At 57.2% G+C, this 56,452-nt stretch carries 58 protein-coding genes and 1 pseudogene (2 of these 59 cut by a window edge); 42 read left to right on the top strand and 17 right to left on the bottom strand.

Annotated elements, in window-relative coordinates; translation table 11 throughout:
- The 5 genes in view from rplF to rplO are tightly spaced (at most 40 nt apart) and all read left to right on the top strand, a layout consistent with a single transcriptional unit that may run on beyond the window.
- A protein-coding gene (gene rplF / locus CKV99_RS09770; RefSeq protein WP_092256402.1) for a 50S ribosomal protein L6 crosses the window boundary here: on the top strand, positions 1–28 show its final stretch. 509 nt of this gene lie to the left of the window's left edge; the window shows 28 of its 537 coding nt (coding positions 510–537); the start codon falls outside the window, past its left edge; its stop codon occupies positions 26–28.
- Positions 29–30: 2 nt separating this feature from the next.
- Positions 31–435: a 50S ribosomal protein L18 gene (gene rplR / locus CKV99_RS09765; protein ID WP_092256399.1), complete on the top strand. Its 405-nt coding sequence runs from the start codon at positions 31–33 to the stop codon at positions 433–435.
- Between the two features lie 40 nt (positions 436–475).
- On the top strand, positions 476–1,108 hold the full coding sequence (gene rpsE, locus CKV99_RS09760) for a 30S ribosomal protein S5 (protein ID WP_092256395.1): 633 nt from the start codon (positions 476–478) through the stop codon (positions 1,106–1,108).
- Positions 1,109–1,111: 3 nt separating this feature from the next.
- The gene (rpmD, locus tag CKV99_RS09755) at positions 1,112–1,297 is read left to right on the top strand and encodes a 50S ribosomal protein L30 (protein ID WP_092256393.1); all 186 of its coding nucleotides are present in this window, start codon (positions 1,112–1,114) and stop codon (positions 1,295–1,297) included.
- 8 nt (positions 1,298–1,305) lie between these two features.
- Positions 1,306–1,755 (top strand): 50S ribosomal protein L15, encoded by a 450-nt coding sequence (gene rplO, locus CKV99_RS09750; RefSeq protein WP_092256391.1) that lies wholly within the window; start codon positions 1,306–1,308, stop codon positions 1,753–1,755.
- 114 nt (positions 1,756–1,869) lie between these two features.
- On the opposite strand, the gene CKV99_RS09745 is transcribed toward rplO, so the two are convergent.
- The 7 genes from CKV99_RS09745 to CKV99_RS09715 all read right to left on the bottom strand — a co-directional run bounded on the left by CKV99_RS09745 (position 1,870) and on the right by CKV99_RS09715 (position 10,236).
- Positions 1,870–3,498 carry an MFS transporter gene (locus CKV99_RS09745; RefSeq protein ID WP_197697182.1) on the bottom strand — a complete coding sequence of 543 codons (1,629 nt, stop codon included), beginning with the start codon at positions 3,496–3,498 and terminating at the stop codon, positions 1,870–1,872.
- 52 nt (positions 3,499–3,550) lie between these two features.
- Complete coding sequence (locus CKV99_RS09740) at positions 3,551–4,792, bottom strand: amidohydrolase (protein WP_092256385.1); 1,242 nt, start codon at positions 4,790–4,792, stop codon at positions 3,551–3,553.
- Positions 4,793–4,907: 115 nt separating this feature from the next.
- The gene (locus CKV99_RS09735; RefSeq protein ID WP_092256382.1) at positions 4,908–5,471 is read right to left on the bottom strand and encodes a DUF1707 SHOCT-like domain-containing protein; all 564 of its coding nucleotides are present in this window, start codon (positions 5,469–5,471) and stop codon (positions 4,908–4,910) included.
- A gap of 10 nt (positions 5,472–5,481) precedes the next feature.
- Entirely contained in the window at positions 5,482–6,081 is a 600-nt protein-coding gene (locus CKV99_RS09730; protein WP_092256380.1) for a TorD/DmsD family molecular chaperone, read from the bottom strand.
- Entirely contained in the window at positions 6,081–7,022 is a 942-nt protein-coding gene (locus CKV99_RS09725; protein WP_092256377.1) for a dimethyl sulfoxide reductase anchor subunit family protein, read from the bottom strand. Before CKV99_RS09725 ends, CKV99_RS09730 begins: the two co-directional genes overlap by 1 nt.
- 14 nt (positions 7,023–7,036) lie before the next feature.
- Positions 7,037–7,708, bottom strand: a complete 672-nt coding sequence (locus CKV99_RS09720) for a DMSO/selenate family reductase complex B subunit (RefSeq protein WP_092256374.1) — start codon at positions 7,706–7,708, stop codon at positions 7,037–7,039.
- Between the two features lie 17 nt (positions 7,709–7,725).
- Positions 7,726–10,236, bottom strand: coding sequence for a DMSO/selenate family reductase complex A subunit (locus tag CKV99_RS09715; RefSeq protein ID WP_177178087.1), 2,511 nt, complete (start codon positions 10,234–10,236; stop codon positions 7,726–7,728).
- Positions 10,237–10,580: 344 nt separating this feature from the next.
- Here CKV99_RS09715 and secY point away from each other — a divergent pair, with 344 nt between their 5' ends.
- From secY to CKV99_RS09635, 16 genes and pseudogenes are all read left to right on the top strand, one after another.
- Entirely contained in the window at positions 10,581–11,900 is a 1,320-nt protein-coding gene (secY, locus tag CKV99_RS09710; RefSeq protein WP_092256372.1) for a preprotein translocase subunit SecY, read from the top strand.
- Positions 11,900–12,445 carry an adenylate kinase gene (locus CKV99_RS09705; protein WP_092256370.1) on the top strand — a complete coding sequence of 182 codons (546 nt, stop codon included), beginning with the start codon at positions 11,900–11,902 and terminating at the stop codon, positions 12,443–12,445. Before secY ends, CKV99_RS09705 begins: the two co-directional genes overlap by 1 nt.
- A gap of 173 nt (positions 12,446–12,618) precedes the next feature.
- Positions 12,619–13,392 carry a type I methionyl aminopeptidase gene (map, locus tag CKV99_RS09700; protein WP_408607536.1) on the top strand — a complete coding sequence of 258 codons (774 nt, stop codon included), beginning with the start codon at positions 12,619–12,621 and terminating at the stop codon, positions 13,390–13,392.
- A gap of 53 nt (positions 13,393–13,445) precedes the next feature.
- A complete protein-coding gene (locus CKV99_RS09695) occupies positions 13,446–14,246 on the top strand; it encodes a L,D-transpeptidase (RefSeq protein WP_092256366.1) in 801 nt (266 codons plus the stop codon).
- Positions 14,247–14,420: 174 nt separating this feature from the next.
- Entirely contained in the window at positions 14,421–14,639 is a 219-nt protein-coding gene (gene infA, locus CKV99_RS09690) for a translation initiation factor IF-1 (protein WP_092256363.1), read from the top strand.
- 196 nt (positions 14,640–14,835) lie between these two features.
- On the top strand, positions 14,836–15,204 hold the full coding sequence (gene rpsM, locus CKV99_RS09685) for a 30S ribosomal protein S13 (RefSeq protein WP_092256360.1): 369 nt from the start codon (positions 14,836–14,838) through the stop codon (positions 15,202–15,204).
- Between the two features lie 3 nt (positions 15,205–15,207).
- Positions 15,208–15,597, top strand: a complete 390-nt coding sequence (rpsK, locus tag CKV99_RS09680) for a 30S ribosomal protein S11 (protein WP_092256357.1) — start codon at positions 15,208–15,210, stop codon at positions 15,595–15,597.
- Between the two features lie 27 nt (positions 15,598–15,624).
- The gene (gene rpsD, locus CKV99_RS09675) at positions 15,625–16,230 is read left to right on the top strand and encodes a 30S ribosomal protein S4 (protein ID WP_092256354.1); all 606 of its coding nucleotides are present in this window, start codon (positions 15,625–15,627) and stop codon (positions 16,228–16,230) included.
- A 141-nt stretch (positions 16,231–16,371) separates the two neighbouring features.
- Positions 16,372–17,385 carry a DNA-directed RNA polymerase subunit alpha gene (locus tag CKV99_RS09670; RefSeq protein ID WP_092256351.1) on the top strand — a complete coding sequence of 338 codons (1,014 nt, stop codon included), beginning with the start codon at positions 16,372–16,374 and terminating at the stop codon, positions 17,383–17,385.
- Positions 17,386–17,439: 54 nt separating this feature from the next.
- Positions 17,440–18,030 (top strand): 50S ribosomal protein L17, encoded by a 591-nt coding sequence (gene rplQ, locus CKV99_RS09665; protein WP_092256345.1) that lies wholly within the window; start codon positions 17,440–17,442, stop codon positions 18,028–18,030.
- 128 nt (positions 18,031–18,158) lie between these two features.
- Positions 18,159–19,091, top strand: a complete 933-nt coding sequence (gene truA / locus CKV99_RS09660; RefSeq protein WP_092256342.1) for a tRNA pseudouridine(38-40) synthase TruA — start codon at positions 18,159–18,161, stop codon at positions 19,089–19,091.
- A gap of 110 nt (positions 19,092–19,201) precedes the next feature.
- Positions 19,202–21,376 (top strand): DUF6541 family protein, encoded by a 2,175-nt coding sequence (locus CKV99_RS09655; RefSeq protein WP_231910007.1) that lies wholly within the window; start codon positions 19,202–19,204, stop codon positions 21,374–21,376.
- A 61-nt stretch (positions 21,377–21,437) separates the two neighbouring features.
- The gene (eccB, locus tag CKV99_RS09650) at positions 21,438–22,721 is read left to right on the top strand and encodes a type VII secretion protein EccB (protein WP_092256336.1); all 1,284 of its coding nucleotides are present in this window, start codon (positions 21,438–21,440) and stop codon (positions 22,719–22,721) included.
- Positions 22,722–22,847: 126 nt separating this feature from the next.
- A complete protein-coding gene (locus CKV99_RS09645; RefSeq protein ID WP_092256334.1) occupies positions 22,848–24,383 on the top strand; it encodes an FAD-binding oxidoreductase in 1,536 nt (511 codons plus the stop codon).
- 43 nt (positions 24,384–24,426) lie between these two features.
- A pseudogene (locus CKV99_RS09640) lies at positions 24,427–25,763 on the top strand (class I SAM-dependent methyltransferase).
- Positions 25,764–25,805: 42 nt separating this feature from the next.
- On the top strand, positions 25,806–26,888 hold the full coding sequence (locus CKV99_RS09635) for a DUF3039 domain-containing protein (RefSeq protein WP_092256331.1): 1,083 nt from the start codon (positions 25,806–25,808) through the stop codon (positions 26,886–26,888).
- Here CKV99_RS09635 and CKV99_RS09630 read toward each other — a convergent pair.
- From CKV99_RS09630 to eccD, 3 genes are all read right to left on the bottom strand, one after another.
- Positions 26,875–27,303 (bottom strand): helix-turn-helix domain-containing protein, encoded by a 429-nt coding sequence (locus tag CKV99_RS09630; protein WP_092256329.1) that lies wholly within the window; start codon positions 27,301–27,303, stop codon positions 26,875–26,877. The two genes, CKV99_RS09635 and CKV99_RS09630, sit on opposite strands and share 14 nt — an antisense overlap.
- Before the next feature lie 166 nt (positions 27,304–27,469).
- Positions 27,470–28,645: a type VII secretion-associated serine protease mycosin gene (gene mycP, locus CKV99_RS09625; protein WP_231910006.1), complete on the bottom strand. Its 1,176-nt coding sequence runs from the start codon at positions 28,643–28,645 to the stop codon at positions 27,470–27,472.
- Positions 28,642–29,949: a type VII secretion integral membrane protein EccD gene (gene eccD, locus CKV99_RS09620; protein ID WP_092256327.1), complete on the bottom strand. Its 1,308-nt coding sequence runs from the start codon at positions 29,947–29,949 to the stop codon at positions 28,642–28,644. The genes mycP and eccD overlap by 4 nt, the downstream gene beginning before the upstream one ends.
- A gap of 181 nt (positions 29,950–30,130) precedes the next feature.
- Here eccD and eccCa point away from each other — a divergent pair, with 181 nt between their 5' ends.
- The 6 genes from eccCa (at position 30,131) to rpsI (ending at position 37,193) form a co-directional block, all read left to right on the top strand.
- On the top strand, positions 30,131–33,835 hold the full coding sequence (gene eccCa, locus CKV99_RS09615) for a type VII secretion protein EccCa (protein ID WP_092256324.1): 3,705 nt from the start codon (positions 30,131–30,133) through the stop codon (positions 33,833–33,835).
- Positions 33,832–34,878: a type VII secretion-associated protein gene (locus CKV99_RS09610; RefSeq protein ID WP_092256321.1), complete on the top strand. Its 1,047-nt coding sequence runs from the start codon at positions 33,832–33,834 to the stop codon at positions 34,876–34,878. Before eccCa ends, CKV99_RS09610 begins: the two co-directional genes overlap by 4 nt.
- Positions 34,879–35,028: 150 nt before the next feature.
- A complete protein-coding gene (locus tag CKV99_RS09605) occupies positions 35,029–35,370 on the top strand; it encodes a WXG100 family type VII secretion target (protein ID WP_092256318.1) in 342 nt (113 codons plus the stop codon).
- A 45-nt stretch (positions 35,371–35,415) separates the two neighbouring features.
- Positions 35,416–35,712 carry a WXG100 family type VII secretion target gene (locus tag CKV99_RS09600; protein ID WP_092256315.1) on the top strand — a complete coding sequence of 99 codons (297 nt, stop codon included), beginning with the start codon at positions 35,416–35,418 and terminating at the stop codon, positions 35,710–35,712.
- 465 nt (positions 35,713–36,177) lie between these two features.
- The gene (gene rplM / locus CKV99_RS09595; RefSeq protein WP_092256312.1) at positions 36,178–36,621 is read left to right on the top strand and encodes a 50S ribosomal protein L13; all 444 of its coding nucleotides are present in this window, start codon (positions 36,178–36,180) and stop codon (positions 36,619–36,621) included.
- Positions 36,621–37,193, top strand: coding sequence for a 30S ribosomal protein S9 (gene rpsI / locus CKV99_RS09590; RefSeq protein WP_092256310.1), 573 nt, complete (start codon positions 36,621–36,623; stop codon positions 37,191–37,193). Before rplM ends, rpsI begins: the two co-directional genes overlap by 1 nt.
- 987 nt (positions 37,194–38,180) lie before the next feature.
- Here rpsI and CKV99_RS09580 read toward each other — a convergent pair.
- The 4 genes from CKV99_RS09580 to CKV99_RS15120 form a co-directional block, all read right to left on the bottom strand.
- Positions 38,181–38,789: an IS3 family transposase gene (locus CKV99_RS09580; protein WP_157728425.1), complete on the bottom strand. Its 609-nt coding sequence runs from the start codon at positions 38,787–38,789 to the stop codon at positions 38,181–38,183.
- A 133-nt stretch (positions 38,790–38,922) separates the two neighbouring features.
- Positions 38,923–39,270 carry a hypothetical protein gene (locus CKV99_RS09575; protein ID WP_092256303.1) on the bottom strand — a complete coding sequence of 116 codons (348 nt, stop codon included), beginning with the start codon at positions 39,268–39,270 and terminating at the stop codon, positions 38,923–38,925.
- Positions 39,271–39,417: 147 nt separating this feature from the next.
- Positions 39,418–39,858: a hypothetical protein gene (locus CKV99_RS09570; protein ID WP_092256300.1), complete on the bottom strand. Its 441-nt coding sequence runs from the start codon at positions 39,856–39,858 to the stop codon at positions 39,418–39,420.
- Between the two features lie 113 nt (positions 39,859–39,971).
- On the bottom strand, positions 39,972–40,310 hold the full coding sequence (locus CKV99_RS15120; RefSeq protein WP_092256297.1) for a hypothetical protein: 339 nt from the start codon (positions 40,308–40,310) through the stop codon (positions 39,972–39,974).
- A 193-nt stretch (positions 40,311–40,503) separates the two neighbouring features.
- On the opposite strand from CKV99_RS15120, the gene glmM reads away from it, so the two are divergent.
- The 4 genes from glmM (at position 40,504) to CKV99_RS09545 (ending at position 43,889) form a co-directional block, all read left to right on the top strand.
- Complete coding sequence (glmM, locus tag CKV99_RS09560) at positions 40,504–41,847, top strand: phosphoglucosamine mutase (RefSeq protein WP_092256293.1); 1,344 nt, start codon at positions 40,504–40,506, stop codon at positions 41,845–41,847.
- 140 nt (positions 41,848–41,987) lie between these two features.
- The gene (locus CKV99_RS09555) at positions 41,988–42,293 is read left to right on the top strand and encodes a hypothetical protein (protein WP_092256290.1); all 306 of its coding nucleotides are present in this window, start codon (positions 41,988–41,990) and stop codon (positions 42,291–42,293) included.
- Positions 42,280–43,656: a RodZ family helix-turn-helix domain-containing protein gene (locus CKV99_RS09550; RefSeq protein WP_092256287.1), complete on the top strand. Its 1,377-nt coding sequence runs from the start codon at positions 42,280–42,282 to the stop codon at positions 43,654–43,656. Before CKV99_RS09555 ends, CKV99_RS09550 begins: the two co-directional genes overlap by 14 nt.
- The gene (locus tag CKV99_RS09545; protein WP_092256283.1) at positions 43,656–43,889 is read left to right on the top strand and encodes a hypothetical protein; all 234 of its coding nucleotides are present in this window, start codon (positions 43,656–43,658) and stop codon (positions 43,887–43,889) included. Before CKV99_RS09550 ends, CKV99_RS09545 begins: the two co-directional genes overlap by 1 nt.
- A gap of 1 nt (position 43,890) precedes the next feature.
- Here the strand turns inward: CKV99_RS09545 and CKV99_RS09540 are convergent, their stop codons facing one another.
- The 3 genes from CKV99_RS09540 to CKV99_RS09530 form a co-directional block, all read right to left on the bottom strand.
- Positions 43,891–46,149, bottom strand: coding sequence for an ATP-binding protein (locus tag CKV99_RS09540; RefSeq protein WP_092256279.1), 2,259 nt, complete (start codon positions 46,147–46,149; stop codon positions 43,891–43,893).
- A gap of 2 nt (positions 46,150–46,151) precedes the next feature.
- Positions 46,152–46,799 (bottom strand): response regulator transcription factor, encoded by a 648-nt coding sequence (locus CKV99_RS09535; protein WP_092256274.1) that lies wholly within the window; start codon positions 46,797–46,799, stop codon positions 46,152–46,154.
- A gap of 115 nt (positions 46,800–46,914) precedes the next feature.
- Positions 46,915–47,775 carry a poly(ethylene terephthalate) hydrolase family protein gene (locus CKV99_RS09530; protein ID WP_092256271.1) on the bottom strand — a complete coding sequence of 287 codons (861 nt, stop codon included), beginning with the start codon at positions 47,773–47,775 and terminating at the stop codon, positions 46,915–46,917.
- Between the two features lie 193 nt (positions 47,776–47,968).
- On the opposite strand from CKV99_RS09530, the gene glmS reads away from it, so the two are divergent.
- From glmS to tsaD, 11 genes are all read left to right on the top strand, one after another.
- On the top strand, positions 47,969–49,831 hold the full coding sequence (gene glmS / locus CKV99_RS09525; RefSeq protein ID WP_092256791.1) for a glutamine--fructose-6-phosphate transaminase (isomerizing): 1,863 nt from the start codon (positions 47,969–47,971) through the stop codon (positions 49,829–49,831).
- 60 nt (positions 49,832–49,891) lie between these two features.
- A complete protein-coding gene (locus CKV99_RS09520; RefSeq protein WP_092256268.1) occupies positions 49,892–50,179 on the top strand; it encodes a helix-turn-helix domain-containing protein in 288 nt (95 codons plus the stop codon).
- Positions 50,180–50,635: 456 nt separating this feature from the next.
- Positions 50,636–51,238, top strand: coding sequence for a HipA domain-containing protein (locus tag CKV99_RS09510; protein ID WP_143063397.1), 603 nt, complete (start codon positions 50,636–50,638; stop codon positions 51,236–51,238).
- A gap of 15 nt (positions 51,239–51,253) precedes the next feature.
- Positions 51,254–51,907, top strand: coding sequence for a hypothetical protein (locus CKV99_RS09505; protein ID WP_092256259.1), 654 nt, complete (start codon positions 51,254–51,256; stop codon positions 51,905–51,907).
- 22 nt (positions 51,908–51,929) lie between these two features.
- A complete protein-coding gene (alr, locus tag CKV99_RS09500; RefSeq protein WP_092256788.1) occupies positions 51,930–53,039 on the top strand; it encodes an alanine racemase in 1,110 nt (369 codons plus the stop codon).
- 1 nt (position 53,040) lies between these two features.
- The gene (gene tsaE / locus CKV99_RS09495; protein ID WP_092256256.1) at positions 53,041–53,535 is read left to right on the top strand and encodes a tRNA (adenosine(37)-N6)-threonylcarbamoyltransferase complex ATPase subunit type 1 TsaE; all 495 of its coding nucleotides are present in this window, start codon (positions 53,041–53,043) and stop codon (positions 53,533–53,535) included.
- Positions 53,525–54,268 (top strand): class I SAM-dependent methyltransferase, encoded by a 744-nt coding sequence (locus CKV99_RS09490; RefSeq protein ID WP_092256253.1) that lies wholly within the window; start codon positions 53,525–53,527, stop codon positions 54,266–54,268. The genes tsaE and CKV99_RS09490 overlap by 11 nt, the downstream gene beginning before the upstream one ends.
- A gap of 102 nt (positions 54,269–54,370) precedes the next feature.
- Positions 54,371–54,874 (top strand): hypothetical protein, encoded by a 504-nt coding sequence (locus CKV99_RS09485; protein WP_092256249.1) that lies wholly within the window; start codon positions 54,371–54,373, stop codon positions 54,872–54,874.
- Positions 54,874–55,530 carry a tRNA (adenosine(37)-N6)-threonylcarbamoyltransferase complex dimerization subunit type 1 TsaB gene (gene tsaB / locus CKV99_RS09480; protein ID WP_092256246.1) on the top strand — a complete coding sequence of 219 codons (657 nt, stop codon included), beginning with the start codon at positions 54,874–54,876 and terminating at the stop codon, positions 55,528–55,530. The genes CKV99_RS09485 and tsaB overlap by 1 nt, the downstream gene beginning before the upstream one ends.
- The gene (rimI, locus tag CKV99_RS09475; protein ID WP_092256243.1) at positions 55,527–56,018 is read left to right on the top strand and encodes a ribosomal protein S18-alanine N-acetyltransferase; all 492 of its coding nucleotides are present in this window, start codon (positions 55,527–55,529) and stop codon (positions 56,016–56,018) included. Before tsaB ends, rimI begins: the two co-directional genes overlap by 4 nt.
- On the top strand, positions 56,015–56,452 hold the beginning of the coding sequence (gene tsaD / locus CKV99_RS09470) for a tRNA (adenosine(37)-N6)-threonylcarbamoyltransferase complex transferase subunit TsaD (protein WP_092256240.1). The gene runs 618 nt beyond the window's last position; only the first 438 of its 1,056 coding nucleotides appear in the window; its start codon is at positions 56,015–56,017; the stop codon falls past the right edge of the window. Before rimI ends, tsaD begins: the two co-directional genes overlap by 4 nt.

Here is a 56,452-nt window from a genome sequence, read left to right as displayed (position 1 = left end):
TCGTAAGGTCGGAAAGACGGGTAAGTAAGCATGAGCAATACTGCAGAGAACACCAAGCGCACCCCCATCGGCAAGGATATTTCCAGCCGCCGACGCGAGGCACGCGCTCGTCGCCACTTCCGCATTCGCAAAACCTTGCGGGGCACCCCAGAGGCACCACGCCTCGTGGTGCACCGCAGCTCCCGCCACATGCACGTTCAGGTCATCGACGACCTGGCCGGTCACACCCTGGTTTCCGCTTCCTCCATGGAAGCAGATGTCCGCTCCGCAGAGGGCGACAAGAAGGCCAAGGCTGCAAAGGTCGGTCAGCTCATCGCTGAGCGCGCAAAGGAAGCCGGCATCGAACAGGTCGTTTTTGACCGCGCTGGCTACAAGTACCACGGCCGCGTCGCCGCTCTGGCAGACGCTGCACGTGAAGGTGGGCTGAAGTTCTAATGACCACCATGACCATGAACATCAACGGAAGGAATGCGTAATGCCGGGACGTGAACGGCGTGACGGCGGACGCTCCGCCGAAGACCAGAACAACAAGAACAACCGCAACGAGCGTGGTGGCCGTGGCCGCCGCGACGACCGTCGCCAGAACGACGATCGCGACAAGTACATCGAACGCGTAGTCTCCATCAACCGTGTCGCGAAGACCGTTAAGGGTGGCCGCAACATGTCCTTCACCGCCCTCGTTATCGTGGGCGACGGCCAGGGCATGGTCGGTGTAGGCTACGGCAAGGCCAAGGAAGTTCCTGCCGCAATCCAGAAGGGATCCGAAGAGGCTCGTAAGAACTTCTTCCGCGTCCCTATGGTTGGCGGAACCATCCCGCACCCAGTCCAGGGTGAAGCCGCAGCAGGCATCGTCATGATGCGCCCAGCAGCTCCGGGTACCGGTGTGATTGCCGGTGGCGCGGCACGTCCAGTGCTGGAGTGTGCTGGCGTGCAGGACATCCTGTGCAAGTCCCTCGGTTCCGACAACGCGCTCAACGTCGTGAAGGCGACCGTTGCGGGATTGAAGGATCTGGCTCGCCCAGAAGAGGTTGCAGCGAAGCGCGGCAAGTCCCTCGAAGAGGTTGCCCCAGCTCGCATGCTGCGCGCACGCGCAGGACAGGAGGCATAAACCATGGCTTTGAAGATTACTTTGAAGCACGGCAAGATCGGTACCAAGCCACAGCACCGTGCAAACCTTGAGGCCCTTGGCCTGCGCAAGATCGGCCAGTCTGTTGTCAAGAAGGACAACGCGGCTACTCGCGGCCAGATCCTCGTGGTGCGCCACTTGGTCACCGTCGAAGAAGTTGCAGGGGAGTAGGTTACACAATGAGCGACATTATTAAGCTCCACGATCTGCGCCCAGCAAAGGGTGCAAACAAGCCAAAGCACCGCGTCGGTCGCGGTGAAGCTGGTAAAGGTGGCAAAACTGCTGGTCGCGGTACCAAGGGTACTAAGGCGCGGAAGCAGGTTCCACACGCATTCGAAGGTGGCCAGACGCCACTTCACATGCGTCTGCCAAAGCTGAAGGGATTCAAGGCGCGCAACAAGGTTGTCTACCAAGTAGTCAACGTTGCAGACCTCGAAAAAGCCTTCCCACAGGGAGGAGACATCGCAGTTGCAGACATTGTCGCAGCTGGCCTGGTTCGCAAAAACCAGCCTGTCAAGGTCCTGGGCAGCGGCGACCTAGGCGTTAAGCTTAACGTCACCGCAACCAAGTTCTCCAAGTCTGCAGTGGAAAAGATTGAAGCAGCTGGAGGTTCCGTCACCGAGGCCTAAGTTTTCAGGTCGCGCTTGACGACGAAGACAGCGCCCCACACCTTAATGGTGTGGGGCGCTGCTGTGTTTAAGAGCTCAAGAGCGCACCGCACAAATTGTGCAGGAGCGAAACTCTTATGAGGCTGGCAGTCCTTCCTTTTCTGCAGCTGCCTTCGCCGTCGCGTACTTTTCGCGAGCACTCTCGATGCCAGTCTGAGCTTCCGCGATCTGTGCTTCCAGGCGGGCAATTTCCTCTTCGGCTTCAAGCATGAGCTCGGTAGCCTTGGTCGGTGCCTTATCAGACTTCTTGGAGCCAGCATCATTGGGGACGAACAGGATGATAGAGGACAGTGCGATAAGTGCCATGATGAGGATCGCAAACATGCCAAACATGCCTGCTTCGCGGACCACCGCATTGTCTTGGCGGCCAGTGAACTCGATGACGTTGCCCAGCATGGTGGAATCCGATGTGCTCATCGCGACATAGATGGATGTTGGGATTGCGGCACCGAAAGCGGCGCCGAGAGAGGAAGCCATCTTGTACACGCCAGAACCAGCTCCAGCTTGTTCGTCGGGCAGAGACGATAGCGCAGCATCGGTGGATGGAGTTGCGTAGAACGCCAGGCCGAGACCGAACAGGCAGTACGAGATTGCCACAAGGACTGCATAGGTAGAGGCCATGGTATTGGTGAACAGTAGCATTGCGATGGAGATAATCACGATGATCGCACCCCATAGCATCGGCTTTTTCGCACCGAATTTCTGCAACAATTTCTCACCAACGCGAATAAACGCGATGATGAACACGGCGTAACCAATTGTAAGGTAGCCGGCTTGTGTAGCGTTCCATTCAGCAGCATCTTGGATCACCCAGAGGGAGATGGGGATCAAGCCCGCAGTGGCGTTGATCATCAAGTTGGAAATTGTGGCACCGGTGAAGACTTGGTTGCGGAACAAATTGAAGTCAACGAGCGCGTTGGGGTTTCCGGATTCAACCTTAATAAAAGCGGTGAGCGAGATCACCACCACGCCGATAAGGGCCCAGGTGATCCAGTTCGTCCACCCAATTACGGAGCCTTGGGTAACTACCAGGAGCAAGGATAGAACGAACAGTGCCAGAGTGATGATTCCCGGCCAGTCGGTTTTCTTGGGGGAGTCTTTCGCCGGGGCATCTTCAGGGATTTGTCGCATCAGCAGGATGGAGATCGCCGAGATGATGGCGGACATGATAAAAATGGAACGCCATCCGAACATGGAGGTAACCATCACACCACCGAAGACGGCTGCCAGTCCAGATCCACCCCACGAACCCATCGACCACATGGAGACTGCGCGCTGGCGGTCTTTACCCTCCCAGTAGGTCTTCAACAGCGCCATTGTGGATGGCATGATGAAGGCTGCGGATAATCCTTGCAGAATACGGCCTACTAGGAGCATGCCTGTGCCGATGTCACCGCTGACAGCGAGGCCAACCAGTAGGGAACCAATAATGTTTAAGATATTTCCCCAGTTGGCAACTTTTACACGGCCAATTTTGTCGGCGAAGCCACCGGCCACAACAATGAACATGCCGGAGAACAGCGCCGAAAGTGAAATGGCGATGTTCATGATTGCAGGTGGGGTGCCAATATCGGATCCCATCGCTGGGCCGATGTTCAGCGTTGTTTGGGCGAACAGCCAGAAGGTAACAACGGCGAGAACAATACCCGTCAAAGCGGAATTGTTACCTTTGAATTGCTGAGTGTTTTGCAGTGTTGATTGCACGGTTAAATCCTTTTTTAGAGAAGGGCCGCCCGGAGACGGCTGCATGACATGTTCAGTTGGTAGTGCGACACAGCCACGGAGAAGCTGCAACCACGATTGCTTCTGCTCCTCGGTCGAGGGTGGGCTGCAGGTCAGGTGCGAAAGCAGGGTTGTGGTTTCCTGGCGCATTTGCCTGGTCTGCGAAGCCACCAAGCCCCCAGTAGGTGTAGGGGACTCCCAGATGGGTTGGAACAATGGAGAAGTCTTCCGACGCTGGAATTGGGTTAAGGTCAATGGACTCTTCCCCGAAGTAGGAATCAAAGGCTTCCCGCACGGTGTCAGTTGCATCCCCGTCATTGTCGGTCAGGGGGTATACGTCGTAGTACGTGAACTCTGGTTCGCGTGGGCTGCGTGCTGCCTGGCATTCGCCGCGTACGAGTCGTTCGATTGCTTCCCGGATATGGTCGCTGACTTCTTGGCTGTAGGCGCGAGTGTTGATGAGAAGTTCGGCGGAATCGGGAATGATGTTGGATTTGGTTCCGGAGTGGATTGATCCAACGGTAACAACGGCGGTTTCGCGCGCTGCTACCTCGCGGGAGACGATGGTTTGCAGTCGGGTGACAATAGTTGAGGCGAGCACTACTGGGTCAACGCCAAGCTCGGGCATGGAGCCGTGTGAACCCTTGCCAAAGATTTCTACCTTCACCGAAAAAGCTTGTGAGAGGACAGGTCCGCGGCGCGTGCCGACGAAACCCCCTGGCAGCGAACCGAGGACGTGCTGGCCGAGGTACACATCTGGACGTGGCATGGCATCTTGAATGTTGTTCTCCACCAGGTCACGCGCGCCGGAGGCCGTTTCCTCACCTGGCTGGAAAACACCGATGAATGTGCCACTCCAACTGTCTGTGTTCTCTTTGAAAGATTGGAGGGCACCTAGCAGGCACATGAGGTGGTAGTCGTGGCCGCATGCGTGAGCCGTGGGGACCTCTGTCCCAGTTTGTTCGTCCACTTGAGTTGCGGTTGAAGCGAAGTCTTTGCCTGAAGCTTCTTTGACTGGAAGGGCATCAATGTCGGCGCGCATTGCGACGATCGGGCCGTCTCCGTTTTCGATGGTGGCGACGAGGCCGGTGCGTCCTACTCGGGTGTAGTCAACGCCGTAGCGTTCGAGTTCTTCCCTGATTTTTGCCGAGGTGGCATCTTCTTGCATGGACAGCTCAGGGTTTTGGTGGAAGAACTTGAGGAGTTCTTCTCGCTCTGCTCTGGTTTCGTCGAGGGTGGAAAGGATTTGGTCAATTGGCTGTTTGAATGTCTCCATAACCTAAAATCTACACCTTGCGGTGTCGATTGCTAGGGAGTTCGCCACTTATCTTGGTTTTAGTGACTGTAATCCCTGCAATTTCACAAAAGTTAAACTTATCGTAACCTGATGTTCATTTTCCGGAATCAAGTTCCAGGCGTCGACGTTTTGCTATTTCGAGTCGCTCCGCGCGCTGTTTACGCTCTGCCTCTTCAAGCTCCTCGTAAACCTCTTCTTCCTCGTCGCTTAGCCCTATCACCGCCCGAGCAGCGGCTGAGCCTAAGCCACCGGCTATGAAGGCGAGCCAGAAATAATTCCACTGGAATACAAACAAGCCTAAAAAGAAAACGGCCATTGTCACGGTCCAGATGGCTGCATCGGCGACGGCGACTTTCTTCCCCCGAGCCATTACATCATCGAGGTCTACTGCGGCACTGCTTACTGGCACCTGGGCCAGGCTATGTGGCGGCATGGTTGCAGCTGTCGGCTGCGTGCCGTCGCTAAGGTCTGGCAGGTCGTCGAAAAGCACGGAGATCTCATCCTGGTACTCCGCAGAAGCAGCAGAAGCGGTGCGGCTATCGAACTCATACACGTCGAGATAACCCTCGGTGAAGGCAGTACTCAGCTGATCAAGGGCTTCACTACGTTCACGGTTACCAATACGAATGCGCTTTGGGGAGGAGGAAAGGTCGTCCATGGGGTTCAAATTAGCACAGCGTGAGCGTGGTAGTGATCACTCCGCGCGTCAGCCCCGGCAGGGCCTGATAAATGGAGCTACGTGCATGTTCTTCCACGCTTACAAGGACATGCTCGCTAAACCGGCCGAGATGCTTATCGACGAAGCTTCGCAGGATCTCCGTGTACGCGCCGACTGAGGGCGCCAAGGCAGTAATCTGGCGGGCGATATGCCCCACGCACAACAGTTGGAAACCGATATGGTCGGCAGGCATTGCGTCGGTGCCGGTGGAAAACCCGACCTGGCGGTAAATCTCAGCGACCTCCGCGGTTGCGGAATCGAAGACTAGGCCATCGGGGGAGAAGTAGGGCGACTCATATGGCTGGGCGAGCGGAGCACCAATGCCGGTGAACAAGTAGAGGTGATCGCGTTTAAGCTCATCAGCAGAATCTGGTGAGGCAGAGCGCAGCATCTGAGTAGCTGCTTGGGAGTGGTCGTCGTCAAGCGGCCAGTCCCGCAAGAACTTTTCGTCGTGAAGCGCGGCTGCTAGCGCAGGTCGCGGGGCCTCGAGAAAAAGCTGGCCAACGATGTCGGCCGCGATTGCCAACCGCTGTGCGCGATTTGCCTCCATTAAATTCCTACCTTGTCGATAGCGCCGTAGAACAGGAAGCGGCCAACCAACTCGGCGATCACCACAGCGATATAGGCGACGGTAATCAGCGTCATATTCAGCCCGCTCGGGCGAGTGCGACGGTTCCCAAACGCCAAAATGAGTCCCACGATAAAAGCACCAAGCAACAGGAGGCAAATACGGATCACAAACGCGGTGGTATTGAAAGCGAATTCGGCTTCATTCGGGCCAGCCGGGCGTGAATGAATAAAGACCATCACGATAAAGATCAACGGCACAACAATAGTTAAGGCGATGCCGATCCAGCGCAAACTGGCAGAGATTAAGTCCCACACCTCCTCTTTCTGCTCCTCGGTTTGATCAGCATTGCGCGCAGACGGGATGAGCCGCTTAATCAGCGGAGAATCCTCTAGCCAGTTATATGCGGTCAGTGCGACAGCAATTGCCAGAAGGCCAGTGACAGCACCCGACAGATAGAACGAGGCCGGGGTTGTCCAGCGGTTCCACGCCGGGATGGTGGGAAGCATGTAGAGGTTCGCCATGGTGTAAATAAACCCGAGGCCGACTAGCGCAGTAAGTACCGCGATCCCGGCGCGTACACGCACTGTAAACCAGTCGAAGAACTGGGAGGCGGCGAACAGGAACCCAAGACCTGCGAAAACACACCCTGCTACCAGCTCCTGGGTCAAACCGGACGAGCCAATGTTGCGGATCACATTGGGTGCGTTCAGAGGGTTGCCAAGGTGAAAGAACGCCAAAACGAAGCCCGCAATCATGATCGGGCCGATGGCATACAGGGCGGGAACGCAGATGCGGTCAATCGCGTTGCTTGAAAAACGCAAACGCCCAAACACGGTGATACAGCCCAAGACGAAGAATGCGCCGACCGCCATTTGTCCAAAGACCGTGAAAAACGTCAACGGCCACTCGTGCAGATTCATGGTTATACCTCTGTTTAAACCTCGGTAGGGTTGGCAATCTCGCCAGCCTCAGAACGGTCCCACGGCTTGGCATCTTTGTGCGGTCTCATCGTCAGGCGTGGTTCTGTCAGCGATGGATCAGGAAGTGGTGCGATGCCGTTGACATCGCCGTGCTCTTCGCGCAACTGATCAATCGGGCCCCAGTCCAAAGCGCGCGATGGGCACGAGGCCACACAAGCCGGCTCTTTGCCTTCCGAGCGATAATCGGCGCACAGGTCACACTTTGTCATCACGCCCTTGTCCACATTGAACTGCGGAGCAGAGTATGGGCACGCCCATTCGCAGTAGCGGCACCCTACGCACTTATCTGGGTCGACGGTTACTACGCCGTCTTCACCGACGTGCATCGCGGTTGTCGGGCAGACTTGGGTACATATTGGGTTATCGCAGTGGTTGCAGGAAATGGAGGTGTAGTAGGTGAAGGTGCTATTTTGCATCACACCATCAGAGTTTGTGGCCCAGTCACCGCCTGAATACTCCACCACGCGCCTCCAGTTCACACCGATTGGGGTGTCGTGCTTATCCTTGCACGCGATTTGGCAGGCCTTACAGCCGTTGCACAGCGTTTGGTCGAAGTAGAAGCCGAGGCGCTTGTTCACGCGGTCCTTGCCTGCATCAGAAGTAGTATTTTTGGTTTCGTTGGCCATTGTGGTTTTCTCCTCGCTTATGCTTTCTCGACCTGGCAAATAGCAGTATGTTGGGCGTTGCCCTTCCCAAGAGGTGAGGGTTGCCAGCTGGTCAGCGTGTTAACGGATGCGCCTTCATCCACGCCTCCGTCCTTCGGGTTAAACCACGAACCCTGGGGGATGGAGATCACACCGGGTGCGATTCGCTGGGTGACTCGAGCGATGGACTTGATCCGCCCGCGATCGTTGAAAGCGAATACTTCGTCGTCGTTTTCGATGCCCCGGCTAGACGCATCCATCGGGTTGATCCACAGCACCTGAGGGTGGGCATCGTCGCGAAGCCAATCGACGTTGGCGTAGGACGAGTGCGTGCGGCCTTTCGTGTGGTGCCCAATGACCTGGAGGGGGTACTTCTTGTTATTGGACGCAGCCTTTGCCCCTTCCCACGTATCCACATGTTCTGGTAGCGCGGTGAGTTTGTTGCCCGGCAATGATTCATCGAACTCCCATTCGCTGATCATGTTGTGCAGCGTCTCCGAGAAGATCTCGATCTTTCCGGATGGAGTTTCGAGGGGGTTGGCCACAGGGTCTTTCCGGAAGTCTTCCAGTGCAATGACGGATTCGCCTTCACGACGCCACACCCCCATCTTCTGTAGTTCATCGAACTCGGGAAGCTCAGGGATTTCCTTGCGGGACTCATCCAGCGTGTATTTGACCCATTCTTCCTGGGTGCGGCCTTCAGTGAACTTATCGCGCACACCGAAACGTTCAGCCAGATCTGCGACGACGTCATAAATCGGGCGGCATTCATACAGAGGTTGAATCGCAGGCGAAGCCAGAATGGTGTACTCCAAGTTGCCGGCCGAACCCTGCTGGATCACGTCTAACTGCTCCGCAGTCGATGCATCCGGCAGAACATAATCGGCGTAGCGGGCAGACACAGTCATTTGAATATCGCTAACCACGACCAACTCAGCCTTGCTGTCATCCTTGAGTAGTTCGATTGTACGATTCAAGTCTGAATGCTGATTCGTGTGCGTGTTGCCAGCATATTGCCACAGCATTTTGATAGGCACGTCCAGCTTGTCTTTCCCCTGCACACCGTCGTGGGTGGCGGTCATTTTCTCGCCATGGTCCACAGCGTGCGTCCACATTGCCACCGGGATCGACGTTTCCACCGGGTTCTCATACTGAGTATTAAACGGGTAGGTCATCGGCAGGGACGCGGAGCCCTCGCGAGCACCCGTGCCACCACCAGGGATGCCGATCTGTCCTAACAGTGCTGCAAGTGTAAACACAGCACGTGCCTGATTTTCGCCATTGGCGTGGCGTTGTGGGCCCCACCCTTGAGTGATGGAAACCGGCTGTGCGGTTCCCATCTCACGGGCGAGCTGGCGAATATCTTGAGGGGGAACACCGGTAATCTTCGAGGCCCACTCAGGGGTTTTTTCGATTCCATCTGGACCTTTGCCCTCGATGTAGGCGCGGTACGACGCGTTCTTCGGGGCACCTTCCGGCATGTGCTCTTCATCGAAACCGACACAGTACTTGTCGAGGAATTCTTGGTCGTGGAGGTTTTCGTCGATAAGCACATGGGCGATGCCGGCCACAAGCGCGGCATCGGTTCCGGGGCGTAGTGCAACCCACTGGTCGCCAAGGCCTACCGACGTTTCCGAATACCGCGGATCGATAATAATCGTGCGAACGCCATGCTTCTTCTTGATCTGCTGGGTGACAAATGTTTCGCCGCCACCGGACATGCGGGTCTCCAGCGGGTTATTGCCGAACATCACTTGGAGTTTCGAGTTTTTGACATCGTCGAAAGAATTCGAGGTCACCCAATCTCCGTAGTGGTAGGGGTAGGCGGCAGTGATCTGCGCTGTGGAGTAGTCGGAGTAGTGGTTGAGGTAGCCGCCGATCAGATTCATCAACCGTGCAAAGGGTGTTTCCACAGGTGGCCACGATCGTGCGATCGTGCCCCCAATCGTGCCAGTGCCATAACTCAAGTAGATGGACTCATTGCCATAATCGGAAATGAGCTGCTTCATCTTGTCTGCAATCTCATCGAGAGCCTGGTCCCAGGAGATCTCCTCCCACTCACCTGCACCACGTTCGGTGCCAGGCTTGCGCTTCAAAGGGGTCTTCAACCGGTCTGGGTTGTAGATGCGGTGGCGAATGGAACGGCCACGCACGCAGGCACGAATCTGCTGGGAGCCAATTTCATTGTCTCCGGCATCCTCCGGCAGGACTCGGGTCACGCGTCCGTCTTCCACTTGCAGCTTCAGCGGGCAGCGTGAACCGCAGTTGACGGTGCACGCCGACCACACGAAACTCGGATCAGCGGTGGAGTCTCCTTCGGCAGCCTGAGCTTCTCCCACTCCAGGTGTGCCACGGAGGAGGGTGCCACCGGCGGCTCCGACCGCCATTGCGGTGCCTCCGACAAGGCCGGACCACTTGAGGAAGCCACGCCGGGTAACCGCGGTGGGATCGGTTTCTCCGGTGTCTGTCAACTGGGCACTTGTGTGCGCCTCGGGCGTTGCTGAAGTCATCCAAACCCCTTCGATTTAGGGCTTCACCAGAGTGAAGCATGCAGCTTTAGCTTCAGATTACGTCGGTTCTTTTATAGGGTCAACTTTGATGATATTTATTTAATTAATAATAAATTACCCGGAGAAAATCCTTTCCTGCGTGGATTGGTTGAGATGCTTTAATCTGTTGAAAAACTGTTGAAAGATATAGGTCTTTCGCCATAGTGACCCCAGAAACTTACTTTTGTACATCCGGCTGGTAGGGTAGGAACGTCAATAATGTCTAACGCGCCCCCATGCGCGTTGCTAGTGAAATTCAACGACTTTCCGCCAGTAGTCAGGCTTGGTGGAAGCCAGGAGGCTTTGTGTCCGCCATTCTTCAGGTGTTTAAGGACCCGGATCTGCGCAAGAAGATTCTGATCACTCTTGCGCTGATCATCCTGTACCGCATCGGTGCCCAGATCCCAACCCCGGGTGTTGACTACGCAACGATCGCTGGTCGTTTGAGCGCGCTTACCGACGAGAACTCGTCCGTATTCTCCGTGATCAATCTGTTCTCGGGTGGCGCACTGCTCCAGCTGTCCATCTTCGCTATCGGCATCATGCCGTACATTACGGCGTCGATTATTGTGCAGCTGCTGACTGTAGTGATCCCGAAGTTCGAGGAACTCAAGAAGGAGGGGCAGTCAGGACAAACCAAGATGACGCAGTACACGCGCTACCTCACCGTGGCGTTGGCGTTGCTGCAGTCAGCGGGCATTGTTGCTTTGGCCGACCGCGAACAGTTGCTGGGTCGAGGTGTGTCAGTGCTCGTGGAAGACCGCAACCTGTTCACTCTGATCATGATGGTCGTGGTCATGACCTCCGGTGCCGTGCTAGTCATGTGGCTTGGTGAGATCATCACAGAAAAAGGCGTGGGCAACGGTATGTCCCTGCTGATCTTCGCTGGTATTGCGACCCGCCTGCCAACCGACGGCATGAACATTCTCGAGCAATCTGGCGGGCTCATCTTCGCAGTTGTCGTTGTTGCCGTGATCGCCTTGGTTGTGGGCATTATCTTCATCGAGCAGGGCCAGCGCCGCATTCCGGTGCAGTACGCCAAGCGCATGGTTGGTCGTCGTCAGTACGGCGGATCCTCGACTTACCTGCCATTGAAGGTCAACCAGGCCGGCGTGATCCCCGTCATCTTCGCGTCATCGCTGATGTACATGCCGTTACTGATTACTCAGATTATTTACTCTAACCAGGTAACACCGCCAGATAACTGGTGGCAGCGTAACGTCATGAGCTGGCTGCAGTCACCATCGTCATGGCAGTACATCCTGGTGTATTTCGCTCTGATCATCTTCTTCTCGTACTTCTATGTATCGATTCAGTATGACCCGAATGATCAGGCCGAGAACATGAAGAAGTATGGTGGCTTTATCCCGGGAATTAGGCCGGGTCGACCAACCGCACAGTATTTGGGTTATGTGATGAATCGCTTGCTGTTTGTTGGTGCGATCTACCTGGCAGTGATTGCTGTGATGCCGAACATTGCACTGGACATGGGTCTTGGCTCACAGTCCATGATGTCCTCATTCGGCGGTACTGCAATCCTGATTATGGTGTCCGTGGCCTTGACCACGGTGAAGCAAATTGAATCCCAGCTCCTCCAATCCAATTACGAAGGACTCTTGAAATAATGCGACTCGTACTTCTCGGCCCTCCCGGGGCAGGCAAGGGCACCCAGGCGGAAATCCTATCCGACAAGCTCAACGTGCCACACATCTCCACCGGTGACTTATTCCGTGCCAATATTGGTGAGGGAACCCCACTCGGTATCGAGGCAAAGAGCTATATCGATGCAGGCAAGCTCGTCCCAGATGATGTCACCGTCCGCATGGTGGAATCACGTCTGGCGGAACCAGATGCAAAGAATGGGTTCCTGCTCGACGGCTTCCCACGGAACACCGCCCAGGCAGAAGTGTTGGAAGAGATGCTGGAGAAAAACGGCACTCGGCTCGACGGCGTACTGAGCTTCGAGATTGACGAGGATGTTGTGGTGGAGCGGATGCTTGCCCGCGGTCGCGCCGACGATAACGAGGAGACCATTCGTACCCGTCTTGAAGAGTATCGGGAGAAGACGAAGCCGGTTACCGACTACTACGGCGATAAGATCATCGCGATTGATGCCGAAGGCGAAGTCGACGAGGTGAACGCCCGCGCAATGGAGAAGCTGGGCAAGTAAGCGCGCTTTTCGACGTTTCACTCGGCCAGGCCGGTACCCTAACAGTTTTGTCGGGTGCCGGCCTTTAGCTTTGAAAAGCACCCAACAATAAACCGAGGAATCTAAGTATTAGATGTAGGTATTAGATGTAGGTAAAGGAGGCCACCACGGTGGTGTTTCGCAAGAGAAAAAAGATGATACCGGCCAAAACCCCTGCTGAGCTCGACGCCATGGAGGCGGCTGGCCGCATCGTCGGCATCGCGCTGCAAGAAGTACGCAAGGCTGCGGTTCCGGGGGTGACAACGGCAGATCTGGACAAGGTTGCAGAAGACGTGATCCGCTCCCACGGGGCGATCCCCACCTTCTTGGGCTATCAGGGGTTCACCGGTTCCATCTGTTCCAGCGTCAACGAAGTGGTGGTCCACGGAATCCCCACCGACGAGCTAGTGCTGAAAGAAGGCGACCTGGTCTCCATCGACTGCGGCGCAACTTTTGAAGGCTGGGTTGGGGACTCAGCCTGGAGTTTCGGTGTCGGTGAGCTTGCCCCGGACGTCGATAAGCTCAATCGTGCCACCGAGCAGGTGCTCATGGAAGGCATGCAGGCCATGGTTCCGGGTAATCACCTGACAGATGTATCGCACGCGCTGGAGCAGGCCACATATAAGGCAGAGCGTGATTTTGGGATTAAGTTGGGCATTCTCGACGGGTACGGCGGCCACGGGATTGGGCGCGTAATGCACGAAGACCCTTTCCTTGCCAATGAAGGCAAGCCAGGAAAGGGCCCGATCATCCAGGAAGGTAGCGTCTTGGCGATCGAACCCATGCTGATCCTGGGTGGGGAAGTGGACTCGGAGGTGCTTGACGACGATTGGACCGTGGTGACACTCGACGGTTCCCCAGCAGCGCACTGGGAGCACACAGTAGCTGCCACAAAGAAGGGACCCCGCATTCTGACCCCCCGAACCTAGCCTTTCTGTGTTTCCAACTGTCTGATTGATTTGCTACAGGATATGATCTCGGTATGTCGAAGTTTTCCCTCCGTATGATTGCAGTTGCAGCAGCCGCGGTGATGGCGGTCGCTGCTGTCCCCGCACAGGCCACAGCGCAGCCTGCTTTGCCCGATTTATCCGTAATGTCCAGCAACCAATCTGAGCTATCCAGCCAGATCGGTTTACCAACACCGGAGCAAGCGCGTGAAGGTGGGTGGCAGACCCGCAATGACTTACATGGGCAGATCGACACTTTGCCACCGGGTGCACACACCCAAGTTCTAAAGGACGCCGTGGACGGCGGTGTGGAAGTATTTCACCCCGGTCTGATAGCCCAAAAGAAGGCGGAGGCAGCTGAAGCTGCTCGCCAGGCTGAGGCAGCTCGCCAGGCGGAGGAGCAGCGTCGCGCGGCTGAAGCGGAACGCCAAAGGCTCATGAACATCCCACCGGGTGTGTGTCCACCGGCCGCAGAAGCCTGTATCGATGTAAACGGGCAGCGAGCCTGGTTGCAGCGCAATGGCGTAGTTACCCACGGGCCTGTCCCAGTGTCCACCGGTGCTGATGGCTATGACACCCCGCAGGGCTGGCACAAGGTCAACCGCAAGGTGCGCGACGAATACTCACGTGAGTACAACATGGCACCGATGCCATACTCGGTCTACTTCACCTATAACGGCATCGCCTTCCACCAAGGCGACCCCACCCTGCTCTCCCACGGATGCGTGCACGTACCTGGTGGCCACGCGAAGGTCTTCTACGACAATCTGCACATCGGCGACGATGTCTACGTCTGGGGCGATTTGGACCGCGGCGTTCCCAACGGGCGCCTCTAGTACTAGATTCTGACCAGCAGCTACCTCTCTCCCTTAACAAGGAGAGAGGTTTTGCTTTTCCCAGCTCGCGTACTATAGTTGGCCATTGGTGTGTACAGTTGTGCCACACCGTGAAAGTAGAAGTACAAAAACGCAGGTAGTCGTCGTTAAGCGACTGCCGGGAATGTGGAGTAGATGGCTAAAGAAGGCGCAATCGAGGTCGAAGGCAAGATTATCGAGCCTTCACCCAATGCAATGTTCCGTGTCGAGCTCGACAACGGGCACAAGGTTCTTGCGCACATCAGTGGCAAGATGCGCCAGCACTACATCCGCATCCTGCCGGAGGATCGCGTCGTCGTGGAGCTTTCCCCGTATGACCTGGACCGCGGACGCATCACGTACCGCTACAAGTAAGAACATAAGCCTCCTTATCCAGGGTGTGCTCCGCACACGCAAAGTTGTGTGGACCACACCTGTTTTTACCTCCGGCTGCGATGGCTGGAGCCACGTATATCACGACCCAACTTCCGGAAACGGACCGGAGCAAGCGTCGGTTGGCGTGGACGGGTAGGGAGAAAACCATCGTAACAACCCGAAAGGCACGTACCACATGGCACGTCTAGCTGGTGTTGATCTACCACGCAACAAGCGCATGGAGATCGCACTTACCTACATTTATGGCATTGGCCCAGCTCGTGCAAAGCACTTGCTGGACGAGACCGGCATTTCCCCCGACCTGCGCACCGACGACCTGACCGATGATCAGGTAGCCGCTCTGCGTGACGTGATTGAAGCAAGCTGGAAGGTTGAGGGTGACCTCCGCCGCGAAGTCCAGGCTGACATCCGCCGCAAGATTGAAATTGGCTCCTACCAGGGACTACGCCACCGTCGTGGCCTGCCAGTCCGTGGTCAGCGCACCAAGACCAATGCTCGTACCCGCAAGGGTCCGAAGAAGACCATCGCAGGAAAGAAGAAGTAATCAATGCCTCCTAAGTCTCGTCGCGGTCGCCGCGTCGTAAAGAAGAATGTGGCCCAGGGCCACGCGTACATCAAGTCCACCTTCAACAACACCATCGTGTCGATTACCGACCCTTCCGGTGCTGTGATCTCTTGGGCCTCGTCCGGCCACGTTGGGTTCAAGGGCTCCCGTAAGTCCACCCCGTTCGCCGCACAGATGGCCGCAGAGAACGCTGCCCGCAAGGCCATGGATCATGGCATGAAGAAGGTCGACGTTTTCGTCAAGGGCCCAGGTTCCGGTCGTGAAACCGCAATCCGTTCCCTCCAGGCCGCAGGCCTTGAAGTGTCCTCAATCTCCGACGTGACGCCACAGCCATTCAACGGCTGCCGTCCCGCGAAGCGTCGTCGCGTCTAAAGGGAATTAAGGAAAGAGGTTTAAATCATGGCTCGTTATACCGGCCCAGCAACCCGTAAGTCCCGTCGTCTCCGCGTCGATCTCGTCGGCGGCGACATGTCCTTCGAGCGCCGCCCATACCCTCCGGGGCAGGCAGGCCGCGCCCGAATCAAGGAATCCGAGTACCTCCTGCAGCTGCAGGAAAAGCAAAAGGCTCGTTTCACCTACGGCGTCATGGAGAAGCAGTTCCGTCGCTACTACGAGGAGGCAAACCGCCTTCCTGGTAAGACTGGCGATAACCTGCTGATCCTTCTCGAATCCCGACTGGACAACGTTGTTTACCGTGCAGGTCTGGCTCGCACTCGCCGTCAGGCGCGTCAGCTGGTCTCCCACGGACACTTCACCGTCAACGGTAAGAAAACCGATGTCCCGTCCTACCAGGTGACCCAGTACGACATCATCGATGTTCGTGAGAAGTCCCGTAAGATGATCTGGTTCGAGGAAGCTCAGGACAACCTGGTTGACTCCGTTGTCCCAGCATGGCTCCAGGTAGTTCCTGAGACCCTGCGCATTCTCGTGCACCAGTTGCCCGAGCGCGCTCAGATTGAGGTGCCCATCCAGGAGCAGCTCATCGTCGAGCTCTACTCGAAGTAAACACTTCACCTCCGTACCCCACCGATGCAGTCACAACAGACCGGCCTGCGTGCTGGTACTGCCCTCGGTTCTGGGGTCGGGGAAATCTTCCAAATATTCACCCCTCTCGGCGTCAAATAGCGGTCGCCAAAGGAGAAGAACATGCTCATTTCACAGCGTCCTCAACTCACCGAGGAATACATCGACACCAACCGTTCGAAGTTCGTCATCGAGCCACTCGAGCCAGGTTTCGGTTACACCCTTGGTAACTCCCTTCGTCGCGTGCTGCTGTCGTCCATTCCGGGCGCAGCCGTCACCTCCATCAAGATCGATGGTGTGCTCCACGAGTTCACCACCATCACCGGTGTGAAGGAAAACGTCTCAGAAATCATCCTGAACATCAAGGACTTGGTCTTGTCATCCGACTCTGACGAGCCGGTTGTCATGTACCTGTCCGCGGAGGGCCCAGGCCAGGTCACCGCAGGCAGCATTCAGCCGCCGGCGGGCGTGGAAATCCATAACCCGGATTCGCACATCGCAACCCTGAATGAGCAGGCAAAGCTGGATATGGAACTGGTTGTCGAGCGTGGCCGTGGCTACGTCCCAGCAATGCCAGATTCCGCAGGTGAGGTTGGCCGCATCCCGGTCGACCAGATCTACTCTCCAGTTTTGAAGGTCAGCTACAAGGTCGAGGCGACTCGCGTTGAGCAGCGCACCGACTTTGACAAACTCACCATCGACGTGGAGACCAAGAACTCCATGAGCGCGCGCGACGCGCTGGCATCTGCAGGTTCTACCCTTGTTGAGCTGTTCGGCCTTGCCCGTGAGCTCAATATCGAGTCTGAAGGCATTGAGATTGGCCCCTCCCCGCAGGAGACCGAGTACATCGCTGCCTACAACCTGCCGATTGAAGACCTTAACTTCTCCGTCCGCTCTTATAACTGCCTGAAGCGTCAGGAGATCCACACCGTTGGTGAGCTTGCAGAGTGCACCGAATCGGACCTGCTGGATATCCGGAACTTCGGCCAGAAGTCCATCAACGAAGTCAAGATCAAACTTGCTTCGCTGGGATTGACCCTGAAGGATGCACCGGAAGATTTCGACCCGACCCAGATCGAGGGCTATGACGCCGAGACCGGCGACTACATCGATGGTGGCGCGGAAGAGACTGAGTAAATACTGAGTAAATAGAGCCCAAGCGCTCACTAACCGCACACTAGGAGTACGAATATGCCTACCCCAAAGAAGGGCGCCCGTTTCGGCGGCTCTGCAAGCAACCAGAAGCACATTCTGTCTAACCTTGCTGCAGCTCTCATCGAGCACGGCGCTATCAAGACCACTGACGCCAAGGCTAAGGTCCTGCGTCCGTACGTCGAAAAGCTCATCACCCGCGCAAAGTCTGGTTCTGTCCATGACCGCCGCGAGGTACTGAAGCACGTTCCTAACAAGAACATTGTCAATTACCTATTCGACGAGCTGGCAGAGAATTTTGCTGGCCGCGATGGTGGTTACACCCGCATCATCAAGCTGGAGAACCGCGCAGGCGACAACGCTCCAATGTCGCAGATCTCCCTCGTCCTCGAGGAAGTTCAGCCAAAGGAGTCCAACCGTTCCGAGCGCGTTGCTGCTTCCAAGCAGGCTGAGGATGCTCCGGCTGAGGAGGCTCCGGCTGAGGAGACCGAGGCTGAGGAGGCTCCGGCTGAGGAGACCGAGGCTGAGGAGACCGAGGCTGAGGATGCTCCAGCAGAGGAGACCAAGGCTGAGGAGACCGAGGCTGAGGATGCTCCAGCAGAGGAGACTAAGGAGGACGAGGAGAAGTAATTCTCCCTCCCACTTCACGCCCCCTGCACCGCGACACCGCGGAGTAGGGGGCGTTGCCTGTTGTTCCTGTCGACAGATCCGGACAGATCAACCGCTCAGCTAGTGGGCTTGCTACCGTTAGTCTCATTATGGAGACTGCCCCCACCGCAACTAACATCGTAACTAACACAGCAACTAACAGCACACAGCCAGACGCAGGCGAAATCCGGCGGCTGCGCCTTGACCTTGCTTATGACGGCACCGACTTTCACGGTTGGGCACGCCAGAAACCTGGCGCTGATGGCCCTGTGCGGACGGTGCAGCAAACCCTCGAAGATGCCTTAATGACGATCCTTCGGGTGCCGGTTCGCCTTACTGTTGCAGGGCGGACAGACTCCGGTGTTCACGCGGCCGCGCAGGTGGCGCATTGTGATATTCCCATCGCGAGCCTTGATCAGCGCACCATCGATGGGGACCCCACCAGGCTTGTTCGCCGGCTTGGGCGGTTTCTTCCAGAAGATATCCGGGTTGATCAGGTTGCGTTCGCACCCGCGCATTTCGACGCTCGCTTTTCCGCGCTTGCACGTACTTATCATTATCGTGTGACCACGCATCCGGGCGGTCCGCTTCCGATGCGTGTCCGCGATACCGCTCATTGGATCAAGCCTGTTGATCTTGAGTCGATGCAGAATGTGGCGGACTCACTTGTCGGTTTGCACGATTTTGCGGCGTTTTGCAGGCCTCGCCCGCACGCCACCACGATCCGGGATGTGCAGTCATTCACCTGGTGCGATATTTCCACCCCTTTCGAACCGCAACTTTATGTCGCGGAGATCACCGCTGATGCGTTTTGCTGGAACATGGTTCGAGCTCTCGTGGGTGCGTGCTTAGCGGTGGGAGAGGGGCGTCGTGACCAAGTGTGGACGCGGTTGCTCCTCGGAGAAGACAAACGTAGCCCTGATGTGCCGCTTGCTCCGGCTCGTGGCCTGACAATGATGGGGGTGAGCTACCCAGCAGATGATCAGCTTGCTGCACGCAACTCTGTTACTCGGGAAAAGCGGGACCACAGTGAATTCAGTTAAATCAGGGACCACAGTGAAGTCAGGGACGTCAATGAGAGACCTAGGGGCCTGTCCAATGCTTAGGGGACTCGGCTGTAGGCGCTACACTTTCGAGAAGTAGAACGACTGGGTTGAGGGAGACGACTGGGACGATGGGTGTCGCTGCAGCGGTGTGGGTAGCATTGGCCGTGCTTGTGCTGCCCGGATTTCTCGTTGCCTGGATCTCAGGATTGAAAACACCGGCGGCGATGTTTGCCGGGATGCCCGTCACTTTCGGCATTGTGGGGCTTGCAGCCTGGTTCTGGGGACTGACAGAACTGCCGTTTGATTGGGTCACGTTCATCCTGGTGTGGCTGGTTGTCCTTGCACTCGCGGGGGTGTGGCGGTTCATGTTTACCATGAAAGCACGCCGCAATCGGGCTGTGTCCTGGGTAGATGCGCTGTGGCCTGGCGGTTGGCGGCGCGACAGTATCGTGGATCCCACGTGGATCGTGCCCACTATCGGTGTAGTTACTTCCGCATGGTTGCTGATCAGCGCGAAGCTGCGGTGGCTTGAAGACCTGCCTCACGATATGGGCAACATCTTCCAGGGCTGGGATGTGCAGTGGCACGCCAATACGGTCCGTTTTATCCTCGAGGAAGGAATAGCGTCGCCCTCGCGGATGGGAGAGCTACAAAATATTGAGTCGCAGGCACAGATGCTCTACCCGTCTGGTTTCCACGCGACTACCGCGTTGATCGCTGAGGCAACTGGATGGGATCCTATTGAAGCAGTCAACCTGATGAGCATCGTGGCCCCAGCTGTAGCGCTCCCCCTGACCATGGTGGGAGTTGTGGCCGTGGTCGTCGGCACGCGTTCTGTTCTTTTCCAACTAGGCGCTGCGATCGCTGCGATCGGGGTGTATGCCTCGCCCGTTTTGACCTGGATCGGTGACTATGTGGGCGCGTGGCCATATCTAGCGGCTGTAGCCTTAACGGGTGTGGTGACCGCGCAATTTGTGGGTGTGGTGCACCGCCATGTGGGGGCGTTTGCGACGACGCTGGGTTTTTTGGGCGTGGTGCAGTTGCATCCATCTGCGGTGACAATCGTGGCGTTGGCCGTTGGTCTGTACTGGTTGCTGCATTTGCTTTTCTCCCCGGCACAGACCAGGCTGCGAGATTTCATCTGGCTGGTCGCCCCAGCTGCTGCAGGCGTGTTGTTGTACTTGCCGCAATTGCTTTCGGGTTCGGAGCAAACTGAAGAGGTCAGTTCTTTCGTTGGTGATGAATCGGACACGCTCAGTGAAGCGTGGGCAGATTCTTTCTTGATGAATACCCGGCACGTGGATGACTTCTTCCTGGATTGGGATCCCACCGTTGTGTTGTGGCTGGCTTTGGTGGGTGCTCTGTGCGCCGTTGTGTGGCGCCGCCAAGTGTGGCTGTTGGTGACGTACTTATTCTTCTTGGTCATCACGGTGGTTTCTTTGTATCCCATTGATGGATTTCTGGGCGATGCTGCCACGGCGGTGGGTGCGCTGCATTACAACATGGCGCACCGCTTGATCATGCCGGTTGCCATTATTGTGTTCGCGATGGCGGGGTTGGGCGTGGCCGTGCTGATCCGCCTGCTCACCATAGCGCCAGTGGCGGTGCGCAAAGACAGCCGTGGCTGGAGGCGTGCTACGACGGCCGCGTCTATCGTTGTAGGGCTGCTCGTCGGGTGGGGGGCGGTGTGGTGGGTCACCGAGACGACCGACTACGGTGCCCAAGAGGCATTCGAGGCTCCCCGGGCTGAGCAGCGCATGGTTAATGATGATGATCGCGCTGCCTTTGACTGGCTAGCTACTCAGCCCGCGGCGTACGAGGGATTGACAATGGGTGAGCCTGCCGACGGGCATTCCTGGATTTACGCCTACAACGGTGTGCCCACGGTATCCCGCCACTACATGTGGCCGACAGGTGGGCGTGGTTCCAACACGGACGCCTTGTACTGGGAGGCCCACTTGTTGGGCGAGGGGAAGCGGGGTGCGCCTGATGCCATGAATGAGGTGGACGAGGCCGCCGCGGAGCTCAATGTGAAGTTTTATGTGACCAGCCCGTGGAGTTTCTGGGCCTTTCAGAAACCACGGTGGGAGATGTTGCACGGGTTGTGGACTGCTGATGGTGCAACCCCGGTGTATCGCAAGGGCAATACAGTGATCTTTGCGGTGAACGAGGCGTTCGCGCCTTATGAAATCGCGTTGATGAAGTCCGACGCACAGAAGGCTGGTTCTGATCCGTTGCCGTCCAATGTTGCTGCGGTTGAGGGCTTGGGCACCACGCCGTAAACTAAGTAGCACTGCGCTTTGAGAGGGGCTTGCGCCACGGAAAAATTTCGGGGGGATTTTTATGACTAATTTGTCAGATTCGGCATCACTTCATGGTGATAGGACATTTCTGCCTACCACCAAGGCGCAGGTTTCGGGCCATAGGTTTTTACGCCGGAGGGTGGAACACGGCTTGCTTTATGGCGATATCCGCATGATCCATGATCCTTTGACTGCGCGGAGGCGCGCCGCGATCCTCGGGGTTGTCGCTGTCGTTTTGATTGGGGCGGTGGCTGGCTTATTAGCCTGGCTCAAGCCGAATGCGCAGCCGGGAGACTCGCCGATTGTGCGGGCGTCGTCCGGTGCGCTGTTTGTGCGTATCGACGATTCCTTGCACCCGGTGACCAATGTGACGTCCGCCAGGCTCATTGTGGGCGAGCCGGCTGAGCCTGCCTCCATCGGTGACGGGCACTTGGCAGAATCTCGGCTGGGGGTGCCGGTAGGAATCGTGGCGGCGCCCACGGTGTTTGCGCCGGAAGATGCTGCCGATGTGGCGTGGTCTGCCTGCACTGACAGTGGGGATAGTTCTGTGACGGTGGTTGCTGGGCCTGCGCCGTCTGCCTTGCAGGATGGCGAGGCGGTGGTGGCAACAGACGGTGAGCGCGAATGGTTGCTGACAGCGCAGGGGCGGGCACTGCTGCCTCAGGATTCCTCGCCGCAAGCCCGTGCGGTGCGCCGCGGGCTGGGTGTTAGTCCGGACACTCCTCGCTGGCAGCCCCCGTCCGAGGTTTTAGAAGCTGTGCGTGAAACGGCGCCGATTACTGTGCCTACTCCGGTGCCTGAAGTTTTGCACGTCGAGGAGGAACAGTGGTTGCTGCAGCCCAGTGGGGGAGTGCAGAAGATCACGGCGGCCCAAGCGCACGTGCTGGAAGGGGCGGGGGCAGAAGCGCGGAAGCTGACCCGCAAGGAGTTGGCGGCGTTTGCTGACGCCACCGAACCTACCGTATTAACGTTGCCGGAAAAGGTGCCTACCCTGTCGGATCCGGCCGCGATGACTGTCTGCGCAACGGAGCGCGGAGGTGTCGGGGTTTTTCCTTTTGGTCACACGTTGCCGGGCGCGGTTGAGCTGTCGGGGGCGTCGGTAGCAACTCAATTCCGAGGCTTGAGCAGTGGGGCTATCGGGGTGGATACGGGCCATAGTTTTCATGTTGTGTCGGGGGCTGGTGTGCGGCATGCTGTGGAGAGTCCGGAGGTACTTTCCGTGGTGGGCGCATCGCGTGTCGACGAGGCGCCCTGGGCAATTCTGCGGCTGCTTCCGGAGGGGCCTGACTTGACTCAGGAACGGGCCAGCCGGGCCACCTACTAAAGCCGCTTACTACACCGTAAGGTGCGAGTGGCCGCGCGATGTGGTGGGCCACTTTCTTTCGGCAGGCAGACTCCCGGCAGAAACTCAGCAGGAAAAAACTATACTTGCCCGTTACAGTAGTATTTCATGAGCTTTACATACAACCTCGCCAGCCGGGCATTGCGATGCGCTGGCACTGTGTCCAACGTGCTGGGTAATACTTTTTCCTCGCGCAGCGTCGACGCAGAAGAGATTCAACCTGTTGGGTGGCAGGCCCATCGGCGGGGTGTGGAAGCGCTGGTGGAGAGCTTCGCTGCAGTTCCAGATGGCCAGCGTGTTCGGTTGGCGAAGAAGACGTCGAACGTGTTTCGCGGTCGCAAGGGCAATTCTGCAGGGCTGGATGTTAGTGGTCTAGGTGGGGTGATTGAGGTTGATCCAGTAGCGCGCACCGCTGATGTTCAGGGGATGTGTACGTATGAGGATCTTGTCGACGCGACTCTTCCACATGGGCTTGCACCTTTTGTGGTTCCGCAATTAAAGACCATCACCTTGGGCGGGGCTGTCACCGGAATGGGTGTGGAGTCCACGTCTTTCCGCAACGGTTTGCCGCATGAGTCCGTCATCGAGATGGATATTTTAACAGGCACCGGCGAGATCATTACCGCTTCGCGTGAAACCAATGTGGATTTGTATCGGAGCTTTCCCAACTCCTACGGCTCGCTGGGCTATGCGATCCGCTTGAAGATTGAGCTTGAGCCGGTAAAGAAGTATGTCAACCTGTCCTATGTGCGTTATCACGACCTTGCGCGTTACCAGGAGGCTATGGCCGAATATTCGGAGAACGGCACCTTTGAGAACGAACCGATTCACGGCCTGGATGGGGTGTCGTTTTCGCCGGAAGAATCGTACCTGATCATCGCGCAGACTACTGACGATGAGGGACCTACCTCGGATTACACCCGTGAACGGATTTTCTACCAGGCAATGCGCCACCCTGATGGGGTGACGCGTGACCGGTTGAGCATCCGGGACTATATTTGGCGGTGGGATACGGACTGGTTCTGGTGCTCCCGCGCTTTCGGGGTACAAAATCCCCAGGTGCGTGCAGTGTGGCCTCGTGAATTGCGGCGCAGTGCATTTTACTGGAAGCTGATTGGGATTGACCGCAAATATAATGTGGAACACAACCTGGTTAACCGTCCGAAGGGTCTGCCCCACCGCGAGCGCGTGGTCCAAGACGTCGAGGTCACCGTAGATAAGACCGCCGAGTGGCTGGAGTGGTTCTTCGGTGCTTGCGATATTCAGCCGGTCTGGTTGTGCCCCATCCGCTTGCGAGGCAGCTCTGAAGAGCTCGTCGGAAAGGGCGAAAAGACCAGGGATGAGGACGCGCCGTGGCCCTTGTACCCGCTGAACACAGGAACGACGTGGGTAAACATGGGGTTCTGGTCGGCGGTGCCCGGCGACCATGTCTCACCCGAAGCCAAGCCCGGCGCTTTTAACAAGGTTATTGAGCAGAAAGTGTCTGAGCTGGGTGGCCATAAGTCGCTGTACTCGGAGGCGTTTTACACCCGCAGCCAATTTGAGAAGCTCTATGGTGGTTCGTTACCAGACGAGATGAAGCGGGTCTACGACCCCGATGGTCGTTTCCCGAGCTTGTATGACAAGACCGTCGGTGGCGCGTAACTCTTATTTGTTTAACTCTGAAAGTGAAGGATGAATAGTCACAATGACAACCCCGTTTGTTCCCCTGACTGTGGCCGATATCGTCGATGAATTCATCGAGGGAGAGAACCCTTTCCGCTGGGAGGCTTTCGATGGCTCGTCGACAGGCCCGGAAGATGCCAAATACACTGTGCGGATTAACTCGCCGGAGGGCTTGAGCTATATCGTGACCGCGCCGGGTGATGTGGGCCTGGCCCGCGCATTTGTTACCGAGGGGTTGACGGTAGAAGGCGAGCACTTGGCCCACCCGTATGGCATCTTTGATTCTTTGCGTGAGTTGTACCGCAAGATTAAGAAGCCTGATTTTAAGACGATGGCGCGCGTGATGCGCTCGTTAGGCTCGATGGGGGCGATCCAGATCCAACCGGTTCCGGATGTGGAGGAGGCCAGTTGGTTAGAGCGCACCATCCGCCAGGGCCTATCGAAGCACTCCAAGGAGCGCGATGCGGATGTGATTTCTGCGCACTACGACGTAGGCAATGACTTTTATGAGCTGTTCCTCGGCGATTCCATGACCTATACGTGTGCGATCTACCCGCACGAGAACGCCACGTTGGAAGAAGCGCAGGAGAATAAGTACCGCACCGTCTTTGACAAGTTGGGTTTGAAGCCCGGCGACCATCACTTGGATGTGGGCTGTGGTTGGGGTGGCATGGTCCGCTACGCTGCACGCCAGGGTGTGCATTCGCTTGGCGTGACGCTGTCGAAGGAGCAGGCGCAGTGGGCGCAGGCCAAGATCAAGGAGGAGGGCTTGGAGGAGTTCGCGGAGGTGCGCCACATGGATTACCGCGATGTGCAGGAATCTGAGTTTGATGGCATTTCCGCCATCGGCATCCTCGAGCATATTGGTGTGGATAATTACCGCGATTTCTTCACCTTTTTGCAGGACAAACTGCATGTGGGGGCAAGATACTCAATCACTGCATCACGTACCCGGATAACCACAAAACAGCCAAGGGCACGTTCATTGACCGTTATATCTTCCCCGACGGTGAGCTGACCGGTTCCGGCATGATCACCCAGGCGATGCAGGACATTGGGCTCGAGGTTGTCCACACGGAGACCTTCCGCTTCGATTACATGCGTACGCTGCGCGACTGGTGCGAGAATTTGAAGGAGAACTGGGAGGAGGCTGTCGAGCTGGTCGGCCTGCCTACCGCGAAGCTGTACGGCATGTACATGGCCGGCTCGGAGTGGGGTTTCGAGCACAACGTGGTCAGCCTGTACCACTTCCTAGGCGTGAAGCTGGCCGAGGACGGCACCCGCGTAGATACCCCGGAGCGCCGCTGGTGGGCTGACACGACAGCGGAGGAGTTCCACTCGGCTCAGGGCAGCGCTTAACGACGACCGGACGTGTCGGCTGGGTGGTCTACAATATGGGGCATGATCCGCGTGCGTCCTACTGTGAAGACTCTCAAAGCCTTGAATCAGCTTGACCGTCTTCCTGAAAGCGTTAAGACACCATATCTGGAGGCGCGACGCACTGAGGATGAGGTCGCCAAGATAGGATGGCTGTCCCAGGCGTGCATAGCAGCGGAGCAAGACGTTGCATTGTTGTCGTATTGTGCGGATCGTTTTCGTGCGTCAAGATTTGAGCAACATAGGGCGATGTCTGCTGAGGCTCACCTTCCGGTGTTTGAAGCGCGTGACACTGTTAGTCCGGCCATTCGCGGTGCGGTGATCTACGACGAGTCGACTGACTGCTATTGGTTAATCCATGTGGACCGCCATGATGAGTTTCATAAATCCGGTGCGACTAAGATCAAGGGGCTTAAGGCTGCGGGTTCGCTAGGGCCGAGTTCTGCTGACGTAAAAATACTTGAGCACGCAAGGCAAGAGGAATTGTGGGCGGACTTCCGTGTCGCCACTTTACGGGCGCTGATTGATGCGCTGCGGGGGAGCCTGGAAGGTCGGAGTGAGAAGGCTTTCACAGTTTGTTTTCCGCAGACAGACAATGTTTATGAGTTGTCGGTGTCCGTGGATGCGGTAGCGGATGACGCGTGGCTTGAAAGCCGTCCGGAGGCTGACTTCGACATGGTCGTCCTCATAATTCCGGCGGAGCGTATGTCGCCCCTGGATCTCCAGGAGTTGCTCCGCACGTGCGTACCGTTTGTGCAACCTGATGAGTGCTTGATTGAGGCTCGCTATGGGAAGAACTATGAAGCTCACATGGTGGTTGCGAGGGGTAAGATCCATCAGATTTTGGGTACTGCTTCGCATGAACTACCGACGCAACGGTGTGACCCTCCAGCACCGTCCGTCATTCACTACACGCATAAAAACAGTCTCACCCGTGCTTATGTGGAGGGTCTAGCGGTCGAAGCAGTGTGTGGGCGTTGGTGGGTGCCCGTAGGCGACGACAAAACACACGCCCACCTCGAAGTCTGCCCGGATTGTGCGCGCGAAGAGCCTATTGCGCAGTTCTTTTATGATCTTCAGCAGGGGCGAATCGCTATAGATCGTTAAGTTCGTCAATCTCATCCTTCGTAAGCTCGACGGTAGGTCCGGGCTGGGAAGTGGAGTGAAGTGCATTGGCAAGAACTTCTTTGCCGCGACGATGCTCCTGCATGAAAACCTTGAGATCACTCATTGCGATACGACGGTGCGTGCCGACACGGCGGAAAGGTAGCGCGCCCGTGTCCATGAACGACAGGAGGTGTGGACGGCTCACTTTGAGCAAGTGTGCGGCCTCGTTCGGAGTAAGTTCCGCATCGGAGGAAAGAACGTCAACGCCGATGCCATCTTCGTGTGCGAAGATAATGCGCTGCAGGACCACGGCGAGGGAGGATGTAGGGTCAGCATTGATGAGGGCTCGGAGCTGATCTAGGTGTTCGTTGGTAAGCGTGGCGGTATCTAGGTGAGCGATAGTGGGTGTGGGCATAGTCAAGTCTCTTTGTGCGAGCGGTAGATTAGGAAAATAGATGATGTAACTGTAATAACTGTAACCGCTGTAATATCTGTAACTATATCGCAGGATTTACGTCTTGTAAACCCGGAACCACGTGGGAACTAAACCCGGTCCCTGATCACGATCATGCTTCAGAACCTCACGTAGAGGTGAGGTAGGATCTGCGGATGCCGATCCCCAGCACGAGCAGGGCTAACAGCCCGCCGATGGTGGCCAGCAGCCAGGTGGCTCGGCGAAAAGCGAATGAATCTGGCTGTTCGGCCATCTGGACTTCGGCCGGGTGGGCTGTAGGTGCTGTCGCCTGTGCCGGGCCAGCCGTAGAAATTGCCTGGTAAGGGTCGAGATACCCGCCAGTAGGTTCGGCCGCGCGGTACAGCCGCTGGCGCAGTTGAGCAGGAGTTTCCTCAGGGAAACGCTGTTGCAGGAGTGCTGCAGTACCGCTGACCACCGGAGCGGCAAAACTGGTGCCCACAAACTGCTCCAATCCAGACTGCTCTCGCGGATAAATGCCCGAGGCAAAGCCCTTACCGGAAGGTGACAGCGCAGCTGCCGGTACACCCGCCGCAGACACCTGGGCCTGGTCATCGGGCACGCTCACCGAGTAATCAGCAAGGGTATAAGCGCCATTGCGGGCACCCACCGCTACCACCGTGGGTAAATGGGCAGGATAAACAAACGAGCCGTCGGGGCAGGCTTCCGACTCATTACCAGCAGCGGCGACCACCACCGCGCCGGCATCCTCGGCGCGGGCTAAAGCATCGCGCAGCACTTTGTCATCAACGCGTGCGGACGCAGGAACACACGACACTACTGAGATGTTGATCACATCGGCATTGTGGTTGACTGCATCATGAATCGCATCGGCTAACGAGGCCAAGCTTCCTGGACTGCCGGGATCCTCAGGGTTGAAGCGGAAATGTCCGGATGTCTGGCGGATCGCCACAATGCGGGCATCGGGTGCAATCCCATGGTCAGCTCCCGCGATGATGCCTGCGACAACTGTGCCGTGCCCATCGCAATCGTGCAACGGATGAGGGTGCTCAGGTGTGACAAAGTCGGCGCCAGGAGTCAGCCGCTGAAGCTGGGGATGCGCTGCTACCCCGGTATCGATGACCGCTACCGTCGTCCCAGCACCCGTGGCCAGGTGGCGGAGGGATTCCACCTCGGAAGATACCGCTGGCGCATCGATCGGTTCTGGGATGACACAAGCAACGTCCTGAGCAGCGGCAGGCGGCAACGCCACAAGTGGCAGCGCCAGAAAGCCGACTAACGCTAACGCACGTACCCATGCAAGCTCCCACGGTTGGCTGCTCATCCCAGGCCTCGAATCATGGTAAAAATACCGGCTACGTGGATAGCTAACGGGATCACAGCAATAATCGCTGCTTGTTCTGTACGCTCGAACCACACCACTGTGGTGGGTTCGAGCCGTGAAACAAGTCCCGCCCATAATGGTGCCGCCATCACCGCCAGAGCAATAGCTATGCCAAAGGCGAGGACAACAGGGTGCCCGACGTCGCGGGTCAGCGACACAGACGCAACCGTGACTGCGACGATGGCCACCGCCATCAGGGACATGCGTGCGATAGGCGCGTTATGCCGGGACGCATGAATCACAATCGCACCCGCCAAGCAGAGGCACAACAACCATGTCCATTCGCCACCGCGCCACGCGAATTGGGCAAAGCCCGGCACCATCCCGATGGCAACGCCGAGATACATCCCATCGCTGATCCGGTGCGCGGCTTGTGCCCGCAGGTCAACATCGGACTGGTGGTCATTCGCATCGGGCAGCGGCTCGCCCGCGGTAGGAACACGCGGAATCCTTAAGCCAGCCAGTTGAGTTGCCACACCGGGAACAGCCATGATTACCAGCAGCCCCACCAACATGGATACGGCTGCGGACGCAGATCCACCAGGTAGCCACGCGCCGACACACCCACTGAGCAGCACAAGGCAAGCCGTTGCGGTGGTCGTCGTCACGCGTGTTCCCACAAGACGGAAGTACGCCGCAACGCCGACCGCAACCAGACAGGTGCAGCACGCAACCGCCACTGCCACCGCGACCGCAGTAGGGCTGGACTCGCCCCCGGCAACCCAAACGCCAGTAGCCACCCCGGCGCCGACAACTGCGGCTGTCATTAGCGCCTGGCCTGCTGTGTAAACACCCAACAGCAACATCACCACCGCAACGATGGTGCAAGCCACAGGCACCGGAAGTACCACTGAAAGAAGCGCGATGAGACCTACTGCCACCACAATTGATGTTGCCTGCTCCAACGCCGGCGACCGAGGTAAGGAACCAGCCTGCACCACCAACGCCTCGGCGGCGTCGCGCACCACCGGGGGTTCATAGGGGGCCTCCGGGCGCATCACGACGACTGAACCATCCGCGATGTCGAGATTATGCAGGGGAGCGTGCTGGTCCAACGGCTGCCCCGCAACCGTGGTGAACTCCCACGGCCTTTCAGACGGTGGGGCGTCGATGAGGTCGGTGAGTTCCGGCAAAATCTCCGCCAAACTCGAAGAACTAGGAAGCGTGACATCCGTCGCCGAATGATGCTGGCCATTATCGAGCCGCACCGTCACGCGGACCACATGGTGCATGGCTGAAGTCATCGAAAAATACCCCCGAATTCATCGTTGTGCGATCCCCTCACCGCACGCCTGTCTTCATTGTGGCCTAAGATAGCTGGCGTGTCCACAGCAACGGGGGACTGGTCGGGGTGACCAGTCGGCTGAGACAGCCACATACAAGCCATATACAGGCCAGATTCAAGGCACCTACAAGGGGGGAACAGTGCTTGGTGTACACCAAGATTTTGTCGTAGCGCCGCTCTCACCGTCGCAGAAACAAACCGGCCCAGCGCTACCGCAAGGCACGCTCAAAGCAGAGCCGGTTCCAGAAGCGCAGCGGCCCACACCGGAACCACTCATGCGGATCATCATGCCCATCGTCATGATCGGCGCTTTGCTGGCCATTGTGTTGATCATGGCGCTATCCGGGCGCGGAATGAGCCCGATGATGCTGCTCTTCCCACTCATGATGGGGATGAGCATGCTGATGATGGTCTCCCCGCCGGAAAAAACAGGCGATATCGACGAACAGCGCCGCATCTATCTACGCCATCTTGACGCGCTCAGTGCCCAGGCACGAGACCATGCACAACAACAGCGTGACCATGAGCTCTTCCACCACCCGCATCCTGCCAAGCTGTTGACAACTGTCGATCCTGCGCGCACGTGGGAGCGGGGCCAGCAGGATCCACGCGTTGGGGAGGTCCGTGTCGGCCTTGGCGTGGGGTCATTAACCACGCCCATTGATGTTGATGATCCTGGCTCTACGGAAGACCTCGACCCTGTGTGCGCAGTGAGCTTGAGGCGTGCCGTAGCAGCAGTCAGTTCTGTTCACGGTATCCCCATTGTGGTGCAGATTCAGGCGTTTAGGATGATTACGTTGTCCGGGCCTGGCGCGTGGTCTACGGCGTCATCCATGCTCGCGCAACTGATGTTTTTCCATGGGCCTGAAACAGTGGGGATCACCAATCGGTGCTCACAAGGGATGGCTGATTGGTTGAAGTGGACAACGCATACCCGCTCGCCCGAGGAAGCTGAACTGCATATCACCGTGGTGGACGTGGAGTCACCGCACTTGTCGCACACAGTGGTGCAAACGGAGTCGTCGACAAGCGAAAATCGAGATTCTTCGCGCTGCACCTTCGTGATCGCGCCCGACCCGCAAGATCCCATCCACCGGTTTGCTGACGACGAGGGCATCCACGTGCATATCGACGACCACGTCTCCGTCTTCACCATGGTCGGGGAGGAGCGGCTTGGAACCCCTGACGATTTCTCCATCGCCGACGCAGAGCTTGTCGCCCGCAGGCTCGCACCTCTGCGGCGCCCCGAGGCCGGTGAGGGAAGTGGGGCCAACAACGAATTGATGGATCTGCTGCGGATGCCTGCCATTGACCAGATCAGCCCCCGCGCACTGTGGCCCGGCCGTGATCTCGCCCCCAATCGCCTCAAGGTACCGATCGGGATTGATGAACACGGCATGCCGGTACAACTCGACCTCAAAGAATCAGCCCACGGCGGAATGGGGCCACACGGACTATGTATCGGTGCGACAGGGTCCGGAAAGTCGGAACTGTTGCGTACCCTGGTGGTTGCACTGGCCACGACTCATTCACCGGACGAACTGAACTTCGTGCTCGTCGACTTTAAAGGTGGAGCCACCTTCCTTGGGTGCGAAGATCTTCCGCATACCTCGGCGGTGATCACTAACTTGGATAATGAGGCAATCCTGGTAGAGCGCATGTACGACGCCATCTCCGGCGAACTCAACCGCAGGCAGGAGCTGCTGCGACATGCGGGCAACTTTGCCAATGTCACCGATTACACGACAGCGCGGCTTAGCAACCGCCCCGATCTCGCACCTCTTCCCGCACTGGTGATTGTTGTCGACGAGTTTTCTGAACTGTTAGGGCAACACCCGGATTTCGCTGATCTTTTCGTGGCGGTAGGTCGTCTCGGCCGTTCGCTTGGAGTCCACCTACTGCTGGCATCCCAGCGTTTGGAAGAGGGCAAACTTCGAGGACTCGATTCCCACTTGTCGTACCGCATCGGTTTGAAAACATTCTCCGCATCCGAATCACGCCAGGTGCTTGGAGTATCCGATGCCTACCAACTGCCGTCTTCTCCAGGGGCCGGTTATATCAGGGCGGATTCCGCTGAACTGACACGCTTTCAAGCCGCGTACGTCTCTGGCCCACTGGCACGCCGGGGAGATCCAGTAGAAGGCGGTGACCGCAGAGTAGCTGTGCAGGAATATACCGGGTGGGACCAGCTCACCGCAGCTCCAGACACACCAGTGACTTTTGACGATTCCACCACGCTGCTCCACGCAGTGGTGGAGCTTGCCCGCACCGCTGCCACTGAGCGAGAACAACGTGCACACCAGGTCTGGCTTCCACCGTTGCCTGCCGCGATCGAACTATCCCAAGTTGCTGGAAACACCCGCAGAGGCGAGATGAGCCCCGGCGGTCCCCGCCAGCTACGAGCCCCAATTGGCATCGTGGATCTGCCGTACCACCAGCGCCAAGACACCCTGATGGTGGACTTGACCCGTGCCGGTGGTCATTTCGCCATTGCAGGCGGGCCCCAAACAGGAAAGTCCACGGCGCTGCGCACCATTGTTTCCTCTCTTGCGCTGACAACGGGAACAGATGATCTTGCCTTCTACATCATCGATGCTGGCAGTGGAGACTATCAGGACCTGCACCGGTTGCCGCATGTAGCTGGCATTGCCACGCGGCATGAACCAGAAAAACTGCGGCGCATTGTCGATGAAGTAGCCGGATTTTTGGACGAGCCAGCAGGCCGACACGTGGTTTTGGTCATCGATGGTTGGCACGCATTGATCGGCCCGGACCAAGAATTCGACGACTTACGAACCGCTTTAGCCCGCCTCGCCTCCGATGGTCCAGCAGCAGGGATCCACCTCGTTCTTTCTGTTCAGCGGTGGACATCCCTGCGCTCGTCGATACGCGACCTGATTGGCAACAAAATGGAATTGCGCCTGGGTGAAGCACTGGACTCCCAAATCGGGCGGAAACAGCAGCAAAAGCTGCCTGCTGCCCCAGGCCGCGGTCTTGATGCTGACGGGCGCATGATGCTCGTTGCGCAAACCGCCAAGCAGGACGTGGCCCACATCGTCGCCGAAGCGAAGCGTGCGGGGATGCTGCCAGTTCCGCAACTTCGAACGCTTCCCGCACACATTGAGTGGGGCTCCATCCAAGGGGATAATGCTGCGCCGGTAATAGGCATCGGTGGGCCGGATCTGGCGGCGCTGACCCTACACGGCCACCACTTCTTTGTTACAGGGTTGGCGGAATCCGGAAAATCGACTGCGCTGTTAACTCTAATGCGCTGGGTGGAAACTCAGCCACGGGACACGGCGCGGCTCGTGGTCATCGATCCGCACCGCGCCCACCTCGGGCAGCTGAACGAGGACATGGTTGCCATGTACGCCGCAACCACTGAGGCGGCGGCGAAGGCTTGCTCCCAAGCCACGGCCACCCTGCGTGCCCGCCTGCCTGGCCCCGATGTCACCGCAGAGCAGTTGGCTACGCGCTCATGGTGGACTGGCCCGGATATCTACATCGTGATTGATGATCTTGACCTAGTTCCTGATGAGCACCTCCGGCCGCTGCTGGAACTATTGTCGCACTCCGCCGATATCGGCATGCATATTTTCGTGGCCCGCAAATTTGGTGGTGTGGGGCGAGCCCTCCACGGCAGATTCCTGGCATCGCTGAAAGATGAACAACCCACCGTTGTCGTGCTCGACGGCAATCGAGAGGAGGGCGCTGTCTTCGGAGTTCGAGCCAGTGCACAGCCACCAGGTCGCGGGACTTTGGTTGCAGAAGACGCCATCGTTGGGATGGTGCAGATCGCCAGCACAGTTGCGCCGCCACAGGCCGCAGGAGAGGATTCAAAGTGACCACGCCAACTACACTGACCATTACTGTCTCGCCGTCGGTCACGATCATCGACGCAGACACCACCTATTTCCGCTACGACAACCCAGGTCCCGCTGAGCTCGTTGGATACTGTTTGCAGCTTATCGACGATGATCCTGCCGGCTACACCATTGTTATTGATGCTGCCAAGGACTTCGCCTCCGAGGTTAAAAGCTTCGCAGAAAAGAAGGGCTTTGCCGTGCGCGCGGTTGCGCGTGACGACGGCACCCCAGGCACTTCGATGCCACCACCTGCCGAGGCACAGTCAGCAGAATCTGAAGCCGTCGAATCTATAGAAGCTGTGGGACACATGGAACCCGCACTTTATCCATACGAGGACGTCCCAGGAGAAATCACAGGACTGATCCGACCCGTGGAGGAGCGGAAATCGTCGACACGCTCGCGCGTACCTGTCCTCATCCTGGGGGCAACGGTTGCCATTGTCTTAGGTGCCGGAATATGGGCGGTGGGGATGAGTACGCAGGCTGCCCCACCTGCTATCCAGGCCGGGGAGCCGCCTGCTGTGAAGGACAGTGTAGAGCACAGCGTAGAGCCCGCCCCTGAGGCGTCGAGGAGCGCTGCGCCGATTACCTCCAGCCCCGCTGTATCAGCTCCGGAGACGGTGGTGTTGGCACAAAACGGCCTTGAAGTGACCCTTCCTGCAGGTTTTCACCTCGAGGCCGACGACGATATGTGGAAAGCTGAAGGCGATGATCCAGATTTCCGCCTCCAGCTTGCAATTGATGACCTGTACGGTCTGCCTGCTGAAGAACTGCTGAAGCAGGTCGAGCGTGAGGTCAGCATGGATCCGGAGCTGGAGTTAGTGGCGGTTGATGACCGTCATGTTGAATACCACCAGTATGCCGTCGATGGTTCTGAGGCACAGTGGGTGACCTGGGTGGAGGCAGGCGTCCAACTCTCCGTGGGTTGTCACTCACGCTACAGCCCAACCACGGTACAACGAGCAACGTGCCAAATGGCGTATGAATCGGCTCGCTACACCGCCCCCGATGCGGCGCTCTGACCTGGGTAAATAAACTTTCTCAAAGTTTTTTTAAAAATGAGGGAACCGAACAAGCACTTTGACAGTCCAATACAAGTAGAAAGACCGCCTTGGTTCTTTCACTCATACCAACAGCCCACACGGGCACTTCACAAGGGGGATTTGATCGCAATGAGCGAGCCAACAGGTAGCGCAGGCCAGCAGTTCCAAACAGAAGCTGAGGTCATGCGCACTGCCGCAAACCACACCGACGATGTTAACGGCGCTGTTCGCGCAGAACTTGCCCGCGTTCAGGATGTTGCCGAAGGTACCCGCGCCTACTGGACTGGTAGCGCGCAGCTGACCTTCGCCAACCTCATGGCGCGTTACGACGACGCTGAGCGCCGTCTGGGTGAGGCACTGACCGATATCGCTGTCAACATCCGGTCCAACGCTGGCAACTACGAAGAAACGGAAACGGTCAACGCAGAAGCATTCCAGTCCATCATGCCCAATGAGGGCCTTCCGCTCTAACACTCACTCAACTACTACACCTGCACACGAACGAAAGGACACCTCATGTCAGAAACAATCAAGTATGGGTTCAACAACCTCGCCGCGGCTTCGGAGGACATCGCATCAAGCGCCCGCAATGTTGCAGCCGAACTGGATGAGCTGAAGAATGTGCTTGCCCCCATGGCTGAAAGCTGGGTCGGCGAAGCAGCCGACAGCTACTGGATCCACCAGAAGAAATGGGACGACGCGGCACATGAACTCAATGAGATCCTAAATACCATCGCGGATAACGTCCGTCAGGGTTCTCTTCGGATGGAGGGTATTAACTCGGCCATTGCGCGTAGCTGGTCCGGGGCCTAAAACCGGAGCAGATAAACGCAGATAAACACAGAAAAACACAGAAAAAACAGACTTGTGGCCCACTCTCCATCACACACAGTTGTGGATTCGTGAGGGCAGATACGACGCCTGAGAGCCATGGGCCACTACTCAACTTCAGTACTTGAGGCGCGCAGGGCTGCGCACCACTGGTGCTGAATACCCGGGGGAGACGCGGTTGGGGGACCGCGCACCACACCAAACGCCGCCTGAGTTTGACCCCATAGCTCAGGCGGCGTTTGGTTTTTGGGGTGAGTGTCCCGTATTCTTCTATACCTGTGTGTTCCCACGCACGCGCTCGTCGTTAAGCGCCAATCGTTGATCTGTCGCTCGACGAAGGAGAGCGACGCACACTCCACGGGTCTCCACCGGCCGCCGCAAGGAGTGAGGGGGCACAAAGATTGTACTGGCCGGCAGCCATCGAGACAGACTTCAAAGGAGTCATGCATGTCTACTTACCACCCGAAAAGCGGTGACATTACCCGTAAGTGGTACGTCGTCGACGCAACCGACGTGGTGCTTGGCAAGCTCGCTTCCACCGTGGCAGACCTGCTGCGCGGCAAGCACAAGCCAATATATGCGCCAAACACCGACACCGGCGATCACGTCATTGTGATCAACGCCGAGAAGATCCACATTTCTTCCAACAAGCGCGACCGCGAAATGCGCTACCGCCACTCCGGTTATCCGGGTGGTCTGACGTCCATGACCCTGGGTCGTGCACTGGACAAGCACCCAGATCGCGTCATTGAGGAAGCTGTGAAGGGCATGATGCCACACAACAAGCTTTCCCGACAGTCCATTAAGAAGCTCCACGTGTTCGTTGGCCCTGATCACACACACGCTGGCCAGAACCCAGAGCCCTACGAGTTCAAGCAGGTGGCACAGTAATGACCGAGGCAAACCAGAACGTTAACTCCGTCGAGGAACTCGACGACAACGTTGCAGACGCGGCCGACATCGCCGCTGCAACCGCTGCTACTGAAGAGTTCAACTACACCATCGGTGACGCGGTAGCGTCTGCAGACGATGCTTCCGAGGAGCAGGTCCAAGAGTTCGCTGCACCGCAGCTGCACGAGGGCCCAATCCAGACCGTTGGCCGTCGTAAGCGCGCCATTGCTCGCGTGACCGTGGTTGAAGGCTCCGGCAAGATCGTGGTCAACGGCCGCGAGTTCGAGGACTACTTCCCGAACAAGCTGCACCAGCAGGACATCTTGCTGCCTCTGACCACTCTTGAGCGGGAGAAGCAGTTCGATATCAAAGCAACGGTGCACGGTGGCGGCCCAACCGGCCAGTCTGGTGCACTGCGTCTGGCGATTGCTCGCGCGCTGAACATCTACAACCCGGCTGAGCGCCCAACCCTGAAAAAGGCTGGCCTGCTCACCCGTGACGCTCGTGCAGTGGAGCGCAAGAAGGCTGGTCTGCACAAGGCCCGTCGCGCACCTCAGTACTCCAAGCGTTAATCTCGCAAGCGTTAACCTCGCAAGCTCGGTTAACGGGACATGCGGATCGGTTAACGGAGAACTCGTTAACGCAGACCGCGAGCGCTTTACGACGAACGCCGCCTCGCTTCCCACTTTTTGGGAGCGAGGCGGCGTTTTGTTTTTTGAATTTGTGTTTGCTGGAATGAACGGCGAGCGCCGAATCTCATTTAAGACGTTCAGCATTCGGTACGTTGCTTGATGTCGACACTCATTATCTTGCAGCGTTGATGGAGGATAGTCCTGCGGCGAAGCACAAACGTTACTGCGGTACGGACAAATGTAAAGTGCAGCGAAACTCTCGCTACCGCTCACTGATCCCATCGGACTTGCGCGGAAGTTGATGCGGTCACATCTGTCGTTTCGGGGTAGTTGGTACCGTGTTTCCGCGTAGTTGGTACTGGCATTCCGTAGATCCGGTACTGTCTGGACCTTTGTTCCATAGTTGGTGTTGGCGATGCCGCCATGAGGCGGTGTCGTGTCGACATCGATATGGAAGGAGACGGTCTTTATGGCCAACTTCAAACACATCATGGCGATGTGTCTAGATGGGGCGAGTTACTCTCAGATCTCGCATACTCTAGGCTGTTCTCGTCGTGATATTTCTCGTGTTAAGAAAGTCATTGACCAGGAAGCGATCACCGAAGAGTCCTTTAAACAGTTGCCGCCTGGTTGGTTTGATGACTATTTCAGTGACGGTCGTACCACACGAAGTAGGACCTATGACCAGCCTGATTTTAAGGCTCTAGCCGATAGGCTCAAAGACGATAAGCATGTTACCCGGCATAGGCTGTGGATGGACTACCTATCGGCTTCGTGTGCTGATGGATTGGTGAAATACCAGTACTCCCAGTTTTGTGACGGTTTGAAAGAGTTCATTCGAGCCCAGGATCTCGTCGCGGTTATTGCTCATGAACCCGGCCAAGAGCTCTACGTTGATTGGGCTGGGGATAAAGTAGCGATCGTTGATCAAGCCAGCGGGGAGGTTGCGTTTAAGGCGTCGCTGTTTGTGGCGGTACTGCCGTATTCCGGTCTGCTTTTTGTCACCGCCGCAGCGAACGAAAAAATGCCGGCGAATCGGGCATCAAACTTTGAGGGAAATTGTTTCCGGTCGAACAACAAGTGCAGCTTGAGGGTTGAGAAGAAGGACTCTGCTACAGCGTTATCCCAACACGCACCGACCGCCCCGATACTAAGACGCACGTCCAGCCTTTCGGCGGCTTCTGTGAACTGTTTCGAGGTGTATTGTGAACCCCGGTCGGAGTGAAACACTGCGTTACCTGCCACATAGCCTGCTTGGTGTGCCATCATCAAAGCATCGACAACTAGTTGGGCACTCATTCGGTCACCGACCTGCCAACCGACCACCATCCTGGTGGTCAGGTCAATCACGGTGGCGAGATACATCCAGCCGTGGGCGGTGCGTAGGTAGGTGATATCCCCGCACAGGGAGGTGGTGGGCACAGCCGGAGTAAAGTGACGATCCAGCAGGTCTTCTCGGTAGTCGGCGCCGGGATCAGCAATAGTGGTGCGTTTATGTTTACGTCGATATTTAGTGATCAGCTGATTGTCGGCCATGATGAGAGCGAATATAATTCTGCGTCTTAAGAAAACCATGGGAAATTCGTCCTTAGGTAGATTGCTGGTTGATTTCTGGTCGACGTGAAGGCACCTATCCTGGTGCCACGTCCCTATTATTCGGTGGCCAGATTTACGTTGTTGGGGAATCCGAGCTTTCTTTTCGTTGAGGCCATTGGCCAGTCGGTCGCATCAGGACCTCCATCATCGCTCCTGCAGGTTGTGGGTCCCTGAAAATCTCTACGGTTATCTCTGCAGGATCCCAACTGTCAGGAAGATCTTTAAATCCATCGTCAAGCCGTCCTATGGCAAGTTCTGGGCTCTGCTTGATCGCCAAAAGAATTGTCAACACTTCCTCGCGACTTGCAAAATGAGAGTTGCGGCCATTTGCGCCGAGAGCATCTGAGATGCTCGTCCAATCTCCTATTTCCGCCATATCGTCAAGAATGTTGGTGATTATCTTCTCAGGGTTTGTTTCCATTTAACGCTCCTCCTCTTGCTTAATCGGGGGGGTGTCCCACCTCCAGCTCACCAATTGCCTGGTGGACTGAAGATGTTTGTCCAGCCTTTACCGCTTCAGCAGTTTCGGCTCCGAAACACAATATGGGTAGATTGTCAGGATTGCGTTTCAACACAATTCAACGCGATCGATACGGCCAAACGCTGGAGAGATATTATGACGTGTGCCGTCAACCACGATGTGACATGGTGAATCCGGACCAAAGGCCATAACTACCTTCACCCGGATATCGACTCCGCATCGATTGTAAACCTGAATAAAGCCCCATTCCTCAACAGCGTTTATACAGGTTGGAGCGAGATTTGCTGCATTGGCGGTAAGCCCTGCTTCTTTGTAATCATTTGGTGAAACTTCCGCAGTGATAGACTCCCACCTTTCGTCAGGCGACACACCCAACGAGCCGCCAGGCGAAAGATTAAAAGATTGCTCAACTAGCCTTGAAGTCTCATGGTTCACTTCTGCAAAAGCCGTTGGCTCATTCATTACGCCAACAAAGAGGGTGGCAGAAATTGCTCCTCCTAGTGCAAGTCCAAATTTCTTTAACGGCATGATTTCCTCCCTGTGAGTCTTGTCCTCAAGTAGGCGGAGTTTTACGAGATTTAGCCCGCCACACTGAGGGCCGGTAAAGTGATACTTGTTACAAGATTTAGCAATATGTGTCTCTAATCACAATAGTGGTCCAGAATTTTTTGAAGCATTTGATGCGACCACGCCTCATCATTCGGTCCGACGATCTTCGCAAAGGGAACGAAACGGCTGACTGCAGATGGGGTATACGCCTCATCACAAAGAAAACCACGTCTATTAAGGTCACGAAGAAACGTTAGATCGGCATCATAAACAGTGACTGGTCCGGGCTGAAGGCCAAGATGGCCTCCGGTGTGAAAGTAGATTGCATCGCCTTCGGTGGCGAAAAAGGTGGTTATCATGCCTGTGGGGTTGTCGTCAGTGGTGCGAATATCCAGCGGGGTCAAAGCGCGTGCGTTATGTCCTTCCCGCATGTGTACGTGCTCATTTGGCGCGATCCCATGTCAAAACTTTGATGATTGTTGCGATACCGGCTCCGACATCTATCCAATGCCACTGGGAAACGACTCCAGGAAGTGACGTGGGACACGCAATGTAGGAAGTTTCAATTGGCCATATTTCACATCGCTGCGTCACCCAGGCATAATAACAGGCATAATAGAATGCATGACTCGACTGTTTGGAACTGACGGTGTTCGTGGCTTAGCTAATGAAACACTTACTGCATCTCTGGCTCTTAAGCTCGGCGCGGCGGCGGCAAATGTGCTTACCAAGGATCGTGGATCGCATAAACGCCGCCCAATCGCACTGATCGGGCGCGACCCACGTGTCTCTGGTGAAATGTTGGCAGCAGCGATGGCGGCTGGCATGGCCTCACGTGGTGTGGACGTCCTGCGTGTTGGGGTTATCCCCACCCCTGGCCTGGCTTTTCTTACTGATGATTATGGTGCTGATATCGGTGTGATGATTTCCGCTTCCCATAACCCGATGCCGGATAATGGCATCAAGTTCTTCTCTGCAGGTGGAAAGAAGCTGCCTGATGATGTCGAGGATGAGATCGAAAAGGAGCTGGACCTGATCGGCGAGGGCGGCCCCACCGGTACTGGTGTTGGTCGCGTGATCGAGGAAGCCCCAGATGCGCAGGGACGCTACCTGAAGCACCTGAAGGAAGCCGTTGATACTGATCTGTCAGGCATTACGGTCGTTGTGGATGCCGCCAATGGCGCTGCCAGCACGGTGGCTCCGAAAGCGTATGCCGCAGCGGGAGCCGAGGTTGTGTCTATTTTCAACAAACCAGATGCGTTCAACATCAATGACAATTGTGGTTCCACTCACATGGAGCACATCCGTAAGGCTGTTGTTGAGCACGGCGCGGACCTGGGGTTGGCGCACGACGGTGACGCGGACCGTTGTCTGGCCGTGGATGCTGAGGGCAATGTTGTTGATGGCGACCAGATCATGGCGATCCTGGCGGTGAGCATGAAGGAGAAAACGAACCTGCGCAAGTCCACCCTGGTGGCCACTGTGATGAGCAACTTGGGCTTAAAGCTTGCGATGCAGCGCGAGGGCATCGAGATGGTGGAGACCGCGGTGGGGGATCGTTATGTGCTTGAGGCGCTCAACGAGGGTAACTTCTCCTTGGGTGGAGAGCAGTCTGGCCACATCGTTTTGCCACGCCACGCGACCACAGGCGATGGTACTTTGTCTGGCCTGATGTTGATGGCGCGGATGGCTGAGACCGGCAAGTCGCTGGCTGAGCTGGCAAGTGTGATGCAGGTGCTGCCGCAGATCTTGATTAACGTACCTGTGCCCGATAAATCCGCGATCATGAAGTCTGACGAGGTCATAGACGCTATTGCTGAGGCTGAGGCCGAGCTTGGTGACACGGGCCGTGTCTTGCTGCGTCCTTCCGGCACCGAGGAACTGTTCCGCGTCATGGTGGAGGCCGCGGAGGAAGAGCAGGCGCGTAAGGTTGCTGGGTGTCTTGTGGCAGTGGTGGCTGCGGTTTAGTTTTTCGCTTATCGACGAAGGTTCCATCAGAACTCAAAAACTTTTTGGGTTTTGATGGAACCTTTTGCCGTCTTTGGCAGTCCAATAAGGGGGAAGGCATTGTGATGCAGTGAGACTAACAATATGAGGGGGAGGCTTTGATGGCGGGTATGCATGCGGATCTTGACGCGATCCGGGCAGCGTTGCAACAAGCACACGATGAGGTGTCCACATTGCGGCGGATTGCGGAGAAGGATTCTCCTTTCTTCCCGGTGTCTGCTGCGGGCGCTGGGTTCGCGGAGCGCGGTGAGAGGTTGGCTGCGGCCTTGGAGGAGGTGCAGCAGGGCACGATCCGGCGTTTGGAGGCGCGGCTGCGCCACTTCGACCAGATTGCTGCCGCGACTGATGCAATCGAGGGCACAGAGGAAGAAAACGTGGGGGAGTTGAGTCGCAATGACATTGGCTAACCCAACAACGCTGGTTCGCGAGATTAGGCGTGAACTGAACGGGCACCAGATCATGCAGGCTGCGAACGCACACCAGATTGAAGTCGAGTTGAGTACGGTGGAATCGTCTATGAGCCAGCGCGAGGGGTTTGACGCAGGTGCCGTCGATCTGGCTGCGAGTGGGTTGACGGTGACGTCACCGGGGCGTGGCCGTGGGCGTGGCAGAGGTCGCCACAATCCTGTAATTGATGGTGTTTTGCATGCTATCGGGGAGAAGACAGTGGGTGTTCTTGGTGAACTCTTACCAGATTTGCTCGGGGGCATTGGCGGTGGTGCTCCTGGAGAAGCTGAGCAATGTTATCAGCAAAACCAGGTTGAGTACTCTGATTGTGTTGAGAACCTGATTGAGGATCTGTGTGCTGGTGCCAGTTCGATGAATGACATCGTGAAATCCAGTGACATGTCTCTGAGCTTGGTGTTAGGCGGTGTGCTCAGAGTGTTGAAGCTGACACGGTTCACACCTGTGGGGTTGCTTAGTGGATTTGTTCTTGACGCAGTTGTCAACGGCCTTATTTCTGCTGTTGGAACGAGTGACGATACGAACAAGTGCATCGCAACTGTTCTTGACCAGTTGGAAAAGAACTGCCGGGAGGTGTGCGAAGTTGACGAAACACCAGATCCAGGCCACCCCGTTGCTGCGCCTGAACCAGTGGCGCACCCTGAGGCTGGCGCTGCTGTGCCGGCGGAGAGCTCAAATAAAACTATCGCAGCTCAGCCTGCGGCCGGAATTCCTGTAGACGGAATCGACGTGCCTGGAAGTTCCCCCGAGATCCCTACCTTATCTGAGGCGATGACTACACACGCCGCATCGGCAGGCGGTTTAGAAATCAACTTCAATGTGAACATCGACGTCAACGCCACACTTGATCTTGCTGGTTTGCAAGACTTCAGCCCGCCGTCGGTAAGTACAGAGGACGTGACGCAGATGATGACAAGCCCGCTCGGTGAGGTGGGGGCAGCGTCGTCTTTAGGCGGGTTGGCGGCGCTGAATGCCGGGTTGTTTGAGGCGTGCGAGTGCCCCTTTGAGGTTGGTATTTCTGAACCTACTCCAGATCCCGTTCCCGCTCCAGATCCCGGCCCGGAGCCTGGTCCGCCAACCGAGGAGGGTGTGATCCCACCGCCGCCGGAGCTGGCAGAGGTTGAGGAACCCACCCCGCCACCGAAAAAAGGCGGTGGTGCGTTCATCGATCCTGAAGTTGTTCCTGCGGGAACACAGTCGAGTTCTTTGTCCAGTTCGATAGCCGATACAGCCCCAGACCACACCCCTACTCCTGAGCCCGATCCGGAGCCAGCGACGCGTGCCCGAAAGGTAGAGACGTTCTAATGGATTTCTACGAGTTTGCCGAACAGTTCCAGCGCCGCACTATGAAGCGCATGGCAGATTTTGAGGCCGCCCTGGCCAAAGCCCAATATCAGCTCGAGGAGACTGCCCGCCAGCAGGAAATTGCGCGCCAGATGAATATCAAAAAGCCGCCGACGATGTTTCCCAAGGGATCCATCCGCGGCGGCCGAGTGCAGGGTGTTCTGCGTAAAGACCCACCAGGTAAGGCGGGTTAGCTTAGAAACGAAGTCGCTCTACGGGAGCTTCGGCGTTTGCTGACCACAGCACAGTGGCGTAAGTGGAGCGCCCCGGCGGATACAAACGAGTAGAGAGTTCGCCGCCTTCACCGAGCTGATCAAGTACCTGCACTAGCTGTGCTATGAGTTGTGTGTGCCACGTCGGGTCGGGTTCGCTGAGGCGGTCGTCGTACAGCGTCACGGTGGCACCTCGTCTGCGGGCGCGCCACACGGATTCAGTCAAGTGTGGTTCGTCGAAAAGCGGGCAGCGAATGCAGTCGCGCAGTCTCAGTTCAAGTAGCTGGGCACGCTGGCGCACGACGTGACTGGGCAGAGAGGGGTCAGTAGCAAGCTTGAACTGCCTATCTACCCATTTGGTTGCCTCCTCATTAAAGGTGTGCTGTACGTGGTCCATCACCGAGGCGATACTAGCGGTGGAGAACTCACGCCACAGGTTTGGCAACTGCGCTGCTGCTTTACGTACCAAACGCGGCATCAGCCATGAGGCCAGAAGTAGGACTGCTGGCCACAGCAAACCTTGGAATGTGACTGTACCGCCCGCTATTCCAAGGTGTATGAGCAGCGCGTCGAGGCAGACTCCCGTAATCCACGAGATGAGTCCGACTGCTGCACGGTCCCGCATCAGCAGATAACTACACAGCAGCACAAACACCCACGGGTACCACACGTATGGCCAATGCTCGAGCTGGGTTTTTGTTGCTATCCCAGCGGCTGCTATGAACACCACATTGGACACACCGGCGATGACGGCTGCTCGAAGTTCCAGCCGATACTGCTTACCACTCAACACCGCGCTTAACGACGAGGCCACAGCAGCTAGGGCGATAATAAAAACTGGCCACACTATAGTCGGCCAGAACTGGTAGGAGATCACAAGAGTAAAAGCGAAGAAAACGGCGGCACTCCATGGCGTGCGCAACGCACCGATACCTGTTAATTCCTGAACGGTTGGGATACGCAACTGCGGAAGTTCGGTGGGGGAATGAGGAGACCAACTTAAATGCACTGTTGTACCGCGCCCGATAGTACTGTCGATGGTGGCGTGGCCCCCAGGGAGGGCTGACATGCGCCCGCTGATGGCGATCCGAATTCCGGCGCGGTCGTGGGGTATCTGGTCCAGGTGAAAACCGGGGCCGTTGTCGTCGATGGTGACAGCCACGCCGTCTGCGATGTCAATGGTGATGGTCGGTGTGCTTTCGGGTGCGTGCGCCGCACAATTTGCCAGGGCCTCCATTGTGGCCTCTAGCATTGTGGTAGCTACCATCTCAGGTACTTTTTTCTGGAAAGGCGCATCGTGCGGGGCGGTGATGCGTGCGTGAGGGTGAACGGCACGAATGGTGGATTTCCAGCCGACGATCACTTGGGAAAGCGGGAGGTGGTGAACTAGTCTCTGGTCTGTGTCGTTCTGATTCTGGGTGGCTTTGTTCCAGCTCTCCCGTGCAACGTCGGTTTGAGTGATGCCTAAAGACACCGCGCGCAGCTGATTAATCACCTGGTCATGTAGGTATCCTAAAAAATTAGTGTGGAGATAGCGCAGCATAGACTGTTGGCTGGCACTGAAAAACACTTCTAGTGAACGGGTTGCTAGGCGGTCGGCAGCCCGTGTCGTCGTAATGCTGGAATGGAGAAAGACAACGAAAGGGATCATTAAAACACTCGAATAGAAGATCCCCGCCGAGGTCATGTGCCATGGTGCGTCGAGGAGGTTGTCGTTCGTTGCCACCGATAAGCAGATCACCGCGATAATCAGCACGAGGGCCCACTGTCGGGCGATTGCGGCTGCCAGCATGATGCATGGGACGCCACCGTAGTCGCCAAGTCCAGCGCCAGTGAAGGGGGAATGGCCTAAAAACACCAGACAGATAATATGGGCCAGCAGGACGGTTATGTAGAGCAGTCCCCCTGTCAGTAGTGCGGACCGGTACACCGTCAGTGTATCGATAACGCAGGTACCAATGATTGCGCAGGAGGTCAAGAAGAAAAAGAGTACCGCCATGTGTGCCACAGGACTGGCTATAACACTATTTTCTATGCGAACAAGCTGAACACCGAGGTATAAAGCCCATAAGGTCCCGCAACCGATAGCAATGGTGCGGTAGACACTAAGCGTTGCGTTACTAAAAGAGGACAGGCCAACTTGCGATTTTTTCAGAGCAAGGGTGTTGCTGCGCAAGGGAAGAGGAGTGATGAACTGGTGCGGTACTTGATCTTCCTGGTTATCGCCAGCGACAGTTCCCATGCCTAAGTTTCCCACGGGCCTGGTAGGTACCCGTCTTCCTGGGCGCGTTGCATCAGGTCGACTTTCGTGACCGTTGCCCGCCCTTGCAGCGCATATTTGGTGCGTATTCGTTGGAGATAATCTTGGACGGTGTCTACCGATAGTTCGGTAAGCGCGGCTACTCGTTTCGCGGATTCGCCCATGGCGTAGAGTTCAAGTACTTCGCGTTGGCGCTCGGAGAGGTGCACATTAGAAAATTCGCTGTCAGAGTCGATGACCCCAGCCCACTCGGCAGAGGCGTACACGTGGCCTGCATGGGCGCATAAAATCGCTTCCCGCAGTACTTTTGCGGAGACGGTTTTGCGGAGCACCCCATTCACTCCCGAACGCAGCACGCGGCGGAGTAAATACGGGCTTTCTAAACTGGAATAGATCACTACTTTCAGCCCGGCCTCCATGAGGGACTGCACATTGACGTACGGGTCTGATCCGTCGTTGAGGCGCAGATCTAAAAGCACGACATCAATTGGGCCGATCTGGTGATCGTTGAGCAGGTCGGGGACAGTGGAGCGCGCTGCGACAAGCACGCTTTCCGACGGATCCTCGAGCAAGGTACGTATCCCCACGCTTGTTACCGAATGGTCGTCCACGGAAGCTACACGAATGGCCATGGGTACTAGTTTAAGTTGGACGAGGAAATAGTTTAACTCCAACAACCAATTTTTTGATGAAGTGGGTGCCCGGTGCCCCTGAAATGAGGGGCTAGTTGGGGGAGAGAAAGTGGGTTTAGATGTATACGGGGTCTGCTGGGTGCAGATCGTCCCGGTCCACACCAGCCTTATCAGCCAGCTTGCCACTCCAGTAGGAGGTGAAGTCGGGCCCCTCCGCGTCAGGTTCAGAAAAGTCGGAATACTTCTTTTCCTTATCTAACTGGTGCAATAGGTAGCCGGTGAGCAAGCCACGAACCGTTTGCCGTGCGCCGGACTGAGGCAGGCCAAAGCCGAGCACGAACTGGAAGCCAGTATCTTCAGGGAAACCCTGCTGGTTGCCCTTATCGATTTCGCGGTAAACCACATCCCCCTTCCAGTTGTACGCCAACTTGGCAGGGTTTCCGGCCTCGAAGATATCGCCCTTGTTAGAGCCGATCACCATTGCTGGGATCTCCAGCGTGCGGGCTGCCGCAGTAGCCGAGGGTGCAACAACGGCCGGGTAAATCGCACCTACCGTTTTCACCTTCGGGTTGTCGGCGGCGGTCAAAACAGCGGCACCACCGCCCATTCCGTGGCCCACAACACCCAGCTTGCCGGGGGCCACGGTGACATTGCCGTGGCCTAAGCGCACCCCTCCCAGAATCTGGAGGCATGTCTCCAAGTCCGCTGCGAAACCCGCGTGATCAGGGTTGAGTCCGATCTCAGTGTCAGGAGCTGCTACGACGATGCCCCAGCTGGCCAGGTGGCGCAAAGTTGCATGGTAGTCGTCGACAGTCTTGGTCCAGTCATGGCCGAACGCTACGGCGGGCATCGCGTTGCCTTCTGCTGGGGTGTACACCTTGCCGGGCAGTCCGGCAAACCCCAGGTCACCCACCATCACACGGTGAGGCCCTCGCTTGGACAGTTTGTTAAGATCTTTCTTCACATTCGCAGACACGCCTCCCACGATACTGCAAGATTAATTTTTGAGGTGTGGTACCGGCACCCCTAACAGTTTTCCAACCAAAAACGCGCCTCTACATGCGTGCACGCTCGTGCCCGTTCGTTCCGCACAGTGACAGAAAAATTTGTTCTAAATCACGTTGAAAATATGTGTGGCGGACCCATATTTCCGGGTTATTCTGGCAGGCATGTGTGGAATCGTCGGATATGTCGGACAACAACAAGGCCGAGACGTGGCAATCGAAGCGCTGCGTCGCATGGAATATCGCGGGTATGACTCCTCCGGTATCGCAGTGGTAGGTGCAAACGGCATCGCTCTGGCAAAGCGTGCCGGCAAGCTTGCCAACCTTGAAGACAAAATCGCGGAGCTTGGCGCAGACACCCTGGCCGGTACCACGGCTATTGGGCATACTCGCTGGGCAACCCACGGCCGCCCCACCGATGATAATGCCCACCCGCACCTTTCGTACGACGGCAAGGTCGCCATCGTCCACAACGGAATCATTGAGAACTTTGCGGGCCTGCGTGAGAAGCTCGAGAAAGACGGAGTGGAACTGCACAGCGAGACCGACTCCGAGGTGGCAGCTCACTTGTTGGCGCAGGCCTACAACGATGGTGATACTGCAGGTGACTTCCGTGCTTCTGCGCTGAAAGTGCTCAACGAACTTGAGGGCGCGTTCACCGTGTTGTTCATGCACGCTGACCACCCAGGTCACATCATTGCGGCACGCCGCTCCACTCCGCTGATTATTGGTGTGGGCGAGGGTGAGATGTTTTTGGGCTCCGATGTGGCAGCATTTATTGAACACACCAAAAACGCTGTTGAGCTGGGCCAGGATTCCGTGGTGATCATCACCCAAGACTCCCACGAGATCCTGAACTTTGATGGCAGCCCGGGCGAGGGCAAAGAGTTCACCATTGACTGGGACCTTGAATCTGCCGAAAAGGGAGGCTTTGACTCCTTCATGCTGAAGGAGATCTTCGAGCAACCAGCGGCCGTGCGCGACACTCTGGCCGGCCACTGGGATGGCCAGCGCGTCACGCTCGACGAAAACCAGCTATCTGTTACCGATCTTAAGTCTTTCAACCAGGTATTTGTTGTCGCGTGTGGTTCTGCGTACCACTCCGGCCTAGCCGCGAAATACGCCATAGAGCACTGGGTGCGCATCCCAGTGCAGATTGAGGTGGCCAGCGAGTTCCGCTACCGCGACCCCGTTCTGGATGAGCGCACCTTGGTGCTGGCGATCTCCCAGTCTGGCGAGACTGCAGACACTCTGGAGGCGGTGCGCCACGCGAAGACCCAGGGCGCCAGGGTGTTGGCCGTGTGCAATACCAACGGTTCGCAGATTCCGCGTGAATCCGACGCCGTGATTTACACGCACGCAGGCCCGGAGATCGGCGTGGCTTCCACCAAGGCGTTTTTGGCGCAGGTGGCCGCCAACTACATCGTTGGCCTAGCGCTTGCACAAGCGAAGGGCACCAAGTACCCAGACGAAATCAAAGCTATCTGGCACGAGCTGGAAGATATCCCAGCAAAGGTGGAAAAAGTCCTCAAGGTGCAAGACCAGGTCCAAGACATCGCCACCACGCTTGGAGCTGTGAAGACCATGCTCTTCCTTGGGCGAGGAGTGGGCTTCCCCATCGCGCTTGAGGGCGCTTTGAAGCTGAAAGAGCTGGCGTATATCCACGCCGAAGGCTTCCCGGCTGGCGAGTTGAAACACGGCCCGATTGCCCTGATTGAGGATGATCTGCCAGTGGTGGTCATCGTGCCATCCCCGCGCGGTGTCTCGCAGCTGCACTCCAAGATCGTGTCCAATATTCAAGAGATCAGGGCGCGTGGCGCAAAAACCATCGTGATCGCCGAAGAAGGCGATACCGCCGTGGAGCCGTACGCAAACTGGTTGCTCCGCATTCCGCAGACCCCCACGATTATGCAGCCCCTGCTGGCCACCGTGCCGCTGCAGTTCTTAGCGGCAGACATTGCGCGCGAGTGCGGTAACCAGGACATTGACAAGCCTCGGAACCTGGCCAAATCTGTAACTGTGGAGTAGGAAGCTTAACGACGATCATCCTCGCCTTTAAAGGAGGTTGCGCCTAAGATAGTAGCCATTATGTCCGCGTACCGAATTCACAATGAAGTGGAAGACATTGGCGAACATATTCGCCAGTGGAGAATGGTCTTGTCTCTTTCTGCGCAGCAGGTGTGCCAACGTGCTGGGATTTCGCGGGACACATTGCGAAAAATTGAGCAGGGAGATTCCAGTGTCAGTTCTGAAAGCGTGTGGCAGGTAATGCGTGCCTTGGGTGTGCTGGACCGTGTTGTTGAGGCAACGGACCCTTTAGGTACTGATCTTGGTCGCCTGCGTGCGCACCGGCTGACTAGGAAACGGGTCCGGTAGCCATGGACACAATTGATGTTTTCCTCGGTGATGAAGCTGATCCGGAGCGTGTTGGCCGGGCTTTTTTCACCCGTAAGCGTGGTCGGGTTTCTACTGTGTTCGCTTATGACATGGATTATTTGGCAGGTGGTGGGGTCAATATTGACCCTGGGGCTTTGTCATTAGTGTCGGGTTCCCAGGCCATTACCAGTGGGATTCTTCCTGCTTTTTCTGATGCTGCACCAGACAGATGGTGGGGCCTCTTTCCTTGCGGCAAATACCCTAGGAATACCTCCTCTCTTGGCACTGCCGCGACTGCTACGCGCCAGCGAGCGCGTAGTCTCCGAACAGCTGGATTAAGGTGCGCATGGTGAAAAAGGTGCAGCGCACCAAGCGGTCAAGGATCTGCTTAATGCGGGATCATCAAGCTTGGGTGGTGCACGCCCCAAAGCAGCCGTTACTTTAGAAAATGGCCGCTTGGGAATAGCTAAGTTTCCTCATGCTAGTGACCAATGGGATGTGATGAACTGGGAGTATCACGCTTTGGAAAGTTACCGTTTGGCGGGGGCGCGAGTTGCTGAAGCGCAGACCATCACGGTCGGGGACACAACAGTGCTAGTCCTGCAGCGATTTGACCGGGGCCAGCACGGCCAACGGATCTCATTTATCAGTGCGATGACTGCAACAGGAAAGCGTGACGGGGAGGCCGCTGACTACCTGGATATTGTCGATGCAATAAGACATATTTCTGGTGATATTGAGGGAGATCTTGAAGAACTATTTCGTCGTGCCACGCTCAACGTAGTCCTTGGGAACACTGACGATCATCTGCGCAACCATGCTTTTCTTTCCAGGAAAGAGCACTGGTTTCTCAGCCCAGCTTTTGATGTTAACCCGAACCCACAGCTTCATGCTCGGCGTGCAACTTCCATAGTTGGTGCAGCACAGTTTCCTGAGGAAGTTCATGCGCTACATCCGCTGGCGGAAGAATGTGGACTGACCACTTTACGGGCCAAACAGATCGTGGAGGAAATTATTGCAGCGGCTGAACACTGGGAGCTGGAATCTGTGGAGCAGTAGAGTACCCTTGCCCCTATGCTCGCAGCGCTGCAATTCGCACTCATTGACTCGATCAACCTGCTTCTCATCGCGGTGATCGTGGCTGTTGGCATCGCAACTCCGCAGATCCGTGGCAAATACGCAAAGATCACCAGCTTGCTCATTGCTGGTGACTGGTTGGGAGTGGCAGCGCTGTCCCTGCCGGTCCTTTTACTGTTTGATCAGGTGCGTCACCACATTCAGGCTTTCCTAGACGGCCCGATTTTCGGCTGGATTCTCATCGGCACCGGCTTGATCGTGGGGCTGATGGCGCTGAAAGGCGGCGATAACTCCAAGCTTGTGGAGTTCATCATGGCCCCGCTGCGCGATGCCGGGCCGAAGACGGTGCTGATGGGGTTTGCTCTCGGAGTGATCCAGTCCGCCACGTCCGCCCCGTTCTACTTCGGCCTGGCTATCCTGGCTGCCGAGGAGGTTGCGTCGCGCTATATCTTCCTCATTTTGTACGCCACGGTGGCGTTGAGCTTGCCGACGGTCACCGCCATTCTTGTGTGGGTGGTGCGCCAGAGGCCGCAGTCGGTCGTCGGAAAGCTTTTTGAAAAGGCACGAAATGACCCGGAGCGGTTGTCCCTGATTGCGTCGTGGGCTGTGGCATTGATGCTGATCGGGCTGGGTGTCGCGCACTTGGCATAGCCAGGATGTAAGAATGGAGACCATGAGTTTGCTGTCCACCCGCATTGACCTGTCTGCCATCGCGCACAATACGCGACTGATCAAAGACATGGTTGCACCTGCACAGCTGATGTGTGTGGTGAAGGCTGACGGCTATAACCATGGCAGCGCGCGCGTTGTGCCCGTCATGGAAGCGAACGGTGCGGACAGTTTTGGTGTGGCCACGTTTGCGGAGGCCCACGCGGTGCGAAAGCTCACCGGCAAGCCTGTGCTGGCCTGGATTTGGTCGCTTAACGACGATATCCCCGCCGGAATCCAGGTGGGCGTGCCCACGGTGGGGCATCTGCGCAGGCTGGTAGCTGACCCAACTGAGCGCACCGTGTACCTGATGGTGGAGACGGGCATGAACCGCAATGGGATCGACCAGGCCGAGTGGGCCGAAGCGTTTGAGCTGGCTGCAGGTGCTTCACACCTTCGCGTGGAGGGCCTGATGTCACACCTCGCGTGCGCCGATGAGCCGGCTGACCCGTTTACCAACGAGCAAGCAAATACCTTCCGCCGCGCGATCGCTCAAGGCCGTGCTGCGGGTTTGAGCTTGCCGACGAACCACCTGGCCAACTCTCCAGCAACCCTGACTAGGCCTGATCTGTATTTCGACCAGGTGCGCCCAGGTGTTGCACTGTATGGGTTGGAGCCAATTTTTGGTGCGGACCACGGCCTGAAACCTGCGATGACGTGGCGCGCCGAGGTTGCCGCGGTCAAACCAATTGTGAAAGGGGAGGGGACCAGCTATGGGCTGACCTGGCGCGCACCCGCCGACGGCTATACCGCCGTGATTCCCGCAGGGTATGCCGATGGGCTGCCGCGGAACTGGCAAGACGCCATCGAGGTCACCATCGGTGGGGTGCGCTACCCGCAGGTAGGAAGGGTGTGCATGGACCAATTCGTCGTGTGGCTCGGAGCCACCGGCGACGCGCCAGCGTCGCCGGTGAGTGTCGGGGATGAGGCCATCATCTTCGGGCCGGGCGGTGTGAGCGCCACGGAACTTGCAGACCGCGCTGGCACCATCAACTATGAAGTGGTGTGTCGCCCCACCGGGCGCAACCAACGCGAGTACATCGACGCCGACAGCAAGCCTGAAAAGGAGGCCTAAAATGCGCAATACCTTCCCCCATGAAGGCAGCAGGCAGTGCGAGGAGTTCACCGACACGCATGCGCTAGGCGAAGAACTTGGCAAGGCACTCGAAGCCGGTGACGTGGTGATCCTGGATGGGCCCCTCGGTGCCGGAAAAACCACCCTTGCCCAGGGCATTGCGCGTGGTATGCAGGTCAAAGTCCGGGTGACTAGCCCCACCTTTGTCATCGCACGCGAACACCCAAGCACCGTCGGCGGGCCCAACTTGATCCACATGGACGCCTACAGGCTGATTGATGAGTCTGGTTCCGGCGACCCATTGGGTGAGTTAGATGCACTTGACCTAGACACCGCGCTGGAGGATTCTGTGGTGGTCGCAGAATGGGGTGCGGGTCTCGTGGACAAGCTAGCTCAGGATTACCTGCTGGTCACTCTTGATCGTGAGACACTGGTACGCAACGACCCCGAATCCGAGGGGCGCATTATTTCGTGGAGGTTCCACCATGCCCGCTAGCAACAAAACCACCTTCAACTGGGGCGAAGACTACGCCAAGTTTCGGCCCACCTACCCAGACAAGCTGCCCGGTTTGCTCGCAGGGCTTGTCGACGACACCAGCTGTGCGCTGGACGTCGGCTGCGGCACCGGCCAGCTCACCGAAATGCTGACCGATTCCTTCGACACCGTAGTGGGCATGGACATCTCGGCGTCCCAGGTGGGTGCTGCCGCCGGCAACGCCGCGTATATGGTGGCCGAGGCGTCGAACCTGCCGCTGGAAGACAAGTCCATAAACCTGGTGACCGCCGCGCAGTCGGCGCACTGGATTGATGTAGACGAGTTTTATGCCGAGGCACGCCGGGTGGCTGCTCCAGGGGCTGTGATTGCGCTAGTTAGTTACGGGCTGTGCATGATCGATGACCCCGAAGTAGACCGCATCTACCAAGAGTTCTACCAAGGTGAGTTCCACAAGTTCTGGGATGCGCGGCGCGTGCATGTAGAAACGGGGCTACGGAACCTGCCATTCCCGTTCAAACAGATCAAGGTGGAATGCCCCGACATCATCAAAACCATGGGTGTAGAAGATTTCTTAAGTTATATCGGGACGTGGTCGGCGTCGAAAAGCGCGCAAGCCCAAGGCTCCGGTGACTTGCTCGATGAGCTGGGCGACAACCTGCGTTATATGTGGGGTAGTAGGCGGCTGGATGTGCGCTGGCCAGTTGCGGTTCGGGCCGGGAAGCTAGCGCAATAGGCGATCTGCTGGACTATTAAGCAATAAACCCGTAACTGGAAAGAGTGCGTCTAGCCAGGTCTTATTCTTGTTGCTGGGGCAGTTGGCGGTAGTATCGTGGCTATGAATCTCACGAGCAAAGATAAAGGTTGGTTCGGAATTGTCATCGCACTGTGGATCATCGCGCTTGTCGCCTTGATATTCCTCGCGCCCAAAGGCAATGCCATCAGCGCGCCCAACAACTCCCTGCAGCGCACCCTGTCCGAGATCACTACTGCTCAAGGCGGTGCCGTGGACGGCCAGGTCATCAGTTTCGCCCACATTTACGGCGAGGGTAAGTACTACACCACGGTGTGCCACGAGGAGCCTCAGGAATTGGTGGATCAAAAGCTGGGCTCGCGCGCCAGCGAGGTCAACCTTGACGGCGAACACAACTACGTGGTGATCTACGACGAAAACATCCAGACTGACCTGCAGACCGGCGAGCTCGCCCCCGTCCACATTGACGCGGTGGAAGCCGACGCCGTGAACCTGTGTGGCCTGATTAATGACCAGTTTGCACCGACCGAGGCATCGCTGCCATTCTACAAAGACCAGGGCGTGTGGCATTTGGGAGTCCGGCAGTAATGTGGGTTCTGGCCCTCGATACTGCAACACCTGACCTGGTCACCGGGCTTGTTCATACTTCCACGGGTGAGACGTTCGACGAAGTGCTCGTCGATACGCGACAACACAACGAGCTGCTTGTCCCCACCGTGCAATCCTTGCTGCGGCGTGCCGGGCTGACTTTTGCTGATCTCGGCGCCATCGTGGTGGGCTGTGGACCCGGACCTTTTACCGGCCTGCGCGTTGGCATGTCTACTGCCAGCGCGTTTGGGCAGGCACTGGGCATCCCGGTCCACGGTGTGGTGACGCATGATGCGATAGCCAAGAGCCTCAACGCCCGCCGCTTGCTCGTGGTCACCGATGCCCGCCGCCGAGAGATCTACTGGGCGCTTTACGACGAAGCCGGGCGCAGTGCCGGACCCGGTGTGGTGGCCCCGGCTGAGCTCTCCATTAAAGGGGAAGTCGATCTCATCAGCGTGCCCGAACACCTAGCCGACTCACTCCAGGTCAGTGCGTCCCGGATCGTGCACAAGGCGCCCACAGCCGCGGCCCTTGTTGCTGTGGCGGACTTGGACGCAGACCCAGAGCCGCTGGAACCGCTGTACTTGCGCCGACCTGACGCGAAAGTGCCGGCACCCACGCCGAAATCTCCAGCAATCCCCGAGGTCCAGTTATGATCCTGCGTGAATTAACGCCCGCCGATGCCACCCGCGTGGCTGAAATCGAGGCCGTTTTATTCTCCGGCGACAACCCATGGAGCAGGGATATCTTTCTCGTTGAGTTTGCTCACCCGCACACCTTCTACGTCGGGGCGTTCGACGGCGAAAACGACGGGAGCGTGATGGGTTATGCCGGCATCGCGAAGCTGGGGCCGCACGACGATCCCGAGTTTGAGGTTCACACCATTGGGGTGGCTGTGGAGCATCAGCGAAAGGGCGTCGGCCGAATGCTGATGGAGCAGATCACCCACGTGGCCGACATGTATGACGGCGAAATGTTCCTTGAAGTGCGCACCGATAATGCGGCCGCGATTGCTTTGTACGAGGCGTTCGATTTTTATCGGTTGGGTGTGCGACGCCATTATTATCAGCCGTCGGGGGCTGATGCGTACACGATGAAACGGCCTGCTTTGAGTGACAGAAATAGCGAAAGGGAAAATGCGTGATCATCCTGGGCATCGAGTCTTCCTGCGACGAAACCGGCGTAGGAATCATCGAGCTTGCCGACGACGGCTCCATGGAAATCAAAGCAGATGCGGTGGCGTCCTCCATGCAGGAGCATGCCCGCTTCGGTGGTGTGGTTCCGGAGATCGCCTCGCGAGCCCACTTGGAGGCCATGCCCCAGGTTATGGAGCAAGCGTTGCGTGAGGCAGGCGTCGATAAGCCCGATGCCGTTGCTGCCACAGTGGGCCCAGGACTCGCGGGCGCGCTATTGGTGGGTGCGTCTGCCGCCAAGGCCTATGCTGCGGCGTGGGGTGTGCCGTTCTACGGTGTGAACCATCTCGGTGGGCACGTAGCGGTGGCTCACCTCGACGGTGCCGAGGAGTTGCCGCATTCGGTGGCGTTGCTTGTTTCTGGTGGGCACACGCAACTACTCGAG

The sequence above is a fragment of the Corynebacterium cystitidis genome, from assembly GCF_900187295.1.
GTDB lineage: Bacteria > Actinomycetota > Actinomycetes > Mycobacteriales > Mycobacteriaceae > Corynebacterium > Corynebacterium cystitidis.
The sequence above is the reverse complement of the archived record's forward strand: the minus strand, read 5'-3'. Positions and strand labels throughout refer to the sequence as shown.

Excerpts from the sequence above, each read along its gene's own strand:
- CKV99_RS09720 (WP_092256374.1), bottom strand. The coding sequence starts at position 7,708 with ATGGCCAACGAAACCAAAAATACTACTTCTGATGCAGGCAAGGACCGC.
- alr (WP_092256788.1), top strand. The coding sequence starts at position 51,930 with ATGAGTTTGCTGTCCACCCGCATTGACCTGTCTGCCATCGCGCACAAT.
- CKV99_RS09575 (WP_092256303.1), bottom strand. The coding sequence starts at position 39,270 with ATGGAAACAAACCCTGAGAAGATAATCACCAACATTCTTGACGATATG.
- CKV99_RS09695 (WP_092256366.1), top strand. The coding sequence starts at position 13,446 with ATGTCGAAGTTTTCCCTCCGTATGATTGCAGTTGCAGCAGCCGCGGTG.
- CKV99_RS09735 (WP_092256382.1), bottom strand. The coding sequence starts at position 5,471 with ATGGACGACCTTTCCTCCTCCCCAAAGCGCATTCGTATTGGTAACCGT.
- CKV99_RS09670 (WP_092256351.1), top strand. The coding sequence starts at position 16,372 with ATGCTCATTTCACAGCGTCCTCAACTCACCGAGGAATACATCGACACC.
- rplR (WP_092256399.1), top strand. The coding sequence starts at position 31 with ATGAGCAATACTGCAGAGAACACCAAGCGCACCCCCATCGGCAAGGAT.
- rimI (WP_092256243.1), top strand. The coding sequence starts at position 55,527 with ATGATCCTGCGTGAATTAACGCCCGCCGATGCCACCCGCGTGGCTGAA.
- mycP (WP_231910006.1), bottom strand. The coding sequence starts at position 28,645 with ATGAGCAGCCAACCGTGGGAGCTTGCATGGGTACGTGCGTTAGCGTTA.
- CKV99_RS09570 (WP_092256300.1), bottom strand. The coding sequence starts at position 39,858 with ATGCCGTTAAAGAAATTTGGACTTGCACTAGGAGGAGCAATTTCTGCC.
- rpsI (WP_092256310.1), top strand. The coding sequence starts at position 36,621 with ATGACCGAGGCAAACCAGAACGTTAACTCCGTCGAGGAACTCGACGAC.
- CKV99_RS09545 (WP_092256283.1), top strand. The coding sequence starts at position 43,656 with ATGGATTTCTACGAGTTTGCCGAACAGTTCCAGCGCCGCACTATGAAG.
- CKV99_RS09485 (WP_092256249.1), top strand. The coding sequence starts at position 54,371 with ATGAATCTCACGAGCAAAGATAAAGGTTGGTTCGGAATTGTCATCGCA.
- CKV99_RS09740 (WP_092256385.1), bottom strand. The coding sequence starts at position 4,792 with ATGGAGACATTCAAACAGCCAATTGACCAAATCCTTTCCACCCTCGAC.
- CKV99_RS09535 (WP_092256274.1), bottom strand. The coding sequence starts at position 46,799 with ATGGCCATTCGTGTAGCTTCCGTGGACGACCATTCGGTAACAAGCGTG.
- CKV99_RS09600 (WP_092256315.1), top strand. The coding sequence starts at position 35,416 with ATGTCAGAAACAATCAAGTATGGGTTCAACAACCTCGCCGCGGCTTCG.
- CKV99_RS09490 (WP_092256253.1), top strand. The coding sequence starts at position 53,525 with ATGCCCGCTAGCAACAAAACCACCTTCAACTGGGGCGAAGACTACGCC.
- CKV99_RS09630 (WP_092256329.1), bottom strand. The coding sequence starts at position 27,303 with ATGCCCACACCCACTATCGCTCACCTAGATACCGCCACGCTTACCAAC.
- CKV99_RS09505 (WP_092256259.1), top strand. The coding sequence starts at position 51,254 with ATGCTCGCAGCGCTGCAATTCGCACTCATTGACTCGATCAACCTGCTT.
- glmM (WP_092256293.1), top strand. The coding sequence starts at position 40,504 with ATGACTCGACTGTTTGGAACTGACGGTGTTCGTGGCTTAGCTAATGAA.
- infA (WP_092256363.1), top strand. The coding sequence starts at position 14,421 with ATGGCTAAAGAAGGCGCAATCGAGGTCGAAGGCAAGATTATCGAGCCT.
- CKV99_RS09730 (WP_092256380.1), bottom strand. The coding sequence starts at position 6,081 with ATGGAGGCAAATCGCGCACAGCGGTTGGCAATCGCGGCCGACATCGTT.
- glmS (WP_092256791.1), top strand. The coding sequence starts at position 47,969 with ATGTGTGGAATCGTCGGATATGTCGGACAACAACAAGGCCGAGACGTG.
- eccB (WP_092256336.1), top strand. The coding sequence starts at position 21,438 with ATGACTAATTTGTCAGATTCGGCATCACTTCATGGTGATAGGACATTT.
- rpmD (WP_092256393.1), top strand. The coding sequence starts at position 1,112 with ATGGCTTTGAAGATTACTTTGAAGCACGGCAAGATCGGTACCAAGCCA.
- tsaB (WP_092256246.1), top strand. The coding sequence starts at position 54,874 with ATGTGGGTTCTGGCCCTCGATACTGCAACACCTGACCTGGTCACCGGG.
- eccD (WP_092256327.1), bottom strand. The coding sequence starts at position 29,949 with ATGACTTCAGCCATGCACCATGTGGTCCGCGTGACGGTGCGGCTCGAT.
- CKV99_RS09725 (WP_092256377.1), bottom strand. The coding sequence starts at position 7,022 with ATGAATCTGCACGAGTGGCCGTTGACGTTTTTCACGGTCTTTGGACAA.
- CKV99_RS09555 (WP_092256290.1), top strand. The coding sequence starts at position 41,988 with ATGGCGGGTATGCATGCGGATCTTGACGCGATCCGGGCAGCGTTGCAA.
- rpsK (WP_092256357.1), top strand. The coding sequence starts at position 15,208 with ATGCCTCCTAAGTCTCGTCGCGGTCGCCGCGTCGTAAAGAAGAATGTG.
- rpsD (WP_092256354.1), top strand. The coding sequence starts at position 15,625 with ATGGCTCGTTATACCGGCCCAGCAACCCGTAAGTCCCGTCGTCTCCGC.
- rpsM (WP_092256360.1), top strand. The coding sequence starts at position 14,836 with ATGGCACGTCTAGCTGGTGTTGATCTACCACGCAACAAGCGCATGGAG.
- rplO (WP_092256391.1), top strand. The coding sequence starts at position 1,306 with ATGAGCGACATTATTAAGCTCCACGATCTGCGCCCAGCAAAGGGTGCA.
- rplM (WP_092256312.1), top strand. The coding sequence starts at position 36,178 with ATGTCTACTTACCACCCGAAAAGCGGTGACATTACCCGTAAGTGGTAC.
- tsaE (WP_092256256.1), top strand. The coding sequence starts at position 53,041 with ATGCGCAATACCTTCCCCCATGAAGGCAGCAGGCAGTGCGAGGAGTTC.
- CKV99_RS09540 (WP_092256279.1), bottom strand. The coding sequence starts at position 46,149 with ATGGGAACTGTCGCTGGCGATAACCAGGAAGATCAAGTACCGCACCAG.
- CKV99_RS09715 (WP_177178087.1), bottom strand. The coding sequence starts at position 10,236 with ATGACTTCAGCAACGCCCGAGGCGCACACAAGTGCCCAGTTGACAGAC.
- CKV99_RS09705 (WP_092256370.1), top strand. The coding sequence starts at position 11,900 with ATGCGACTCGTACTTCTCGGCCCTCCCGGGGCAGGCAAGGGCACCCAG.
- rplQ (WP_092256345.1), top strand. The coding sequence starts at position 17,440 with ATGCCTACCCCAAAGAAGGGCGCCCGTTTCGGCGGCTCTGCAAGCAAC.
- map (WP_408607536.1), top strand. The coding sequence starts at position 12,619 with ATGATACCGGCCAAAACCCCTGCTGAGCTCGACGCCATGGAGGCGGCT.
- CKV99_RS15120 (WP_092256297.1), bottom strand. The coding sequence starts at position 40,310 with ATGCGGGAAGGACATAACGCACGCGCTTTGACCCCGCTGGATATTCGC.
- CKV99_RS09580 (WP_157728425.1), bottom strand. The coding sequence starts at position 38,789 with ATGGCCGACAATCAGCTGATCACTAAATATCGACGTAAACATAAACGC.
- CKV99_RS09520 (WP_092256268.1), top strand. The coding sequence starts at position 49,892 with ATGTCCGCGTACCGAATTCACAATGAAGTGGAAGACATTGGCGAACAT.
- CKV99_RS09645 (WP_092256334.1), top strand. The coding sequence starts at position 22,848 with ATGAGCTTTACATACAACCTCGCCAGCCGGGCATTGCGATGCGCTGGC.
- truA (WP_092256342.1), top strand. The coding sequence starts at position 18,159 with ATGGAGACTGCCCCCACCGCAACTAACATCGTAACTAACACAGCAACT.
- CKV99_RS09605 (WP_092256318.1), top strand. The coding sequence starts at position 35,029 with ATGAGCGAGCCAACAGGTAGCGCAGGCCAGCAGTTCCAAACAGAAGCT.
- rpsE (WP_092256395.1), top strand. The coding sequence starts at position 476 with ATGCCGGGACGTGAACGGCGTGACGGCGGACGCTCCGCCGAAGACCAG.
- CKV99_RS09635 (WP_092256331.1), top strand. The coding sequence starts at position 25,806 with ATGATCCGCGTGCGTCCTACTGTGAAGACTCTCAAAGCCTTGAATCAG.
- CKV99_RS09550 (WP_092256287.1), top strand. The coding sequence starts at position 42,280 with ATGACATTGGCTAACCCAACAACGCTGGTTCGCGAGATTAGGCGTGAA.